This window comes from Mycobacteroides saopaulense (genome assembly GCF_001456355.1).
Classification (GTDB): Bacteria; Actinomycetota; Actinomycetes; order Mycobacteriales; family Mycobacteriaceae; genus Mycobacterium; species Mycobacterium saopaulense.
On sequence record NZ_CP010271.1, the window covers coordinates 2,381,591 to 2,438,782 of the forward strand.

The 57,192-nt window shown below is 65.1% G+C and carries 56 protein-coding genes (2 of these 56 only partly in view); 21 read left to right on the plus strand and 35 right to left on the minus strand.

Annotation, left to right across the window (positions count from 1 at the left end):
- The 5 genes in view from MYCSP_RS11880 to MYCSP_RS11900 are tightly spaced (at most 31 nt apart) and all read left to right on the plus strand, a layout consistent with a single transcriptional unit that may run on beyond the window.
- Window positions 1–990, plus strand: partial view of a cytochrome ubiquinol oxidase subunit I gene (locus tag MYCSP_RS11880; protein ID WP_088415586.1) — the 3' portion only. It extends 465 nt beyond the left edge of the window; 990 of the gene's 1,455 nt are visible here — the last part of the coding sequence; its start codon lies beyond the left edge, outside the window; its stop codon occupies window positions 988–990.
- 31 nt (window positions 991–1,021) lie between these two features.
- Window positions 1,022–2,050 carry a cytochrome d ubiquinol oxidase subunit II gene (gene cydB, locus MYCSP_RS11885; protein WP_083013246.1) on the plus strand — a complete coding sequence of 343 codons (1,029 nt, stop codon included), beginning with the start codon at window positions 1,022–1,024 and terminating at the stop codon, window positions 2,048–2,050.
- Complete coding sequence (gene cydD, locus MYCSP_RS11890) at window positions 2,047–3,720, plus strand: thiol reductant ABC exporter subunit CydD (protein WP_088413849.1); 1,674 nt, start codon at window positions 2,047–2,049, stop codon at window positions 3,718–3,720. Before cydB ends, cydD begins: the two co-directional genes overlap by 4 nt.
- Entirely contained in the window at window positions 3,704–5,347 is a 1,644-nt protein-coding gene (cydC, locus tag MYCSP_RS11895; RefSeq protein ID WP_088413850.1) for a thiol reductant ABC exporter subunit CydC, read from the plus strand. Before cydD ends, cydC begins: the two co-directional genes overlap by 17 nt.
- The gene (locus MYCSP_RS11900; RefSeq protein WP_088413851.1) at window positions 5,344–5,832 is read left to right on the plus strand and encodes a DUF4190 domain-containing protein; all 489 of its coding nucleotides are present in this window, start codon (window positions 5,344–5,346) and stop codon (window positions 5,830–5,832) included. The genes cydC and MYCSP_RS11900 overlap by 4 nt, the downstream gene beginning before the upstream one ends.
- Here MYCSP_RS11900 and MYCSP_RS11905 read toward each other — a convergent pair.
- From MYCSP_RS11905 to MYCSP_RS11970, 14 genes are all read right to left on the minus strand, one after another.
- Window positions 5,829–7,523 (minus strand): purine-cytosine permease family protein, encoded by a 1,695-nt coding sequence (locus tag MYCSP_RS11905; protein WP_088415587.1) that lies wholly within the window; start codon window positions 7,521–7,523, stop codon window positions 5,829–5,831. The two genes, MYCSP_RS11900 and MYCSP_RS11905, sit on opposite strands and share 4 nt — an antisense overlap.
- Before the next feature lie 56 nt (window positions 7,524–7,579).
- The gene (locus tag MYCSP_RS11910) at window positions 7,580–8,989 is read right to left on the minus strand and encodes a bifunctional lysylphosphatidylglycerol flippase/synthetase MprF (protein ID WP_088413852.1); all 1,410 of its coding nucleotides are present in this window, start codon (window positions 8,987–8,989) and stop codon (window positions 7,580–7,582) included.
- A 51-nt stretch (window positions 8,990–9,040) separates the two neighbouring features.
- Window positions 9,041–9,226, minus strand: coding sequence for a PLD nuclease N-terminal domain-containing protein (locus MYCSP_RS11915; RefSeq protein WP_083013241.1), 186 nt, complete (start codon window positions 9,224–9,226; stop codon window positions 9,041–9,043).
- On the minus strand, window positions 9,223–10,092 hold the full coding sequence (locus MYCSP_RS11920; RefSeq protein WP_207547378.1) for an acyl-CoA thioesterase II: 870 nt from the start codon (window positions 10,090–10,092) through the stop codon (window positions 9,223–9,225). Before MYCSP_RS11920 ends, MYCSP_RS11915 begins: the two co-directional genes overlap by 4 nt.
- Window positions 10,093–10,106: 14 nt before the next feature.
- Window positions 10,107–11,525 (minus strand): pyruvate kinase, encoded by a 1,419-nt coding sequence (gene pyk, locus MYCSP_RS11925; protein ID WP_070910222.1) that lies wholly within the window; start codon window positions 11,523–11,525, stop codon window positions 10,107–10,109.
- A gap of 87 nt (window positions 11,526–11,612) precedes the next feature.
- A complete protein-coding gene (sugE, locus tag MYCSP_RS11930; RefSeq protein WP_070910707.1) occupies window positions 11,613–11,927 on the minus strand; it encodes a quaternary ammonium compound efflux SMR transporter SugE in 315 nt (104 codons plus the stop codon).
- 83 nt (window positions 11,928–12,010) lie between these two features.
- The gene (locus MYCSP_RS11935) at window positions 12,011–12,367 is read right to left on the minus strand and encodes an NINE protein (RefSeq protein WP_083013240.1); all 357 of its coding nucleotides are present in this window, start codon (window positions 12,365–12,367) and stop codon (window positions 12,011–12,013) included.
- On the minus strand, window positions 12,364–13,419 hold the full coding sequence (gene lgt / locus MYCSP_RS11940) for a prolipoprotein diacylglyceryl transferase (protein ID WP_088413853.1): 1,056 nt from the start codon (window positions 13,417–13,419) through the stop codon (window positions 12,364–12,366). The genes MYCSP_RS11935 and lgt overlap by 4 nt, the downstream gene beginning before the upstream one ends.
- A gap of 16 nt (window positions 13,420–13,435) precedes the next feature.
- Window positions 13,436–14,224, minus strand: a complete 789-nt coding sequence (trpA, locus tag MYCSP_RS11945; RefSeq protein ID WP_070910225.1) for a tryptophan synthase subunit alpha — start codon at window positions 14,222–14,224, stop codon at window positions 13,436–13,438.
- Window positions 14,221–15,480, minus strand: coding sequence for a tryptophan synthase subunit beta (gene trpB / locus MYCSP_RS11950; RefSeq protein ID WP_083013364.1), 1,260 nt, complete (start codon window positions 15,478–15,480; stop codon window positions 14,221–14,223). Before trpB ends, trpA begins: the two co-directional genes overlap by 4 nt.
- 36 nt (window positions 15,481–15,516) lie before the next feature.
- Complete coding sequence (gene trpC / locus MYCSP_RS11955) at window positions 15,517–16,335, minus strand: indole-3-glycerol phosphate synthase TrpC (protein ID WP_083013238.1); 819 nt, start codon at window positions 16,333–16,335, stop codon at window positions 15,517–15,519.
- 95 nt (window positions 16,336–16,430) lie between these two features.
- A complete protein-coding gene (locus tag MYCSP_RS11960) occupies window positions 16,431–17,042 on the minus strand; it encodes a TIGR02234 family membrane protein (protein ID WP_083013237.1) in 612 nt (203 codons plus the stop codon).
- Window positions 17,035–18,570, minus strand: coding sequence for an anthranilate synthase component I (locus tag MYCSP_RS11965; RefSeq protein WP_083013363.1), 1,536 nt, complete (start codon window positions 18,568–18,570; stop codon window positions 17,035–17,037). Before MYCSP_RS11965 ends, MYCSP_RS11960 begins: the two co-directional genes overlap by 8 nt.
- A gap of 67 nt (window positions 18,571–18,637) precedes the next feature.
- Window positions 18,638–19,129 (minus strand): MarR family winged helix-turn-helix transcriptional regulator, encoded by a 492-nt coding sequence (locus tag MYCSP_RS11970; RefSeq protein WP_070910229.1) that lies wholly within the window; start codon window positions 19,127–19,129, stop codon window positions 18,638–18,640.
- Between the two features lie 375 nt (window positions 19,130–19,504).
- Between MYCSP_RS11970 and MYCSP_RS11975 the strand changes: the two genes are divergently transcribed.
- The 4 genes from MYCSP_RS11975 to MYCSP_RS11990 all read left to right on the plus strand — a co-directional run bounded on the left by MYCSP_RS11975 (window position 19,505) and on the right by MYCSP_RS11990 (window position 23,850).
- Window positions 19,505–19,948: an MmpS family transport accessory protein gene (locus MYCSP_RS11975; protein WP_070910230.1), complete on the plus strand. Its 444-nt coding sequence runs from the start codon at window positions 19,505–19,507 to the stop codon at window positions 19,946–19,948.
- Entirely contained in the window at window positions 19,945–22,764 is a 2,820-nt protein-coding gene (locus MYCSP_RS11980) for an MMPL/RND family transporter (protein ID WP_088413854.1), read from the plus strand. Before MYCSP_RS11975 ends, MYCSP_RS11980 begins: the two co-directional genes overlap by 4 nt.
- Before the next feature lie 188 nt (window positions 22,765–22,952).
- On the plus strand, window positions 22,953–23,381 hold the full coding sequence (locus MYCSP_RS11985) for an HIT family protein (RefSeq protein ID WP_088413855.1): 429 nt from the start codon (window positions 22,953–22,955) through the stop codon (window positions 23,379–23,381).
- A gap of 10 nt (window positions 23,382–23,391) precedes the next feature.
- Window positions 23,392–23,850 (plus strand): peroxiredoxin, encoded by a 459-nt coding sequence (locus tag MYCSP_RS11990; protein WP_070910233.1) that lies wholly within the window; start codon window positions 23,392–23,394, stop codon window positions 23,848–23,850.
- Here the strand turns inward: MYCSP_RS11990 and hisI are convergent.
- Genes hisI through hisD form a run of 8 tightly spaced genes read right to left on the minus strand, consistent with a single transcriptional unit; the run spans window position 23,824 to window position 30,250 of the window.
- The gene (gene hisI / locus MYCSP_RS11995; protein WP_070910234.1) at window positions 23,824–24,180 is read right to left on the minus strand and encodes a phosphoribosyl-AMP cyclohydrolase; all 357 of its coding nucleotides are present in this window, start codon (window positions 24,178–24,180) and stop codon (window positions 23,824–23,826) included. The genes MYCSP_RS11990 and hisI overlap by 27 nt on opposite strands.
- The gene (gene hisF, locus MYCSP_RS12000; protein ID WP_070910235.1) at window positions 24,177–24,950 is read right to left on the minus strand and encodes an imidazole glycerol phosphate synthase subunit HisF; all 774 of its coding nucleotides are present in this window, start codon (window positions 24,948–24,950) and stop codon (window positions 24,177–24,179) included. Before hisF ends, hisI begins: the two co-directional genes overlap by 4 nt.
- Window positions 24,947–25,762, minus strand: coding sequence for an inositol monophosphatase family protein (locus MYCSP_RS12005; protein ID WP_083013234.1), 816 nt, complete (start codon window positions 25,760–25,762; stop codon window positions 24,947–24,949). The genes hisF and MYCSP_RS12005 overlap by 4 nt, the downstream gene beginning before the upstream one ends.
- Before the next feature lies 1 nt (window position 25,763).
- Complete coding sequence (gene priA, locus MYCSP_RS12010; protein ID WP_070910237.1) at window positions 25,764–26,495, minus strand: bifunctional 1-(5-phosphoribosyl)-5-((5-phosphoribosylamino)methylideneamino)imidazole-4-carboxamide isomerase/phosphoribosylanthranilate isomerase PriA; 732 nt, start codon at window positions 26,493–26,495, stop codon at window positions 25,764–25,766.
- Window positions 26,492–27,142, minus strand: a complete 651-nt coding sequence (hisH, locus tag MYCSP_RS12015; RefSeq protein ID WP_070910238.1) for an imidazole glycerol phosphate synthase subunit HisH — start codon at window positions 27,140–27,142, stop codon at window positions 26,492–26,494. Before hisH ends, priA begins: the two co-directional genes overlap by 4 nt.
- Window positions 27,139–27,750, minus strand: coding sequence for an imidazoleglycerol-phosphate dehydratase HisB (gene hisB / locus MYCSP_RS12020; RefSeq protein ID WP_070910239.1), 612 nt, complete (start codon window positions 27,748–27,750; stop codon window positions 27,139–27,141). The genes hisH and hisB overlap by 4 nt, the downstream gene beginning before the upstream one ends.
- Entirely contained in the window at window positions 27,747–28,874 is a 1,128-nt protein-coding gene (locus tag MYCSP_RS12025; RefSeq protein WP_083013233.1) for a histidinol-phosphate transaminase, read from the minus strand. The genes hisB and MYCSP_RS12025 overlap by 4 nt, the downstream gene beginning before the upstream one ends.
- Complete coding sequence (gene hisD, locus MYCSP_RS12030; protein WP_088413856.1) at window positions 28,871–30,250, minus strand: histidinol dehydrogenase; 1,380 nt, start codon at window positions 30,248–30,250, stop codon at window positions 28,871–28,873. Before hisD ends, MYCSP_RS12025 begins: the two co-directional genes overlap by 4 nt.
- Before the next feature lie 156 nt (window positions 30,251–30,406).
- On the opposite strand from hisD, the gene MYCSP_RS12035 reads away from it, so the two are divergent.
- The gene (locus MYCSP_RS12035) at window positions 30,407–30,781 is read left to right on the plus strand and encodes a nitroreductase family deazaflavin-dependent oxidoreductase (protein WP_070910242.1); all 375 of its coding nucleotides are present in this window, start codon (window positions 30,407–30,409) and stop codon (window positions 30,779–30,781) included.
- Between the two features lie 52 nt (window positions 30,782–30,833).
- On the opposite strand, the gene MYCSP_RS12040 is transcribed toward MYCSP_RS12035, so the two are convergent.
- The gene (locus MYCSP_RS12040) at window positions 30,834–31,502 is read right to left on the minus strand and encodes a response regulator (RefSeq protein WP_083013232.1); all 669 of its coding nucleotides are present in this window, start codon (window positions 31,500–31,502) and stop codon (window positions 30,834–30,836) included.
- Entirely contained in the window at window positions 31,499–33,181 is a 1,683-nt protein-coding gene (locus MYCSP_RS12045) for a sensor histidine kinase (RefSeq protein ID WP_235629473.1), read from the minus strand. Before MYCSP_RS12045 ends, MYCSP_RS12040 begins: the two co-directional genes overlap by 4 nt.
- Before the next feature lie 142 nt (window positions 33,182–33,323).
- Here MYCSP_RS12045 and MYCSP_RS12050 point away from each other — a divergent pair, with 142 nt between their 5' ends.
- The 3 genes from MYCSP_RS12050 to MYCSP_RS12060 are packed head-to-tail and all read left to right on the plus strand — an operon-like array spanning window position 33,324 to window position 36,035.
- A complete protein-coding gene (locus MYCSP_RS12050; RefSeq protein WP_088413857.1) occupies window positions 33,324–34,133 on the plus strand; it encodes an ABC transporter ATP-binding protein in 810 nt (269 codons plus the stop codon).
- Window positions 34,123–34,998 (plus strand): ABC transporter permease, encoded by an 876-nt coding sequence (locus MYCSP_RS12055; RefSeq protein ID WP_070910245.1) that lies wholly within the window; start codon window positions 34,123–34,125, stop codon window positions 34,996–34,998. Before MYCSP_RS12050 ends, MYCSP_RS12055 begins: the two co-directional genes overlap by 11 nt.
- Window positions 34,999–35,000: 2 nt before the next feature.
- The gene (locus tag MYCSP_RS12060; RefSeq protein ID WP_088413858.1) at window positions 35,001–36,035 is read left to right on the plus strand and encodes an ABC transporter substrate-binding protein; all 1,035 of its coding nucleotides are present in this window, start codon (window positions 35,001–35,003) and stop codon (window positions 36,033–36,035) included.
- A 3-nt stretch (window positions 36,036–36,038) separates the two neighbouring features.
- Here MYCSP_RS12060 and nadC read toward each other — a convergent pair whose 3' ends face one another.
- Genes nadC through nadA form a run of 3 tightly spaced genes read right to left on the minus strand, consistent with a single transcriptional unit; the run spans window position 36,039 to window position 39,483 of the window.
- A complete protein-coding gene (gene nadC / locus MYCSP_RS12065; protein WP_070910247.1) occupies window positions 36,039–36,905 on the minus strand; it encodes a carboxylating nicotinate-nucleotide diphosphorylase in 867 nt (288 codons plus the stop codon).
- Window positions 36,899–38,458: an L-aspartate oxidase gene (locus MYCSP_RS12070; RefSeq protein ID WP_088413859.1), complete on the minus strand. Its 1,560-nt coding sequence runs from the start codon at window positions 38,456–38,458 to the stop codon at window positions 36,899–36,901. Before MYCSP_RS12070 ends, nadC begins: the two co-directional genes overlap by 7 nt.
- A complete protein-coding gene (gene nadA / locus MYCSP_RS12075) occupies window positions 38,455–39,483 on the minus strand; it encodes a quinolinate synthase NadA (RefSeq protein WP_088413860.1) in 1,029 nt (342 codons plus the stop codon). Before nadA ends, MYCSP_RS12070 begins: the two co-directional genes overlap by 4 nt.
- A gap of 82 nt (window positions 39,484–39,565) precedes the next feature.
- On the opposite strand from nadA, the gene MYCSP_RS12080 reads away from it, so the two are divergent.
- Entirely contained in the window at window positions 39,566–40,261 is a 696-nt protein-coding gene (locus MYCSP_RS12080) for an NUDIX hydrolase (protein ID WP_088415590.1), read from the plus strand.
- Window positions 40,262–40,325: 64 nt separating this feature from the next.
- A complete protein-coding gene (locus MYCSP_RS12085) occupies window positions 40,326–41,648 on the plus strand; it encodes a lipase family protein (protein WP_088413861.1) in 1,323 nt (440 codons plus the stop codon).
- A 6-nt stretch (window positions 41,649–41,654) separates the two neighbouring features.
- On the opposite strand, the gene MYCSP_RS12090 is transcribed toward MYCSP_RS12085, so the two are convergent.
- A complete protein-coding gene (locus tag MYCSP_RS12090) occupies window positions 41,655–42,194 on the minus strand; it encodes a TetR/AcrR family transcriptional regulator (protein ID WP_070910711.1) in 540 nt (179 codons plus the stop codon).
- Window positions 42,195–42,273: 79 nt separating this feature from the next.
- Between MYCSP_RS12090 and MYCSP_RS12095 the strand changes: the two genes are divergently transcribed.
- Window positions 42,274–43,497: an FAD-dependent monooxygenase gene (locus MYCSP_RS12095; RefSeq protein WP_088413862.1), complete on the plus strand. Its 1,224-nt coding sequence runs from the start codon at window positions 42,274–42,276 to the stop codon at window positions 43,495–43,497.
- Between the two features lie 160 nt (window positions 43,498–43,657).
- Window positions 43,658–45,250, plus strand: coding sequence for a hypothetical protein (locus MYCSP_RS12100; RefSeq protein ID WP_088413863.1), 1,593 nt, complete (start codon window positions 43,658–43,660; stop codon window positions 45,248–45,250).
- Here MYCSP_RS12100 and MYCSP_RS12105 read toward each other — a convergent pair.
- Complete coding sequence (locus MYCSP_RS12105) at window positions 45,247–46,167, minus strand: LysR family transcriptional regulator (RefSeq protein ID WP_088415591.1); 921 nt, start codon at window positions 46,165–46,167, stop codon at window positions 45,247–45,249. The two genes, MYCSP_RS12100 and MYCSP_RS12105, sit on opposite strands and share 4 nt — an antisense overlap.
- Before the next feature lie 66 nt (window positions 46,168–46,233).
- Here MYCSP_RS12105 and MYCSP_RS12110 point away from each other — a divergent pair, with 66 nt between their 5' ends.
- A complete protein-coding gene (locus MYCSP_RS12110) occupies window positions 46,234–47,730 on the plus strand; it encodes a malate:quinone oxidoreductase (protein ID WP_083013361.1) in 1,497 nt (498 codons plus the stop codon).
- On the opposite strand, the gene MYCSP_RS12115 is transcribed toward MYCSP_RS12110, so the two are convergent.
- Genes MYCSP_RS12115 through bioB form a run of 3 tightly spaced genes read right to left on the minus strand, consistent with a single transcriptional unit; the run spans window position 47,714 to window position 49,754 of the window.
- A complete protein-coding gene (locus MYCSP_RS12115; protein ID WP_088413865.1) occupies window positions 47,714–48,481 on the minus strand; it encodes a DUF2567 domain-containing protein in 768 nt (255 codons plus the stop codon). The two genes, MYCSP_RS12110 and MYCSP_RS12115, sit on opposite strands and share 17 nt — an antisense overlap.
- Complete coding sequence (bsaP, locus tag MYCSP_RS12120) at window positions 48,478–48,729, minus strand: biotin synthase auxiliary protein BsaP (protein WP_070910254.1); 252 nt, start codon at window positions 48,727–48,729, stop codon at window positions 48,478–48,480. The genes MYCSP_RS12115 and bsaP overlap by 4 nt, the downstream gene beginning before the upstream one ends.
- Complete coding sequence (bioB, locus tag MYCSP_RS12125) at window positions 48,726–49,754, minus strand: biotin synthase BioB (RefSeq protein ID WP_083335823.1); 1,029 nt, start codon at window positions 49,752–49,754, stop codon at window positions 48,726–48,728. Before bioB ends, bsaP begins: the two co-directional genes overlap by 4 nt.
- Window positions 49,755–49,815: 61 nt before the next feature.
- On the opposite strand from bioB, the gene MYCSP_RS12130 reads away from it, so the two are divergent.
- Complete coding sequence (locus MYCSP_RS12130) at window positions 49,816–50,490, plus strand: TetR family transcriptional regulator (RefSeq protein WP_083013222.1); 675 nt, start codon at window positions 49,816–49,818, stop codon at window positions 50,488–50,490.
- Here the strand turns inward: MYCSP_RS12130 and bioD are convergent.
- Genes bioD through MYCSP_RS12145 form a run of 3 tightly spaced genes read right to left on the minus strand, consistent with a single transcriptional unit; the run spans window position 50,483 to window position 53,655 of the window.
- Window positions 50,483–51,166: a dethiobiotin synthase gene (gene bioD / locus MYCSP_RS12135; protein WP_083013221.1), complete on the minus strand. Its 684-nt coding sequence runs from the start codon at window positions 51,164–51,166 to the stop codon at window positions 50,483–50,485. The genes MYCSP_RS12130 and bioD overlap by 8 nt on opposite strands.
- The gene (locus tag MYCSP_RS12140; protein WP_083013220.1) at window positions 51,163–52,308 is read right to left on the minus strand and encodes an 8-amino-7-oxononanoate synthase; all 1,146 of its coding nucleotides are present in this window, start codon (window positions 52,306–52,308) and stop codon (window positions 51,163–51,165) included. The genes bioD and MYCSP_RS12140 overlap by 4 nt, the downstream gene beginning before the upstream one ends.
- A gap of 30 nt (window positions 52,309–52,338) precedes the next feature.
- Window positions 52,339–53,655, minus strand: a complete 1,317-nt coding sequence (locus MYCSP_RS12145) for an adenosylmethionine--8-amino-7-oxononanoate transaminase (protein ID WP_083013360.1) — start codon at window positions 53,653–53,655, stop codon at window positions 52,339–52,341.
- Window positions 53,656–53,777: 122 nt separating this feature from the next.
- Between MYCSP_RS12145 and MYCSP_RS12150 the strand changes: the two genes are divergently transcribed.
- Both MYCSP_RS12150 and glgX read left to right on the plus strand, forming a co-directional pair.
- Window positions 53,778–55,958 carry an acyltransferase family protein gene (locus MYCSP_RS12150; protein ID WP_088413867.1) on the plus strand — a complete coding sequence of 727 codons (2,181 nt, stop codon included), beginning with the start codon at window positions 53,778–53,780 and terminating at the stop codon, window positions 55,956–55,958.
- A 38-nt stretch (window positions 55,959–55,996) separates the two neighbouring features.
- Window positions 55,997–57,192 carry the 5' portion of a glycogen debranching protein GlgX gene (gene glgX / locus MYCSP_RS12155; RefSeq protein WP_088413868.1) on the plus strand. Its footprint extends 946 nt past the window's final position, so 1,196 of the gene's 2,142 nt are visible here — the first part of the coding sequence; it begins with the start codon at window positions 55,997–55,999; its stop codon lies beyond the right edge, outside the window.

A 57,192-nucleotide genomic window follows, 5' to 3' on the forward strand; every position in this document is an offset into this window, starting at 1 on the left:
GCCGTGTACAACCCGCAGACCGGCCGGGCCGAGCTGACAAGTATCACCGAGCTCCTCACCAACAACACGGCATTGGCAGCCTTCCCACACACCGTCGCCGGATCCTTGCTCACGGCAGGGACATTCGTCGCAGGTATCTGCGGCTGGTGGATGGTGCGCTCGCACAAGCTGGGGACGCTGGAGGATGCCCGCACGATGTACCGCCCGGCGGCCATCGGCGCGTGCGCGGTGATGATCTTGTCCGGGGTCGCACTGGCAGCCACCGGGGATGTCCAGGGCAAGCTGATGTTTCAGCAGCAGCCCATGAAGATGGCCTCGGCCGAATCCCTCTGCTACACCGAGAAGGATCCGAAATTCTCGGTGCTGACGGTGGGAACCCACAACAACTGTTCGAGCGTGGCGCACGCCATTTCCGTACCGTATGTTCTGCCGTTCCTGGCTGAAGGCAAGTTCACCGACGTCACCCTCAAGGGTGTGGAGGACCTTCAGAAGGAATACGAGCAAAAGTTCGGTCCCCGTAACTATCGGCCCAATCTCTTCGTCACCTACTGGTCCTTCCGCGCCATGATCGGGCTGGCCGCAGGTTCTGCGCTGTTGGCGTTGGCCGGCCTGTGGGTCACCCGCCGGGGACGGATCCCCAGTCAGCGCTGGTTCGGCTGGCTCTCCATCCTGGCCATCCCCACGCCCTTCCTGGCGAACAGCGCTGGGTGGGTGTTCACCGAGATGGGCCGACAACCTTGGGTGGTCGCTCCCAATCCGACGGGTGTGGAGCAGATTCGGCTCACCGTGGACATGGCCGTGTCGCACCATTCCGCGGCGACCGTGTGGCTCTCCCTCATCACCTTCACCTTGCTCTACGGCGCGCTGGGCCTGGTGTGGTTCTGGCTCATCCGCCGCTACACGATCGAAGGGCCGCTCGAGCACGACACCGAACCCGCGCCCGCGGTCAGCGATGACGACAGTCCCAAACCGCTGTCCTTCGCATACTGATCCGACCAGTCACCTAAGTGAGGTTCCCAGCATGAATCCGACAACCTTGCAGCAGTTCTGGTTCATCGTCGTGGCGGTGCTGTTCCTCGGCTTCCTGGTGCTGGAAGGCTTCGACTTCGGTGTCGGCATGCTCATGCATCCGCTCGGCCGAGGTGACGACCGGCGGCGACGCGCCGTCCTGAACACCATCGGGCCGGTGTGGGACGGCAACGAGGTCTGGCTCATCACCGCGGGCGGCGCGATGTTCGCGGCGTTCCCGCACTGGTACGCAACGGTGTTCTCCGGTTTGTACATTCCGCTGCTGCTCATTCTCGTGGCGATGATCGTGCGAATCGTGGCCATCGAGTGGCGCGGGAAGATCGACGACCCACGCTGGCGTGCCCGCTGCGACCTGGGAATAGCCATCGGATCCTGGGTACCCGCACTGCTGTGGGGTGTGGCATTTTCGTCGCTGCTCGCCGGGCTGCCGGTGGACAACGCCAAACAGCTCACCCTCACCGTCGGAGACGTGCTCAGGCCATATGTTCTGCTCGGAGGTTTGGTCTTCGTCGGGCTCTTCGCCTTTCACGGTGCCTTGTTCATCTCCCTGAAGACCGCGGGTGTGGTGCGCGACGATGCCGTCACGGTGGCGCGCAAGCTTGCAATCCCGGTGATCTCCGCCGCCGGTGGATATGGATTGTGGACACAGCTCGCCTACGGCAAGAGTTGGACCTGGATCGCACTCGTGATCGCCGCGGTGTCGCTGGTGGGTGCCGCCGCTGCCTCGCGCATCTCCCGGGACGGTTGGGCTTTCGCGTGCACGTGCCTGACCGTGGTGGCTGTCGTCGTGCTGCTGTTCGGCTCTCTGTATCCGAATCTCATTGTCTCCAGCCTTGATCCGGCCTACAACTTGACGGTGGTCAACGCGTCGTCCAGCCCCTACACGCTCAAGGTGATGAGTTGGGCCGCGGCGATCACCGCCCCCGTCGTGCTGATCTACCAAGGCTGGACGTATTGGGTTTTCCGGCAGCGCATCTCTGCCGACCAGATCCCCGACCCGGTCGGGCTGCCCGTGCGATGACGAGATCGCGCAGCGCCCCGATCGATCCGCGACTGTGGCGCCGCAGTGCGCCTGCCCGCCGGTATCTGATCTTGACGGTGCTCTGCGAGCTGGTGATGACGGCGTGCACGCTACTGATCGCGATGGTGTTGGCGCAGGCGCTCGCCCAACTGATCACCGATCCGCTCACGCGCGATATGACGCATATGGGACAGCCGCTGGCGGTACTGGCCGCGCTGTGGCTGATTCGGGCGGGCGCTCACGGTGTACAGGTCCGCTATAGCGAGCGGGGTGCGACGGGTGTCATCGCCGATCTCGACGATCAACTGCTGTCCACCATCGCGCAGGCGCAGCCACGCGACCTCGAACGGTGCCGCGACTCGGCCGCTACGGTTCTGACGCGGGGGCTGGACGATCTTCGCCCCTACTTCTCCGGATATCTGCCCGCCGTCCTCAGCGCCGCGATCGTGACGCCCGCCGCTGCCCTGGTTATCGCCTTTTCCGACATCCGTTCTGCCGTCATCGTCGCGATCACGCTGCCGCTGATACCGGTTTTCATGGTTCTCATCGGCCTGCTCACCCGGGATCGCGCGCAGGCCGCGCTGGACGCATCCAGCGCGGCCATGGGCCAGATACTCGATTTGATCGCGGGCATTCCCACGCTGCGTGCGCTGGGGCGCACCGGGACTCCGCTGCGCCGCATCACCGAACTCGGCGTCGCTCAGCGGCATTCGGTGATGGCCACCCTCCGTGTGGCATTTCTGTCGGCCATGGTGTTGGAGATGATCGCGACGCTCAGCGTCGCGCTGATCGCGGTGAGCATCGGTATGCGGCTGGTGTTCGGGCACCTCGATCTCACCACCGCGCTGACGGTACTGGTCTTGGCACCCGAGGTGTATTGGCCGCTGCGCCGGGTCGGAATCCAATTCCACAGTGCCGCCGACGGAAAGGCAGCCGCCGACAAGACCTTCGAACTTCTCGACACTCTCCGCTCTGCCCCGACTCCGCCCGCCGGCCAGGGAACGAAGGCACCCCGCCGGCACCCGATCATCCAGTTGGACGCGATGAGCGCCGCGGACCGAAGTGGCTATGCGCCGTGGGAGTTGACCGCAGACATCCGGCCCGGTGCGGTCACCGTGCTCACCGGCCACAACGGCGCCGGCAAGTCGACGGCCCTGCACGCGATCACCGGCCTCACCACGCCCACTGTAGGTCGCGTTCTCGTCGACGGGGTGGCGCTGGACCAGATCGACCGGGACAGCTGGTGGTCCATGATCGGCTGGTTGCCACAACGCCCGGTGCTGCTGTCGGGAACCATTCGCGAGAACCTCGAGATCTTCGGACCGCTCGACGAGCTGGAATCCGCGCTCGCCGAGAGCCAGTTCGGCACCACGCTGGCGGCGCTCCGAGACGGACTCGATACCCGCCTCGATACTGGCGGCAGCGGGCTGTCGCTGGGTGAACGTCAGAGACTGTGCCTGACACGCGTGCTGGCCACCAATCGGCCGATCCTGCTGCTGGACGAGCCCACGGCACACCTCGATGGCGACACCGAAGCCGCCGTGCTGGCCGCGCTGGTGACCCGGGCGCGCCGCGGAGCCACCGTGGTACTGGTGGGTCACCGGGCTCCGGTCCTGGCGGCTGCGGACGAAATCTTCACCGTGCAGGCAAGACATGCTGCGCACCTCTGATCCATTGCGGCATTGGCTGATCGCGCTGCGGGTGCGGCCGGCACGACTGGCCCTGGCCGTGACATTCGGTGTGCTGGCGCTCGGCAGTGCACTGGCGCTGGCCGGTTTGTCGGCATGGTTGATTACCCGGGCGTGGCAGATGCCGCCCGTTCTCGACCTGTCGGTGGCCGTCGTTGCGGTTCGCGCGCTGGGTATTTCGCGAGGCATCTGGCGCTACTGCGAACGCCTCGCAAGTCACGACATCGCGCTGCGTGGCGCGGCCACCGTCCGCGTGCATGTCTTCCGGCGACTGATCGGGGGCTCGGCCGGGGCACTGCGCAAGGGTGCCGTGCTCGATCGCATCGGCACGGACATCGATGAGCTGGCAGACACCGTGGTGCGCAGCGTCATTCCCGCTGCGGTGGCCGCCGCTCTCGGAATCGCTGCCACGATCACCATCGCCATGATCTCGTTACCCGCCGCCGCGATGTTGGCGGGCACACTGCTGATCGCCGATGTGCTCGCGCCCGCGTTGGCGGCGAGGGCGTCCTCGACCCGCGAGACACGCGGCGCGAGAACACGTGCACTGCAATCGGAGACGGCGGTAGAGATACTCGACCACGCGCCCGAACTCCGGGTGGGCGGCCTGCTGCCGGATCGGCTGGAGCTGGCTCGCCGGCGTCGCAGGGACTGGGCGCTGGCTCAAGACGCGGCGGCAGCCCCGGCCGCCTGGTCGGCAGCAGCGCCCACTCTTGCCGTCGGGGCCGCGGTGGTCGGGGCCTTGGCGACGGCTGTGGAACTGGCAGGACATATCGCTCCTACCACCCTGGCCATCTTGGTGCTGTTACCGCTGGCGGCCTTTGAGGCCTCCACCGCGCTGCCTGCCGCGGCGATCGGTATCGCTCGCTCACGAGCTTCGGCACGGCATCTGCAGGAGCTGGTCGGGTCGGGCGCGGACACAGCCTTGCCCGCCGACGTCAAGCCTGACCACGCGCAGTCCGGGGTTTCGCTCGAATGCACCGAACTATGCTGGCGCACCGGTGATTCGACATCGGGCCCGCTCTCGTTCCGGTTGCCTGCCGGTGCCCGGATGGCGATCACCGGTGCCAGCGGTATCGGCAAGACGTCGCTGCTGACAACACTTGCCGGGCTTGCGCCGCCCATATCGGGGACCATCCGAGTCGATGCGGATGAGGTGGTGGGCACCGAGCGGCCGGGACTCGTCAGGTACTTCGCCGAGGATGCGCATCTGTTCGCCACCACGGTGCGCGACAATCTGCTTGTCGCCCGGGGCGATGCCCCCGATGGTGACCTCGCGGACGCGCTGTCGGCAGTCGGCCTTGGCTCCTGGATCGAGACGCTGCCGCAGGGCCTGGACACGGTGTTGACCGCCGGTTCCGCTTCGGTGTCGGGCGGGCAGCGAAGGCGGCTGCTGCTCGCCCGGGCACTGCTGTCGGAGGTGCCGGTGCTGTTGTTGGACGAACCCACCGAACACCTGGACGGCCACGCCGCCGAAACGATCTTGCGAGATCTGTTGGATACCGGGAGCTCGTTGCTGCCGGGGCGAACCGTGGTGGTGGCTACGCACCATCTGCCAGATTCGGTGACCTGCTTTCGCATCCCACTCGGCGATACAGTGCAGGTATGACGGAAACGCCACCTCCGCCCCCGCCATACCAGCCTCCGGGCGGTTACCCGCCCCCGTACCCTTATCCGTACGCCTACGGCGCCCCCGGTATGCCGGTTCCGCCGCCGGCCCCGAAGAACGGCGTCGGTGTGAGTGCGCTGGTAGTCGGCATCATCGCCATTTTGCTGTCGTGCACAGTGTTTGGCGGATTTCTCGGCGGCCTCGTGGCGGTGGTCCTCGGCGTCGTCGGTCTGCTGCGGGTCAAGCGATCGGAGGCCGACAATCGCGGCGTGGCGATCGGCGGTATCGCTCTGGGCGCCCTGGCGGTGTTGCTGTCGACCCTGATTCTCGTGTTCACACTGGTCTTCATGAAGTCGGCCGGTTTGAGCGATTTCATCACCTGCATGTCCGACGTCAAGGGTGATCAGGCCAAGGCCACCCAATGTCAGAACGACTTCGAAAAGCGGATGAACGAAAAGGCCGGCACCCCGACCCAGACCCCCTAGCGCTTCGGTGGATCGGCGGGCAGCACATGCTCGCCGGCGCGGTCCGTTGCCAGGCTGAGCGACGAGATGTACTGCTTCTCGCCGCCCGGACCGGGCTTGGCCGAGGCGAGCATGTCGGGGCGCTCGAACTCGATGCCGCTGACCACACACTGCAACAGCTCACCCGACGGGTTGCCGTACTCGTCATACATCGGCAGATCGATGCCGTCATCGGTGCGCCGCAGGTAGAACTTGCCGCGGGTAGCCACCGCCAGGATCGGGGGTAGCACGAAGGCAATGACGACAGCCACGATCGGCGAGTAGGGGCGGATCGCCTCACCGAAAACCCCGAAGAACACCAGTATCGAGATACCGGCCGAGAGCAGCATCGACACGAAACCGACGGGGTTGACGTTGTAGAGCATGCCCCGCCGGAATTCCGGCTCCTTGGGCGACAGCTTGAGCAGGTACTTGTTGACCGCGATATCGGTCGCCACGGTGACCACCCATGCCATACCGCAGTTGGCGTAGAACCCCAGGATGGTGTTGAGAAAGTCGAACATGTTCGCTTCCATCAGCACCAGCGCGATCAGCAGGTTGAACAGCACGAAGATCAAACGGCCCGGGTAGTGCTTGGTGATGCGTGTGAAGGAGTTGGTCCATGCCAACGATCCCGAATAGGCATTCGTGACATTGATCTTGATCTGGCTGATCACCACCAGAATGACCGCCAGGCTGATTGCCAGCCAGTGCGGCATCATGTTCTGGTAGATCTCCAGGAACTGATGCACCGGCTGATTGGCCACCGCGGCGCCGTCCACAACATTGGCAATGAGGTAGACCGCGAGAAAGAGCCCGATCACCTGCTTGATCGCTCCGAACAGCACCCAGCCCGGCCCCGCCAACAGCATGGCGGTCCACCAGCGGCGGCTGTTCTCCGGGGTTTTGGGTGGCATGAACCGCAGGTAGTCGATCTGCTCGGCGATCTGCGCGATGAGCGACAGACACACGCCCGCGGCGAGCATGATCGATCCCAGGTTGACCCCCTGGGCGTCCTTACCCCCGTAGGCGAAGAACGTTCCGACCGAATCGGGATGGCGCACAACGAGATAGACGAACGGGATGACCATCATGACCAGCCAGAGCGGAGTGGTCCACACCTGAAGCACCGACAGCGCCTTCATGCCGTAGATGACCAGCGGAATGATGATGATGGTGGACACCGCGTACCCCACGGGAAGGGGAACGCCAAGACCGAGTTTGAGCCCCTGGGCCATGATCGAGCCCTCGAGTGCGAAGAATATGAACGTGAAGGTCGCGTAGATGATGTTCGTGACGATGCTGCCGTAGTACCCGAATCCGCTGCCGCGCGTGATCAAGTCCAAGTCGATGTTGTATCGGGCCGCGTAGTACGACACCGGGATTCCGGTGAGGACGATGATGACCGCGAATACCGCTATCCCCCACAACGCATTTCCGGTGCCGTAGGAGATTCCGATATTGGCGCCGATCGCGAAGTCTGCCAAGTAGGCGATGCCACCGAGCGCGGTGACGCCGACGACCGCGGGGCTCCACCGTCGAAAACGCCTGGGCGCGAATCGGAGTGTGTAGTCCTCCAATGTCTCCCGCAGTGCCGCACTTTCGGTGGCGTCGTGGGCGGAAGAATCGGCAGGGATGCGCGCAGGAGCAGACGTGTCGAGGGTGTCGGTCACGCCCACAGCTTGTCCACAGTCGAAAACGAGCGCGTTTTCCCGACGTTAATGTCCTGTTACGCGGCCGGTCCAGCGGGTGCTCTGGGCCGCAAACGCGGGGTGAATTCCAGACTCAGGAGTGCGAAGGCGACCAGCGGCACCGTCGATATCTGCACGAGCACATACCGCCGGTCGCCGAGGGCGTGGAATTTCCGCAGGTACCGGTACAAGGACTCCAGCGCGATCAGCGGGTCGAGCACATGAATCGCCGAGTAGCAGGCCTGCTGCACTCGGGTGCGCTCCTTCTCGGCGAAGATCTCCGGGAAGGCCGCGAACGCCAGAGACAACCGGCGAGCACCTTCGGCCTTCGCGAGCGTGATCATGTCGATCGTGAGGCGCTCGTCGATCCCGTTCGGCGCACCCGGCCGCCGCCACGGCACGTCGAGGGAGACATCGGTACCCCCTCCGGTGGTGGCGTATCGATGAAATCCCTGAACCACACCGCGATCGTCGCGGGCGATCATGAGCCGGATACCGGGATAGCGGCCAAGCAGCGCACCGTCGAGAATCATGGAGAATCCCCGCTCGAACCGACCTCCGTGTGAAAGTTCCATCACCTGTTGAAGTTCCGTGCGCAGGGCGCCGCCGAGACCCCGCTCGTCGACGATCTCGGTGGTGACCCCCGCATTGTGGGTGCGCTGGATGGCTTGCCGCAGGTTCCGATACCTGCGGCCCACCATCTCGAATGTCTGCACATCGATCACGACGTCACGGCCCACCGCGATGGCACGCAGCGGATGGCCCACGACCCGGGAATCGCTCCACAGTGGCAGGCGGCGCTCGCTGCAGCCCAGGATCGCGATGCGCCAGCCGTGCGACCGACACATTGCCGCGAAGTCCCTGATCAGGACTGGAAATCGTGACTCGTCACCGATCGGGTCGCCACCGACCACCGCGAAACCCGCGCGTGTCCGATAGGCGATCGCCGCGGTGCGGTCGGCGTTGAAGTAGTAGGACCTCAGCGAGTGCATCGCGAACACTGCCAACGGATCGTCGCTGGTCTTGCCGACCAGAGCCCCTATTTCGGCCAGCGCCTGGGGCTGCGCCGGCGCCGATGTCGGCCACATCAGGATGAGCCCTGCGGCGACGACCAACGTGTCTCCGGCGCCCTCGAACTGCAGGACATGCATGCCGAATGCGACGAGGACTGCTACTCCGGCCCACGCAGCGTGACCGTAGGTGACCGGACGGCCCAAAAAGATGCCGCGCGCGATGAACCCCACACAGAGCAGCATGGTGAGCGGCCACAGGATTTCGCCCAAGTCGGGCTGTTTCGGGTACCCCGAATGAGCGACCAGCAACACCAGCCATCCGGCAACGAACAGCACCGTCGCGGCACTCACGAAACGTGCGGGCCTCGAATCAGTATGCACCGCAATGCGTTCGGCAATGCGCACAGGCGCGGTAGTCGCCGACGGCTCTAACAACCAGCCACCTCCCCTGGCACTCGCCTTCAAAGCTCCAGGATACTCCCGCAACTACCAGCGGTCGGAGGGATCGCTTTTCCCGATGGCAAACCACAGAATCGGCCCGAAGATCGGAAAGACGAGCACGATGATGGCCCATGGCAACTTCTCGCCGTTGGGCTTCACGGGGTCCTTGATGATGGAAACGATGGTGATCACGGTGAGAACCAGCACCAAGAGAGAAAGAATACGAATCATGACCGCCCCGGGAAGTATTTGATAATGCCTTCCTGGATAGTACTGGCCAGCAACGCTCCTTCGCGATCGAAATAGCGCCCGGAGCCCATTCCGCGTCCCGCCGAGGCAACCGGCGACTCGGTGGCGTAGAGCACCCACTCGTCGAAGCGCAGCGGACGGTGAAACCACACGCTGTGGTTGATGGTCGCCGCGAAGATCCGGTCATAGCCCCAGGACAGCCCGTGGGTGGTGATGATCGAGTCCAGCACGGTGGTGTCGGAGGAGTAGACCAGGGCCGCACTGTGCAATACCGGGTCATCGGGCAGCGGCGAATGAGTCTTCATCCACACTCGATTATGTTCCAGCCGTTCAGCTTTCGCCTTAAGCACCCAGGCGGGGTCATTGTCGTACCGCCACTCGATGGGCTTGAGCGCCGCGACGAACATCGGCACGGTCTCCTCGTATCCGACCAGATGTTCGTCGATGGACGGCAACGTCTCCGGATCGGCCACCGCGGGCGGCTTCACCGCGTGTTCAAGCCCGGGCGAGTCCTTCAGGTAGGACACCAGCGCCGAGGACAGCAACAGATCGCCCTGGACCGCGTCAACCCGGCGATTGGCGAAACTGCGCTCGTCCCGCAACCGGTGCACCCGGAACTCGATGTCCTGCTCGGGGTCGCCACCGTTGATGAAGTGAGTCGATACGGCGGCCAGGGAGAGCTTCTCCGAGACGGTACGGCCGGATGCCACCACGGACTGTGCCATCAGCTGGCCACCGAAGGTGCGGGGCGGGTTCACCGTGGGGTGACCACCGATGAACAGGTCGGTCTCCGGGTTTTTCAGCTCCAGCAGCGCGAGTAGCTGTGCGAAATCAGGTGCGTTGCTGATGCTGATCCTCTTCCCTAGTGGTCGTCCTCACCGATCCGGTGCACGTGGATCAGGTTTGTCGAGCCTACTGTTCCCGGAGGAGCGCCCGCGACAATCACCACCAGATCCCCACGCTGATAGCGCTCCATCGCCAGCAATGCCGTGTCCACCTGCTGGATCATGCCATCGGTGGTATCCATGACCGGAACGATGAAGGTTTCGGTTCCCCAGGTGAGTGCCAGTTGGCTGCGCACTTCGGGCAATGGGGTGAAGGCCAGCACCGGCAACGGGGTGTGCAGCCGAGCCAGACGGCGCACGGTGTCACCCGATTGTGTGAAGGCGACGAGGGCCTTGGCGTTCAGGCGCTCGCCGATATCGCGCGCGGCATAGGAGATCACCCCACGCTTGGTGCGCGGCACATGCGTCAACGGCGGTGCGCTCACCGAGTGGCTTTCCACCGCGGACACGATGCGGGCCATCGTGCGCACCGCTTCCAGCGGGTACTTGCCCACCGAGGTCTCCCCTGACAGCATCACGGCATCCGCGCCGTCCAAAACAGCGTTGGCAACATCGGAGGCCTCCGCACGGGTCGGCCGCGAATTCTCGATCATCGACTCCAGCATCTGGGTCGCCACGATGACCGGACGGGCGTTCTCACGGGCGATCTGAATGGCGCGCTTCTGCACGATCGGCACGTCTTCGAGCGGCAGTTCGACGCCAAGGTCGCCACGGGCAACCATGATCGCGTCGAACGCCAACACGATGGCTTCGAGATTGGCCACAGCCTCGGGCTTCTCCAGCTTCGCGATCACCGGTACGCGCCGCCCGACCCGATCCATGATGGCGTGCACCAACTCGACATCGCTGGGCGAACGCACGAACGACAGCGCGATGAGGTCCACCCCGAGGCGCAGCGCGAATTCGAGGTCCGCGATGTCCTTGTCGGACAGCGCGGGCACCGAGACGTTCATTCCCGGCAGGGACAAACCCTTGTTGTTGCTGACCGGACCGCCCTCGGTGACGCGACACACCACGTCGTCACCCTCGATGGCCTCGACGGTCAGCCCGACCTTGCCGTCGTCGACCAGAAGCCTGTCACCGACTGCGGCGTCCACCGCCAACTGCTTGTACGTGGTGGAAACCCGGTCCGGGGTGCCGACGACGTCCTCGACGGTGATCCTGACCTGTTCACCGGTGGCCCAGTGCGCCGATCCGGTAGCGAACCGGCCCAGCCTGATCTTGGGCCCCTGCAGGTCTGCCAGGACGCCGACCGCGCGACCTGTCTCATCGGATGCCTTGCGCACCCAGCGGTAGTTCTGCTCGTGATCGGCGTGCTCGCCATGGCTGAAGTTGAGCCGTGCGACGTCCATCCCGGATTCGACGAGCGCGCGCACAAGCTCAGCGGAACCGGTCGCAGGGCCGAGGGTACAAACAATCTTTCCGCGTCTCGTCACGACTTTTGAGCATAGTCGCGGCGATACCTACTCACGAGTCGGTGCGGTCACGATTCACCCGCCGGTTACCTTCGTCGGTTTGCGTTGTCAGGAGGCCAGTTTCAGACCGATGATGCCGGCGACGATCAATGCCAGGCTGAGCAGCCGCCATACGTTGGCCGAGTCACCGAACAGCACGATGCCCAGGATCGCGGTGCCGACGGCACCCACACCGACCCAGATCGCGTACGCGGTGCCGACCGGCAGGCTCTTCATCGCGATGCCGAGCAACGCGATGCTGATGATCATCGATCCGACGGTGCCGACTGTCGGCCACAGCCGGGTGAAGCCCTCGGTGTATTTGAGGCCGATGGCCCAACCCACTTCGAGTAGACCCGCCAGAATGAGGACCAGCCAAACCATGAGAGATACCTCCACATTTCGGTGAGGCCGTCCCCTGGCGAAGAATTACCGGGTCGTCCCGGTCATTCCCATTCTCTCACACGTCAATCCCGGAGCTGGCGACCGTTCTTGTCGTCCACCTTGCCGCCGAAGATCAGGACGGCATCGACGATTCCCCAGACGACCGCGACGATTCCGAACGTCACGAGACCGATCAGGAGCTGAACGACACCCAGCAGGGTCTGGCCGATGTAGATGCGACCGAAGCCCAGGAACCCCACCAGGCCAAGCAGCTGCAGCAGGCCTGCGACCAGCTTCGACTTATCTGAATACGGGGCCCCGGTGGCCGGATCACGTCCGTAAGGCGCAGCAGGATCCCCATAAGGAGGCGGATACGGCAGGCCGGGCGGAGGCGGCACCGGCGGAGGCGTTCCGAAAGGAGGCGGAGTGCTCTCGGTCATTTCTCCACAATGCCAGAGTTCCCGGCCGGTTCGTCGGCCGATTCATCCACGGCGTCTTCTTCCGCTGCCTTCGGATGCTCGCCCTCGAGGGCCTCGCTCCCGGGGGCCTGGGTCGCCTGTGCGGTTTCCTCGGGGTCAGCGGCTTCGGTCTCGCCGGCGGGCTCCTCATCCGCGACCTCTGTCGGGGTGCCGCCCAGGGTGGCCGGGTCCTCGCGCCCCTTGGGGGCCAGCAGGATGTAGGCGACCGCGCCGAGGAACACCAACGTCGAGGTGAAGGAGTTGACGCGTATCCCGCCGAACTGCGTGGCCGGATCCACACGCATCAACTCGACCCAGAAGCGGCCCACACAGTAGGCCGCGACGTACATCGCGAACAGCCGCCCATGCCCAATCTTGAAGCGCCGATCAACGTAGATCAGCACCGCGAAAACCAGGACATTCCATAGCAATTCATACAAGAACGTGGGGTGGACAACTTGCGCCACCTCGCCGGTGGACACGCCGTTGAGGTTCAGCACGTCTACGGTGCCATCGGCCGAGCGCCGGTAGAACAGCTCCAGCCCCCAGGGCAAGGTGGTGGGCCCGCCGGTGAGCTCCTGGTTGAAGTAGTTGCCCAACCGGCCGATCGCCTGGGCCAGCACGATGCCCGGAGCGATCGCGTCTCCGAAGGCAGGCAGGGGAATCCCCCGGCGCCGACAGGCAATCCAGGCACCGACGGCGCCCAGCGCCACGGCGCCCCAGATGCCAAGGCCGCCTTCCCACACCGCAACCGCCTTGGCCAGACCCTTGCCATGCGGACCGAAGTAGGTCTGCCAGTCGGTCATCACGTGGTACAGCCGACCACCGACAAGTCCAAACGGCACGGCCCACAACGCGATGTCGTAGATCACGCCGCGCTCGCCGCCACGTTGCTCCCACCGGCGATCGCCGATGACCAGCGCCACGACGATGCCCGCGATGATGCACAGTGCGTAGGCGCGGATCGGGATCGGCCCCAGATGCCAGACCCCTTGGGGCGGGCTCGGGATGTATGCCAGATTCACGACTGTCACAGTGTTTTCCTCGACCTCATGCCCTTCGCACCCCGGTAGCCAGTTCTTCAGTCAGGGTACGCACCGCGGCGGCACCTTGTGGGGCCGCCGCCACCAGCGCCGAACCGACGATGACGCCGTCGGCGTACGCCGCGATCTCGGCGGCTTGGACACCGGACCGCACACCGAGGCCGACCCCGACCGGAATGTCGGAGACCTCGCGAACCCTGCTCACCAGGGTGGGAGCGGCATTCGAGACCGCATCGCGAGCACCGGTGACGCCCATGGTCGAGGCCGCATAGACGAAGCCGCGGCATGCCCCGATCGTCATCGCCAGCCGTTCCGGCGTGGATGAGGGCGCGACGAGGAAAATCCGGTCCAGGTCGTGCGCGTCCGAGGCCGCGATCCAGTCTTCGGCCTCGTCGGGGATGAGGTCCGGGGTAATGATCCCGAGGCCTCCGGCCGCGGCGAGGTCACGCGAGAACGCGTCCACTCCGTACCGCAGCACCGGATTCCAGTACGACATCACGACGGCATGTCCGCCGGCATCGGTGATGGCGCGGACCGTGGTGAAGACGTCCGCGACCCGCACCCCGGTGGCGAGCGCCGTCTCCGCCGCGGCGGCGATCATCGGGCCGTCCATCATCGGATCCGAGTAGGCGATCCCGACCTCGATGATGTCGCACCCGCTGTGCACCAACGTGGTCATCAGTTCGATCGAGGTGTCCAGGTCCGGGTACCCATTGGGCAGGTATCCGATCAACGCGGCGCGCCCTTCGGCGCGGCACTTGTCGAAGACCTCGGTCAGACGGCCGGGTTGTGTCATGACTGGCTGCCGCCCTTGTCCAAGAGGTCGAACCACTTGGCCGCCGTCTCCACGTCCTTGTCACCGCGACCCGACAGGTTCACCACGATGACGGCACCCTCACCCAGTTCCGCCCCGAGCTTGAGTGCGCCGGCCACGGCATGAGCCGACTCGATGGCAGGGATGATGCCCTCGGCACGCGAGAGCAACAGGAAGGCGTCCATGGCCTCGGTGTCGGTGACGGGACGGTAGTCCGCACGACCACTTTCGCGCAGCCAAGCATGCTCGGGACCAACTCCCGGGTAGTCCAAACCTGCGGAGATGGAATGCGATTCGACGGTCTGGCCATCGTCGTCCTGCAAGAGGTACGAGTAGGAACCCTGGAAGGCGCCCGGTGTGCCCCCGGTGAATGTGGCTGCGTGTCGCCCGGTTTCGACGCCATCGCCCGCGGCCTCGTACCCGACCAGCCGTACCGCCGGATCGTCGATGAAGGCGTGGAACAGACCAATAGCGTTCGATCCGCCGCCGACGCAGGCAACGACCGCGTCCGGCAGCCTGCCGACCTGGGCGAGCACCTGAACGCGCGCCTCCATGCCGATGATGCGCTGGAAATCGCGGACCATCACCGGGAAGGGATGCGGCCCGGCTGCGGTGCCGAAGCAGTAGTAGGTGTTGTGTGCGTTGGTCACCCAGTCGCGCATCGCGTCGTTGATGGCGTCCTTGAGGGTCTGCGACCCCGACTCCACCGACACCACCGTCGACCCCAGCAGCCGCATCCGCGCGACGTTCAGCGCCTGCCGCGCGGTGTCGACCGCGCCCATGTAGATCACGCATTCCAGGCCAAGAAGTGCGCACGCGGTAGCGGTAGCGACGCCGTGCTGCCCCGCTCCGGTTTCCGCGATGACACGAGTCTTGCCCATCTTCTTGGCCAACAGCACCTGACCGAGAACGTTGTTGATCTTGTGAGAACCCGTATGGTTCAGGTCTTCTCGCTTGAGCAGGATGCGCGCACCGCCGGCATGGGCGCTGAGCCGCTCGGCCTCGTACATGGGCGACGGACGGCCCACGTAGTGCGTCTGCAACCGGTCCAGCTCGTCGAGGAACGAGCGGTCGGATCTGATCTTCTCGTAGGCCGCGGTCACTTCCTCGATGACAGCCATCAGCGCCTCGGCCACATATCGACCGCCGTACGGACCGAAATGTCCACGGGCATCGGGATCGTGCACGGTGGGCTCGGCGATCGCAGCACTCATCTGCGGCAGGCCGGAGTTCTTCATGTTGGAGCCACTCACGCGAGAACTGTCGGGCATCGTCTAGCGAGCCGGTTTGGGGCAGGACGGATGCGTGCCCGCAGTCACCAAATCTGCGACGGCGCCACGCGGATCGCCGCTGGTGACCAGCCCCTCGCCGACCAGCACGGCGTCGGCTCCGGCGCCGGCATAGGCCAGCAGATCAGCGGTCCCACGGATTCCCGATTCAGCGATGCGGATGATGCCGCTGGGCAATCCGGGAGCGATACGCGAGAAGCAATCCCGGTCGATCTCAAGAGTTTTCAGGTCGCGGGCGTTGACGCCGATGACCGATGCGCCCGCGGACAGGGCACGGTCGGCTTCTTCCTCGGTGTGCACCTCCACCAAGGCGGTCATGCCGAGCGATTCGGTGCGGTCGAGCAGTGAGACCAGCGCCGTCTGCTCCAGGGCCGCGACGATCAGCAGGATCAGGTCGGCGCCATGCGCGCGGGCCTCGTGGATTTGATACGGGCTGACGACAAAATCCTTGCGCAACACAGGAACTGACACTGCGGCGCGTACCGAGTCGAGATCGTCGAGACTTCCGTGGAAGCGCCGCCCCTCGGTGAGCACGCTGATGATGCGCGCTCCCCCGTCTTCGTAGGCCTTGGCCAGCTCGGCGGGATCACTGATATCCGCGAGCGCGCCGCGCGACGGACTGGCGCGCTTGACCTCGGCGATCACGGCGATGCCCGGCTCCCGCAGCGCGGCCATGACATCGAGCGGCTTGGGCGCCGCCTTGGCTGCCGCCTTCACGGTGGCCAGATCCAGAACGGCTTCGCGAGCGGCGACATCGGCGCGCACGCCATCGAGGATCGAATCGAGTACGGTTCCCGAACTCATGACCTCGACGATTCCCTTCTTTGCGGCGCCCCCGCACCTGCGCACTCGAACTTCACAGAAGGGTAGCCGCTGTGGGGTCCCACGAGAAAACCGGGTCAGGTCGGACCGACCGTTGGGTCCTGGCCGTCGTCGAGGCTGTCCCACATGACTCGCTCGCTCTGCGTCTTGTCGGCGGCACCGGCGCCCTCAGACCGTCGTGCCGCCGGGGTCTGGTACTTGGTGTCAGAGGCGCCGCTGGCGGCCCGCAGCAGCGTGATGGCGGCCACCACCGCCACCGCGGCGGCGATCAGCGTGGTGGCGGCACCACCGGAGAGTCGATCGGCGCCTATCAGGGTCGATACCTGGATGTGTGTGACCTCTGCGGCGTGGGGCCCGACATCGCGAACGGCCCAGAGGCCGACCCCGAGATAGGCCGCGCCGGCACCGATCGCCGCCACCAGGACCGCCAGGACGCGCAAGGCCCAACCGCGGATCGCGAGCGTCGCGATGGCCGCGGCGACCAAGGCGACGGCCAGCGGAACCAGGGCCGCGGACCAGTCGGCACCGGATACCGACAGTGTCTTGGGCTCGCCCAAACCGTCGAAGGAACGCAATCGCACCCAGGTGAGCTTCGAGGCCGCCCATAGCCCGCCTGCGGCGATCACCAGCAGCCCCGCGCCCGTCAGAAGCTGCTTTCGGCCCGGATTCTTGCGGGCCGAATCAGACATCCGCGGCGCCCGTGAGGGTTTCGGCCGCGGCGATGGCGTTGAGTACCGCGGTGGCCTTGTTCCGGGCCTCGTTGTATTCGTACTCACCCTTGGAGTCGGCGACCACACCTCCGCCGGCCTGCACATAGGCACGACCGTCCTTGAACAGCGCGGTCCGGATCGCGATCGCGAAATCGGCATTGCCGGCGAAGTCCAGGTATCCCAGGACTCCCCCATACAGTCCGCGGCGCGTGAGCTCGACTTCTTCGATCAGTTCCATGGCACGAACCTTCGGTGCCCCCGACAGCGTCCCGGCCGGGAAGCACGCGGTGATGGCGTCCAACGCCGTCTTACCGTCGGCCAGCGAGCCGGTGACCGTGGACACCAGGTGCATGACGTGGCTGTAGCGCTCGATATGGCTGTAATCGCTGACTTTGACGGTGCCGGGGGTGCACACCCGGCCGAGATCGTTGCGTCCCAGGTCGACCAGCATGAGGTGCTCGGAGAGCTCCTTTTCGTCGGCGAGCAGATCCTTGGCCAGCAGCGTGTCTTCCTCGTCGGTTGCGCCACGCCAGCGCGTTCCTGCGATGGGATGGGTGGTCGCCACCCCGTCCTTCACCGTGACCAGGGCCTCCGGACTTGATCCGACGATCGAAAATGCCGTACCGCCATCGGAATCCGGTGCGTGAAACAGATACATGTACGGGCTGGGGTTGGTGACCCGCAGAATCCGGTACACCTCGAGGGGATCGACCTTGGTTTCCATTTCGAAGCGCATGCTCGGCACCACCTGGAACGCCTCGCCCGCCTCGATGTCGCCGACCAGTTTGGCGACGATCGCGCTGTACTCCTCGACAGAGCGCTGACTGCGATATGTCGGCGCCGGCCGGTCGAAATGCGCGACGGTGGACGGCAGCGGCTGACTCAGTGCCGCGGTCATCACGTCGAGCCGTGCGACGGCACCGTCGTAGGCCTCGGCCACGCGCTCCGGGGTGTCATCCCAGTTGACCGCATTGGCGATCAGCGTGATGGTGCCCTCGTGGTGGTCCACGGCCGCCATGTCGGTGGCGAGCAGCAGAAGCAGATCCGGAAGTCCAAGGTCGTCGGTCGCGTATTCCGGCAGCCGCTCCAGCCGCCGGACGATGTCGTAGGCCAGGAAGCCGACCATGCCGCCCGACAGCGGTGGCAGGTCGGAGAGCGACTCGCCCGCCAGCAAGTCCATGGTGGCGCGCAGCGCCTCCAGTGGGTCACCGCCGGCGGGAGCCCCTTCCGGAGTCGCCCCCAGCCAAGCAGCCTGACCGCCACGCACCGTCAGCGCCGAGGGCGATCCGGCACCGATGAACGACCACCGAGACCATGACCTCCCATTCTCTGCTGATTCGAGCAGGAAGGTGCCCGGACGGTTGGCGCCGAGCTTTCGGTAAGCCGAAAGTGGAGTCTCGCTGTCTGCCAGTACTTTTCGAGTCACCGGCACCACCCGATGCACCGCCGCCAGGGCGTTGAACTCTTCCCTGGTGGTCGTGGCTGCGCCGCTGACAGTGCTATGCATGGACCACATTCTCCCAGACCCCCGCCAGCCGATTCGGTGATGCCACCGGGGGCGGCAACGCGTGGGCCTAGCCCTCGTACGCCTTCAGGGTCGCGACGAGTCGTTCCAGGCTGGCGATGACCGAGTCCCTTTCGTCCCCCAGTCCAGCTAGGGCCTCGCTTTCGATGCCCAGCTTTTCGGGGAAGGAACCGTCAACGACCTTACGCCCGCTGTCGGTCATGCTGATGATGGCCGCCCGGCGGTCATTCGCATTCGCCTGTCGCTGCACGTATCCGCGTTCCTCCAGGCGGCGCAACGTCCTACTCACCCACGCCTGCGACACACCGAGCTCCTCGGCGATGTGGCGGGCTATGACCGGGCCCTTGCGATAGCGAAGAACGACGAGAATGTCGTGTTCGGGCTCGGCGATGGGTATGGAGGCATTGAGCGGCTCGACAACCCGGGCCAGGAGCCCCGACGCCCGCTTCAACAAACCGATCAGTTCCATCGATGATGTATCGAGGTCCGGCCTGTGCTGCGTCCAGTCGCGGGCCGTAATGGAGTTCTCGTGGACAGCCATCGTGCCTCTCGGTCTGGGTGTGCCAGGTAAACGCGGGTCGCGCCCAGGCTATCGAAAACCACGCCCGCACCATCCGCAGCTCGCAAAACATCCCCCGCGACGCAGTGATTTTATTCCCCAACCGCCCGTACCAATCCCTGAGACATGGATCTCAGCGGAGAGATTCACACCTAATACATAACTTGTATAGTATCTGTCACGCATGAGGCCGCTTCCGCTCTCGCAAACCTCACAGGGCGAGACGTACCGAGCGGCAGGCTCGTCGGCCGTCGCCAGTGACGACCATGTTCCACACCATTCGGCAAGCAACGGGGCAAGCCGATATCTCCCGGATGTCACGGGCCCTGCGGGTCATGAACCTCGAAAGGTGCAGCCATGAGCGTTTCCAGAAGCCGTCGTGTGCTCAACAAGATCTGGTTGCCCACGTTGGCTCTCGTCGTACTCACCACCGCGGGGTTGGCCATCAAGTTCGCGCACGGCGTGTTCGGCTCGCAAGACCGAACGCACAGTCCCGGAGGCAATTTCGCGGTCGTGCAATTCAATCCCAAGAACATCGTCTACGAGGTGTTCGGTGAGTACGGCGGGTGGGCGCGGGTCAGCTACTGGGATACCAACAACAGGCCTGTCGACGTCCAGCCCACATCCCTGCCCTGGACGCATACGGAGACAACTGTTCTGACCACCGCGACCGGAGACATCACCGCGCAGGTGGCCGGCGGAAATGTCGGTTGCCGTATCACCGTCGACGGATTGGTGCGCTCAGAACACACCGCAACGGGTGAGCACGCGGGCGTCTGGTGCCAGGTGCTGTCCGCATGAGCACGCACTCCGCAGAGAAGCCGCTGTTCGCCAGGTTCATTCGGAAGTACTCGATACTTGTCGTGCTCGCGTGGGTCGCGTTCACCGTCCTGGTGAACACCGTGGTGCCGCAGCTCGAACCGGTCACCGACGCCAATCAGGGCCCACTGGTGCCGCTCGATGCACCGTCATCGAAAGCGTTGATCCACATTGGTGAGTCATTCAAGGAGTCCGACAGCAACAGCTTGGCAATGGTCATCCTGGAGGGTGACCACAAGCTGAACGACGCCGACCACAAGTTCTACGACGTATTGGCCAGCAAGCTCGAAAACGACAAGAAGCATGTCCAGTACGTGATGAACCTGTGGGGTCAGGGCACCACCGCTGCCGGCGTGCAGAGCTCGGACGGTCAGGCCGCATACACGCTGGTACGAGTCGCCGGGGATCAGGGCTCGACCGTATCCGATGAATCGATCCGCGCTGTGCGCGAACTGGTCTCCGAGGTACAGCCTCCCAACGGGGTGAAGGTCTACGTTTCCGGCTCTGCCCCACTGTCCACGGACATGCTCCAGGTGGGTAACCAAAGCATGATCCGCCTGATGTACGTGACCATCATCATCATCACGGTGATGTTGCTCATCGTCTATCGTTCCGTCGCAACGGCTTTCCTCACGCTGCTGATCGTGATGGTGGAACTGTCTTGTGGGCGAGGCGTTGTCGCGTTCCTGGCCTACCACAAACTCATCGGCATCTCGGTGTTCGCATCGAACATCCTGGTGTCGCTGATTCTCGGCGCAGGCACCGACTATGCGATCTTCTTGATCGGCCGGTACCAGGAGGCGCGCCACGCCGGTGAAGACAGGGAAACCGCGTATTACTCAGCGGTCAAGGGTGTCTCGCATGTCATCCTCGGTTCGGGCCTGGCTATCGCGGGCGCGACATTCTGCCTGCAGTTCACGCGCCTCAACTACTTCAACACCATGGGCCTGCCCTGCGCGGCAGCCACGCTCGTCGCTGTCGCCGCCTCCCTGACCTTCGGGCCCGCCGTGTTGGCGCTCGGTAGCCGCTTCGGGGTTTTCGAACCGAAAGTCAAGGCAAGCCACGGCATATGGCGCAAGGTCGGCACCGTCACCGTGCGGTGGCCGGGGCGCATACTCGTGGTGAGCAGCGTGGTGGTGATGATCGGTTCCATCACGCTTCCGTCATACAAGCCCAACTACAACGACCGGATCTACATCGCCGACGACGTACCGGCGAATCAGGGATACGCGGCCGCGGACAGGCATTTCCCGGTGAGCAAGCTCAACAGCGACATGCTCATGATCGAATCCGACCACGACATGCGCAATTCCACGGACATGATCGCGTTGGACAAAGTAGCGCGCGAGGTGTTCCACACGCCAGGAGTCGCGATGATCCAAAGTGTCACCAGGCCTTTGGGCACACCGTTGGAGCACTCATCCTTCACGTACACGATGGGGACCATGGGAACCAAGATCAACGAGTTGATCCCATTCCTCACCGATCTCACCGATCGCTTCACTCAGATGGCCGATATCACCGATCGCATGGCTGCCCTGATGCGACAACAGCAGGAGCTCACCGGACAGCAGGCGGGCGCCTCGCATATCTCCCTCAAGGGAGCGCAGGAGTTGAAGGACGTCACCGTCACCATGCGGGACACCCTGGCCAATTTCGACGACCAATTCCGGCCGCTGCGCAATTACTTCTACTGGGAGCCGCACTGTGCGGACATCCCGATGTGCTGGGCGATGAGATCGCTGTTCGACATGACCGACCAGGTCGACTCGATGACCGACGCGGTCGACGACAGCCTCAAGGCCGCCGTGATCCAGGACGCCGTCACACCGCAGCTGGTCGACGTCATCGGCAAGAGCGCCGCCGAACTGGACAACATGAGAAAGGTGGTACTCACCGAACAGAGCACCATGCGGCCGATGCTGACGCAGATGAACGAACTGGGCCGCCAGATGATGGACCTCGGGTATGCCTTCGACAGTTCGAAGAACGATGAGTTCTTCTATCTGCCGCCCGAGGCCTTCGACAACCCGTACTTCCAGATCGACCTGAAATACTTCGTTTCACCGGACGGTAAGTCCGCGCGTTACATGATTTACCACGACGGCGAGGCGCTGAGCCCGGAAGGCATCGATCACGCCCAGGCCTACCTGCCTGCTGCCAAGGAAGCGTTGAAGGGAACGACGCTGGCCGGATCACGGGTCTATCTGGGCGGCGCCGCGGCGACCTATTGGGACATCCAAGACGCCACCAAGACCGATCTACTGATCGCGGCGATCGCTGCATTCGCCTTGATCTTCCTGGTGATGCTGTTGATCACCAGGAGCGTGGTGGCAGCGCTCGTCATCGTCGGCACGGTAGCGTTCTCGTACTCCGGCGCTTTCGGCCTTTCGGTGCTGGTCTGGCAGCACTTCCTCGGCATACCGTTGAGCTGGCTGAACCTGCCCATCACCTTCATCATCCTGGTGGCGGTGGGGTCGGACTACAACCTTCTGCTGATCTCGCGCTATCTCGAGGAAAGCAAGGCCGGGTTGAACACGGGCCTGATCCGGGCGGTGGCCAACTCGGGCAAGGTGGTGACCACCGCGGGCATTGTGTTCGCAACCACGATGATGGCCATGCTCTCCAGCGACCTGCTGTCGGTGGGCCAGCTGGGGTCCATCATCGGGCTCGGCCTGCTGTTGGACACGCTCATCGTGCGCTCGTTCATCACGCCCGCGATCGCCCGGCTCCTGGGCCCGCTGTTCTGGTGGCCACGGCTGATCCGCTCGCGCCCCGCACCCGCGCAGTACAGGTGAGTCACGTTTCCCACCAATTGTTTTCGCCCGGCGGTACATGTTCCACTGAAACTCCCACACGGTACCGCCGGGCAGGAACACCGTCACGTTCTTCGATGACACCGCACACCTCATCGGGTCGACCACATCCAGACCGCTCAACCGTATCGAACATACGTTCTATCAGTCAACGCCTTTAGCGTACGGGGGTGGCCGACGAATGCTTGTTCTGCGGAATCATCTCCGGCGAGTTACCCGGCGTGCGGGTGGCCGAGGACGCCGACACGTACGCATTCATGGATATCAACCCGGGCTCGGATGGACATCTACTGGTGGTTCCCAAACGGCACAGCAGGGATCTGCTGGAGATACCCGCCGTTGACCTCAGCGCGGTGGCCGTCACCGCGCAGCGGATAGCCAAAGCAGTGGTTTCCGAGCTCGGCGCCGACGGGGTGAACCTCCTGAATTGCTGTGGCGCCCAGGCCTGGCAGACGGAGTTCCATTTCCATCTGCACGTGATTCCCCGGTATGCCAACAGGGCCAAGGATGGACTGCGGCTGCCGTGGACGCCCGGTGTGCGCGGCGACATGCGCGCCATCGCTGACCTGGGACACCGGCTGGCCACCGCGCTGGCGTAGCGTTCGACTCATGAAACCTGGTGATCGCGTCGCCGACTTCGAGCTTCCGGATCAGACCGGAACCACCCGCAGCCTGTCGGCTCTGCTGGCCGACGGCCCTGTCGTGCTCTTCTTCTACCCCGCCGCCAATACCCCCGGCTGCACCGCCGAGGCCTGCCATTTCCGGGATCTGGCAAGCGAATTCAAGGAAGTGGGCGCCTCGCGGGTGGGCATCAGCGTCGACTCGGTGGAGAAGCAGGCCGACTTCGCCGATAAGCGCAAGTTCGACTACCCGCTGCTCTCGGACACCGGCGGCAAGGTTTCCACGGCCTTCGGCGTCAAGCGCGGCCTGTTGGGAAAGCTCGCCCCGGTCAAGCGGACCACGTTCATCATCGGCACCGACAAAACGGTGCTCGAGGTCTTCGCCAGCGAACTGAACATGAACGCCCACGCGGACAAGGCCCTAGAGTTCCTCCGCGCCCGCAAGTAGCTCGTCGGCATCGAAGCAGCTGTGCGCACCGGTGTGGCACGCCGGTCCGGTTTGATCGACTTCCAGAACCAGCGTGTCCCCGTCGCAGTCCAGCCGCACCGAGTGCACATACTGGGTGTGCCCCGAGGTCTCGCCCTTGACCCATAGCCGCTGGCGAGAACGCGAGAAGTAGGTGCCCTGCCGGGTGGACAACGTCAGGGCCAAGGCCTCGTCGTTCATCCACGCCACCATCAGCACGGTGCCGGTGCCGTGTTCCTGAACCACCGCGGTCACCAGACCTGCCGCATCGCGTTTCAGGCGCGCGGCAATCCCGGGATCCAGCTCGGTCATCGCACCGTGATCCCCTCTGCGGCCATCGCCGCCTTCACCTCGCCGATGGTCAGTTCCCGGAAATGGAAAACGCTGGCCGCCAGCACCGCGTCGGCGCCGGCCTTCACCGCGGGCGCGAAATGTCCCACTGCACCTGCGCCGCCGCTGGCGATCACCGGAACGTCGACCGCGGCACGCGCCGCGGCAATCATCTGCAGATCGAATCCCGCCTTGGTTCCATCGGCATCCATGGAATTGAGCAAGATCTCCCCTACACCCAACTCTGCTCCGCGACATGTCCATTCGATCGCATCGATGCCGGTGCCCCGGCGTCCGCCATGCGTGGTCACCTCCCACCCCGACGGTGTGGGCGCATCGCCCTCGCGGACTCGGCGTGCGTCGACGCTCAGCACGATGCACTGCGATCCGAATCGCTGCGCCAACTCCGCCAGCAGTTCCGGACGCGCGATGGCCGCGGTATTCACCCCAACCTTGTCCGCACCGGCACGCAGCAGCACGTTGACATCGTCGACCGACCGCACACCGCCACCGACCGTCAGGGGAATGAACACCTGCTCGGCGGTGCGCCGGACCACATCCAGCATGGTGGCCCGTCCTGACGAGGACGCCGTGACGTCCAGGAAGGTGAGCTCGTCCACGCCCTCGGCGTCGTACGCCGCGGCCAGCTCGACCGGATCCCCCGCATCCCGCAGGTTTTCGAAGTTGACGCCCTTGACCACTCGACCGTCGTCGACGTCCAGGCAGGCGATGACACGGGTAGCAACACTCATCGGTAGTCCTCCGGATCTCCGACCTCGGCCAGCACTGCCAGGATCTGTTCGTGCACGCCGGGCGAGGCCACCAACACCGACGGCGACTCCGGTGTCCACGGCTTACCGGCGAGGTCGGTCGCGTGACCGCCGGCGGCCTGCACCAAGGCGATTCCGGCGGCGTGATCCCACACGTGCGCACCGAAACTCACCGCTGCGCCCAAGATCCCGCCCGCAGTGAACGCCAAATCGATTCCGGTGCTGCCGTGCATCCGCAGCCGAGACGTGACGCGGCTCAGTTTCTCCAGCACCGTCAGCCGGTAGCGGCCGGGTACCCGACCCTTCCAATCGACGTTGAAGGTGCCCAGGCCCACTGCCACGTCCGCGAGATCGGCAGGCGGCAGCGGAGGCATCGCAACGCCATTGCGCATCAGCGGGCCTCCAGCGACCGCGGTGTACTTCTCCCCCATGAACGGCAACCAGGTCAAACCCGCCACCGGAACGCCGTCGGACATCAGACCCAACAGGATCGCGGCCATCGGCGAGCCGGCCGCGTAGTTGACGGTGCCATCGATGGGGTCGACCACCCAGACCAGCCCGGAATCCACTGGAGGGCCACCGAATTCTTCTCCGTGTACACCGATTCCGGTGCGCTCGGTCAGTGCTTCGACCACCATCCGCTCGATGGCCAGATCTTCCTCGGTGGCGAAGTCCTTGCCGCCCTTGAACACCACACCATCGGCCCCATGCCCGGCCACAAAGCGCTGAGCCGCCGCATCCAGAATCACGGACGCCTCGCGTACCAGCGCTTCCAGTTCAGCGGTCGTGGGCATGTCAGGAAACGGCGGCTATCGCATCGGGCAGGGTGAAACGCCCCGCGTACAGAGCCTTACCGACAATTGCGCCCTCGATGCCTGCGCCGGTCAATTCCGCGATGGCACGCAGGTCGTCCAGGCTCGATACCCCGCCGGAAGCGATGACGGGAGCGTTCGCGACACCCGCGACCTGTGCCAGCAGCTCGAGGTTCGGCCCGGTGAGGGTGCCGTCCTTGGTCACGTCGGTCACCACGTAGCGTGAACAACCTTGTGCGCGTAGACGTTCAAGAACCTCCCAGAGGTCGCCGCCATCGCTGACCCAGCCCCGGCCACGCAGGCGGTGTTCACCGTCGACGATTTGGACATCCAGCCCCACGGCCACGCGTTCGCCGTGCCGGGCGATCGCCGAGGCACACCACTGCGGGTCCTCCAGTGCTGCGGTGCCGAGATTGACCCGCGCACAGCCGGTGGCCAATGCCGCGGTCAACGACTCGTCGTCGCGAATACCGCCCGACAGCTCCACCTTGACGTCGAGCTCACCCACCACCTGTGCGAGCAGCTCGCGGTTGGAACCACGACCGAATGCCGCATCGAGGTCCACCAGGTGAACCCACTCGGCACCGTCGTTCTGCCACGCCATCGCCGCATCGCGCGGCGAGCCGTACGTGGTTTCACTACCCGCTTTACCCTGCACGAGGCGCACGGCTTGACCGTCGGCGACGTCGACCGCCGGCAATAGAACGAGACTCAAGAGATTCCCTTCACCCAATTACTCAACAACACGGCCCCCGCATCGCCACTCTTCTCCGGATGGAACTGGGTGGCAGCAAGTGGCCCATTCTCCACCGCCGCGATAAACGGAACATGATGAGTTGCCCAGGTCACCAGCGGCTTGGCGATCGGTGACTCGCTCGGCGTTTCCAGCTCCCACTTCTGCACGGCGTACGAGTGCACGAAATAGAAGCGGCTGTCCGCATCCAGGCCAGCGAACAGCTCAGACCCTGGCGCCGCCTCGACGGTGTTCCACCCCATGTGCGGTATCACCGGAGCATCCAGGCGACTGACCACGCCGGGCCACTGGCCGCATCCCTGCGTGTCGACGCCGAACTCGATCCCATGGCTGAACAGAATCTGCATACCGACGCAGATACCGAGCACCGGACGGCCGCCGGAGAGCCGGATGTCGATGATGCGCTCACCGTCGATGCCGCGCAGTCCCTCCATGCATGCCGCGAAAGCACCCACTCCGGGGACCACCAGGCCGTCGGCGTTCAGCGCGGCATTGGCATCGGCGGTCACCGTGACGTCCGCGCCCACCCGTTCCAGCGCACGTTGCGCCGACCTGAGGTTTCCCGAACCGTAGTCGAGGACAACGACCTTCGGCCCCGCACCCGTCACAGGCTGCCCTTGGTCGACGGCACGCCGGTCACGCGAGGATCGGGCTCGACGGCTTGGCGCAGCGCACGGGCCACCGCCTTGTACTGAGCCTCGGTGATGTGGTGCGGGTCGCGACCGTACAAGGTGCGGACATGCAGCGCGATCCGGGCGTTGAGCGCCAACGACTCGAACACGTGCGCGTTGATGACGGTGTGATACGGAACCGAGGAGCCTGCAATGGTGGTGTGCAGCAGGTGTTCCGGTTCGCCGGTGTGCACACAGTAGGGGCGGCCCGATACATCCACCACGGCGTGGGCCAACGTCTCGTCCATCGGGATGAAGGCATCGCCGAACCGGCGGATTCCCTTCTTGTCCCCCAGAGCCTCCGCGAGTGCCTGTCCCAGCGTGATGGCTGTGTCCTCCACCGTGTGGTGGGCCTCGATCTCGGTGTCGCCCTTGGCCGTGATCTTCAGATCGAAACTGGCGTGGGTGCCCAGCGCGGTGAGCATATGGTCATAGAACGGCACGCCGGTGTCGATGTGCACCTGGCCGGTTCCGTCCAGGTTCAGTTCGACCACGATGTCCGACTCACGGGTGGCACGGGCAATCCGCGCGACGCGATCAGTCATGACTCTCCTTCCAGGTCCGTCACAGCCAGGCTGTCGCTGACTTTCAAGAACACGTCATTCTCGCTCGCCAACCCGACGGTGACGCGCAGGTAACCGGGTATCCCTACGTCCCGAATGAGTACACCGGCATCGAGGTACCGCTGCCAGCTCACCGCGGAATCGGCGAACCGGCCGAAGAGGATGAAGTTGGCATCGCTGGGAATGACGCGGAATCCGCTGGCCGACAACGCATCAGAAACCCGGATACGCTCCGCAACCAACGTCGCGACACTTCCGAGGGTTTCGGCGCGGTGTTTCACGGCGGCGCGAGCGGCAGCCTGGGTGAGCACCGAGAGGTGATACGGCAACCGCACCAACAACAGCGCGTCGATGACCGCCGGCGCCGCCACCAGGTAGCCGAGCCGTCCACCCGCAAAGGCGAAGGCCTTGCTCATGGTCCGGCTCACGATCAGCTTCGCCGGATACTCGTCGATCAGAGTGATCCCGCTGGGCGCCGCAGAGAATTCGCCATAGGCCTCGTCCAGAATCACCACCCCGGGAGCCGCGTCGAGGAGCTGGCGCAGATCCTCCAGCGGAACAGACTGTCCCGTCGGGTTGTTAGGGCTCGTCACGAACACGACGTCGGGCTGACGCTCCCGCACCGCCGCGACGGCCGCGCTGATATCCAGCGAGAAATCCTCCGAGCGCTGCGCCTGCAGCCATTCGGTCTGGGTTCCGTCGGAGATGATGGGGTGCATCGAGTAGGACGGCGTGAACCCCAACGCCTTGCGGCCCGGCCCCCCGAAGGCCTGCAATAGTTGTTGCAGCACCTCATTGGAACCGTTTGCCGCCCAGACATTCTCGGTGGCAACGGGCACGCCCGTCTGCTCCGTCAGATACCCGGCCAGGTCCGCACGCAAGGCCACCGCATCCCGATCCGGATAACGATGCAGAGCCGCGGCAACCAATCGCACCGAATCCGCCACATCGTCGACGAGGCCGGCCGATGGTTCGTGCGGATTCTCGTTCGTGTTCAGCCGCACCGGCACGGTCAGCTGTGGTGCGCCGTAAGGACTCTTGCCGCGCAGGCCCTCTCGCAGCGGCAGGTCCTCCAGTCGGGCCGCACCGCCGATCAGGCCACTCATGATCGCTCGAACCTGCGACGAACGGCCTCCCCGTGCGCGGGCAGATTCTCGGCGTTGGCGAGCGTGATCACGTGCCCGGAAACCTCTTTGAGGGCGGCCTCGGTGTAGTCCACGATGTGGATGCCGCGCAGAAAGGTCTGTACAGACAACCCACTGGAGTGCCGCGCGCATCCGGCGGTGGGCAACACGTGATTGGACCCGGCGCAGTAGTCGCCGAGACTGACCGGAGACCACGGACCCAGGAAGATCGCCCCGGCATTACGGACCCGTGCGGCCACCGGGACCGGCTCGGCCGTCTGAATTTCCAGATGTTCGGCCGCGTAAGCATTGACGACCTTGATTCCGGCGCTGATGTCGTCGACCAGGACAATCCCCGATTGGGGGCCGGTCAAGGCGGCGGTCACTCTCTCGGCGTGCACCGTCGCCCGCAATTGTGCGGCCGTCTCTGTCACCACGGCATCGGCCAGCGTCTCGCTGGTGGTGACGAGCACACTCGCCGCCAGTACATCGTGTTCGGCCTGGCTGATCAGGTCGGCGGCCACGTGCACCGGGTCGGCGGTCTCGTCGGCGAGGATCGCGATCTCGGTGGGGCCTGCCTCGGCATCGATGCCCACCAGCGAGCGGCACAACCGCTTGGCCGCGGTCACGTAAATGTTGCCGGGTCCGGTGATCATGTCGACGGGTGCCAGCTCGTTGTCGTCGGTATCGGTACCGCCGTGCGCCAGTAGCGCGACACCCTGCGCACCACCAACCGCCCAGATCTCCTCGACACCGAGCAAGCGCGCGGCCGCGAGAATGGTCGGGTGCGGCAGACCGCCGAACTGCGCCTGTGGCGGCGAGGCGATGACGAGCGATCCCACCCCGGCGGTCTGTGCCGGGACGACGTTCATCACGACACTCGACGGATACACGGCGTTTCCGCCGGGGACGTACAGACCCACGCGCTCGACCGGTACCCACCGCTCGGTGACGGTGGCGCCGTCGGCAACGGTGGTCACCGTGTCCTGACGGCGCTGATCGGCGTGCACGGCCCGTGCGCGCACGATGGCTACTTCAAGCGCGTCGCGGACCGCCGGATCCAGCTCGTCTAGGGCACGCTCCAGTTCAGCGGCCGGTACCCGGACGGTCGCGGGCCGGACCCCGTCGAACTGTGCGCAGTACTCCAGCGCCGCCTCGGCGCCGCGGTCGCGAACGGCTTCTACGACGGGGCGCACCGTCGGCAGCACGGCATCGACATCTGTGCCGCCCCGCGGGAGGGCAGAACGCAGATGGGACGGGGACAGGCTCGCACCACGCATGTCGATACGGCGAAGCAGCGAGGAGCCGCTTACACGAAGAGCGTCCGATGGGGTGGGTCCGTCAGTCACATAAGCCATTGTCCCAGAGCTGCTCAACACCATTTACCACGCAGTCACCGGTTGTGTGTGACGCACGTCTAACTAGACTCATCCGGAGCTCAGCACGAGGAAACCCGCACCTACTTCCCAACGATCGGAACATCGATGTCAGCAAACAATCAGCCCGGCGTTCCCATGCTCATGCCCGAGTGGCTTGAGCGCGCGCAAATCAAATACATGAACCCGCTGATGGCTCCCATCTCACGTTTCCTTCCTTCCTTCGCTACCGTCACGCACTTTGGCCGCACCTCTGGCACCAGGTACGAAACCACGGTGAACGCATTTCGCAAAGGCAACTCGGTATCCATTGGACTGATCCACGGCAAGACCAACTGGACCAAGAACGTGATCGCCGCCGGCGGCGCCGATATCCGGCTGTTCGGCGGCAAGCAGATCCGTGTGGTCAATCCGCGCATCGTGGAGCAGGGGCAGGGCGACCCCGCGCTGACCAGGTCCACCCGTCAGTTGAACAAGCGGGCGGGCGTGTTCGTGGCCGATATCGCGGAGTAATCCCGCTGTTCGACGCCCCCGGTCCCGAGCGTCTGTCCCGGGGGCGGCGACGTCAGGCCCCGGGGGTGAGGAACTCCTGCTCCGGACGTCCGGTGGTGCCGTATCGCAACCGCATCTCCACCTCCGAATTCCCCACCAGCGAGGCGAGATAGCGTTGCGCCGTCGCACGCGAGATCCCGACTGCCATCGCAACCTCGGCCGACGACATCGGCGAGGGTGATTCTCGAATCGCCTGCAGCACAAGCCGTTTGGTCGGCGAAGAGACGGTGGCGGGGCGCGGGGCGCTCGCGACCGGCCGCACTGATTCCAGCGCGGCGTCTATCTCGGCCGTGCTGAGCTCATCGCCGGCGAGGATCTTCCGGTACCGCGCATACGCAGTCAGCCGAGACACCAGCGCGGCATTGGAAAACGGCTTCACCAGGTAGCTCAACGCCCCGGCGATCAGAGCTTGCCGGATGGTTGCGCCCTCGGCCGCGGCGGACAAGATCATCGCGTCGCACCGTAATTCCCGTACGAACTCGACGCCGGAACCGTCCGGAAGGTATATGTCGACCAATGCCAGATCGACAGCGGTCTTGGCCACCACATCCCGCGCCGCACCAACACTGTGGGCAGTCTCGACAACCGTGAAGCCCGGCACCGCGCCGACTATCCCCGCGTGCAAGTTGGCCACCCGAAAGTCGTCGTCGACGATCAGAATGCTGATATCCGGTTCGCTCATTCCGTCTCCTTTCCCGTGTGCTCCGACATGACCGCCGGCATCCGCGCCATGAACTCCGCGCCCGGCAGCTCCGCCGAGGAACCCGCCGGAGCCGACAACCACACGTCACCACCCAACCCTCTGGCGATCTGACGGGACAGCGCCAGCCCCACGCCGCGGCCACCCGGCACCGCGGCAGCCTCTTTTGTCGAAACTCCCTCGGCGAAAATGTCATCCGTCATCGATTCCGCGACGCCGTCACCGCTGTCGGCCACGGCGATGTGCAGCGTCGAGCCGTCCTGAACCACCTCCACCTCGACCCGCCGCCGGGGCTGCGAACCGGTCCGTGCCGCGTCGATCGCGTTGTCGATCAGATTGCCCAGCACCGTCGTGACGTCAACCGGATGCGTAAGAGTGCCCGATACCCAGGTGTTATCCCCCAGCGACAGCGTCACACCCGCCTCGCGAGCATTCGCGGTCTTCGCCGCGACAAAGGCCTGCAGGTAGGGATCACCCAGTGTCTCGATGTCCGGAAGCGCGGTACCCAGCGGGCCGGTGCCGAGCAGTTCGTCGAGGAAGGCCGCCGCCTCCCGTGTCCGGTGTGCGTGCACCAGGCCGCTCAACAAGTGCAAGCGATTCGCGAATTCATGTCGCTGGGCCCGCAACACAACGCTCATCGACTGCACCGCGTCCAGCTGGCGAGTCAGCGATTCCACATCCGTTCGATCCCGCACGGTGAGCACCGCTCCCAGTTCGCGGCCTTGCCTGGCCACGGGCCGTGCCGTCACCACGACCACGCGGTCATCCACCGTCGCCAGCACCGGAACCCCGGACTTTTCCCGAAGCACCGCCAGAATCCTTGGCGTCAAACCGATATCGCCAACCTGCCGGCCCGAGACGTCGCCCAGCCCCAGCAAGCGCGCAGCCTCGTCGTTGACGACGGTGGTCCGCCCTTCGACGTCGGTGGCCAACACCCCCTCCCCGATCCCGTGCAGGACAGCATCCTGTTCGCGCACCAATTCGGCCAACTCGGCGGGCTCCAGATCGAGCGTGAGGCTGCGCCACCGACGGGCCAAGAGCACCGAACCCGCGATCCCGAACAAGAAGGCCGCCCCGGCGATCCAGCCCGCGATCCGCAGATCCGAGAACAGGCGGTCGCGCACCGCCAGCGTGGACACGCCGACACTGACCTCCCCCACCACGGTTGTCGAGCCAGGCTGCCGCACGGGAACTTTGGCGCGTACCGAATCGCCCAGCGTGCCGGTTTCCTCGATGACGACGTCGCGACCAGCCAGGGCGCCGGAGGGGTCGGTGCTCACCGGGTGGCCCAGACGTTCTTCAGTGGGATGAGCCAACCGAATGCCGTGCTCGTCGGTGATCACCACGAACAAGGCATCGTTACGCTCCTGCACCTCGGTCGCGATGCGCTGCAACTGCCCGTCCGAGAGTTCGGCGGTAAGAGCGGCGCCCGGGGTCGGCGTGCCCCGCGCGTATTCGGCTACCCGGTCCTGCACCTCGGGCATGGCCGCCACCGTGCCCGCAATCGCCAGGGCCCGCTGCCCGTACTCGGAGGAAAGCCGCCGATCGCCCACCACTGCCAGCACGGCAAATGCCAGGCCCAGCGCCAGAAAAACAACCGCAACCTGCAGGAGCAGCACCTGTGTGCGCAATCGCAGCACGGTGCGTCTCCCGGAACCCATGGGCCAGAGCGTAGGCAGGCCCGTGCGCAGAATGCGCAAAACTGAGGAAATCGGCGTTTTGCGCGACTAGTGCGCACAAGCAGAGAACTGTGACGGCCACCACCTATCTTCGGTCTCCAGCGGCAACCGAAGGAGACCTGCAATGACGCATCCACTCATCGAACTTCGGGGGGCAACCAAACGGTTCCCCTCGAACAGGGGCGACGGCATCCATACCGCCGTTCGGGATCTGGACATCGACATCAACACCGGGGAGTTCGTCGCGGTGGTCGGCCCGACCGGATGCGGCAAGTCCACCACCTTGTCCTTGGTGTCCGGGCTGGAACCACCCTCGGCCGGGCGTGTGCTGGTTCGCGGCAAGGAGGTGTCCGGCATCCCGCCAGGCATCGGCTACATGTTCCAACAGGACGCGGTGCTGCCCTGGAAGAGCGTTATCGACAACGTCGCTCTCGGCCCGATCTATCGCGGCGCCAGCAGGGACGAGGCCCGCGCGAAGGCTTCGGGCTGGGTGCGCACCGTCGGCCTCGCCGGGTTCGAGAAGTACTACCCGCATCAGCTCTCCGGCGGTATGCGCAAGCGCGTGGCACTCGCGCAGACGCTCGTCAACGAACCCGAGATCCTGCTCATGGACGAACCGTTCAGCGCCCTCGACGTGCAAACCCGCCAGCTCATGCAGGACGAACTGCTCCGGGTGTGGTCCGGTACCGGTGCTGCGGTCATATTCGTGACCCACGACCTCGAAGAGGCGATCGTGTTGGCAGATCGCGTTGTGGTGATGACCGCCAGCCCGGCCACGGTGTGCGGGGACTTCCCGGTCACCCTGCCACGCCCCCGCGATGTCGAGGAGGTACGGCTCACCGACGAATTCCGCAGCATTTACCGCGAGATCTGGGAAACACTGCGCGATCAGGTCGAGGCAGCCCGCGCGAAGGGAGAGTCCCGTGTCGCGTGACCTGTTGATTCAGCCCATTGCGCCCGTCGCCGAAACTGACGAGGAAATCTTGCTGCGTGCACGTAAGAGCAAGCGCCGCAACATGACCCGGATCTGGGGCCTGCGAACCCTCCTCGTCGTACTATGGCTGGTCTCGTGGGAATTCGCGGCCACGGTGTGGCTGGACCCGTTCTTTTATTCGAAGCCGTCCCTGATCTGGGCGAGATTGGTGGAGTGGTTCACCATCGGAACCCAATTCGGATCGATATGGCTGCAGATCTTCACGACGGTCGAAGAGGCCGTGCTGGGCTTCTTGATCGGTACCGTCGCCGGCGTGACATTGGGTGTGCTGCTCGGCCGCAGCCGCTACTGGTCCGAAGTGCTGGCGCCGTTCATCAAGGCGCTCAACGCAGTTCCGCGCATCGTGCTGGCTTCGCTGTTCATCATCTGGTTCGGATTAGGACTCAGCTCGAAGGTCGCCACTGTGGTGGTCCTTGTCTTCTTCGCGGTGTTCTTCAACGCGTTCACCGGGGCACGTGAGGTCGATGGCAACGTGATCAACAATGCCCGGATTCTCGGCGCCAGCCCGACCCGCATTCTGACCTCGATAGTGCTGCCCAGCGCGACAAGCTGGATTCTTTCGAGTCTGCACACCGCATTCGGCTTCGCCCTCATCGGCGCGGTCGTCGGCGAATACGCGGGCGCGAGCAAGGGCCTGGGCCTGCTGATCAGCAATGCGCAGGGCACTTTCGACTCCGCGGGCATCTATGCCGGCATGATCATCATCACGGTCGTCGCACTGCTCGCCGAGTGGCTGATCGGTATCGCCGAATCCCGATTGCTCACATGGCGCCCCTCACAGTCGAACTCAGGTCATGGGGTATGACGATGAGAAAGTTCGCACTCACGCTGGTTCTTGTCGCCGCGATGCTTCTCGGTGCGGGGTGCCGCGATTCGCGGCACATCCCGATGGCCAACGGCAGACCGCAGGTCACCATCATGGTGGGCGGGCTGGAGAAGATCATCTACCTGCCGGCGATGCTCACTCAGCAGCTTGGCCACTTCACGAACAACGACATCGACGTCACGCTGCTCAGCGAGCAGTCCGGCGCCACCGCGGAGACCGCCCTGCTGACGGGTGACGTGCAGGCAGTCGTCGGGTTCTACGACCACACCATCGACCTGCAGGCCAAGGAGCAGTGCATCACCTCCGTTGTTCAGATGGCAGACGTGCCGGGCGAGGTAGAGCTGGTGTCCGCCAGAGACGCCGCCACCGTCACCTCCCCCACCGATTTCCGCGGTACGAATCTCGGGGTCACCTCCCTGGGGTCGTCCACCGACTTCCTCACCCAAGCCCTGGCCGGCCAGGCCGGACTGACCACGGCGGACTACAACAGGGTGAAGGTCGGTGCCGGCCAGACATTCATCGCCGGGATGAATCACGGCGGCATCGACGCCGGTATGACCACCGATCCGACGGTGGCGCAGATGGTGAACGCCGGCCAGGCCAAGGTGCTGGTCGACCTGCGCACCGAATCCGGCACACGCCGGGCACTCGGCGGGCTGTACCCCTCAAGCTCTCTCTACATGCGCTGCGACACGGTGAAAACGCATCCCGAGATCGTGCAGAAGCTGGTGACCTCGTTCGTCCAAACACTTCGCTGGATCAAACAACATTCACCGGCACAGATCGCGGACAAGATGCCGCCGCAGTACGCGGGCGGAAACAGGGACCTGTATCTACAGTCCATCGCCGACTCCATCGGCATGTTCAACGGTGACGGGATCATGAAAACCGAAGGCGCCCAGAATGCACTGCGGATCCTGGGTACATACTCCAAGAACGTGGCGCCCGTGAAGGAGCGGATCGATATCGCCGCGACGTACACGACAGAGTTCGCGCGAGCGGCGCCGCGCGACTAGGCGCTACATATCCAAACCGATGTCGAGCACCCGAGCGGAGTGTGTCAACGCACCCACCGCAAGGTAGTCGACGCCCGTCTTGGCATATGCGGCAGCGGTTTCCAGTGACAACCCACCGGAAGACTCGAGCTTGAGCTGCGGAGCACGAGCGTCGCGCCGCTGCGCCGCCACCTGGGTCTGCCACACCGGGAAGTTGTCCAGCAGTACGAGCTCGGCGCCCTCGGCCATGACCTCGTCGAGTTGCTCGAGCGAGTCGACCTCGACCTCGCACTCGATGTCCGGTGCCACCGCGCGTACCGCGCGCAGCGCGGCCACCACCGAACCGGCGGCCACCACGTGGTTGTCTTTGATCAGTGCCGCATCTCCGAGGCCGAGGCGGTGGTTGACGCCGCCGCCGGCGCGAACTGCGTATTTCTGCAGGAGTCGCAGCCCCGGAAGGGTTTTGCGAGTGTCTCGGATCTGCGCCTTGGTGCCGTCCACCGCGTCCACCCAGGCCGCGGTGGTGGTGGCGATACCCGAGAGATGACATACCAGATTGAGCATGGTGCGCTCGGCGGTCAGCAGATCGCGGGTGGGCGCGGACACGGTGAGCAGCGGCGCACCGGTACCAACTCGAGTGCCGTCTGCCAGACGATTCTCGACTCGATAGTTCCCCGGGCCCACGACCTCGTCCAGCACGATGAGGGCGATATCGACCCCGGCGACCACTCCACCGGCACGGGTCACCATCGAGGCGGTGCATTCGGCGTCGGCCGGCACGGTCGCCTGGCTCGTGACATCCGGGCCGTACCGCAGATCCTCGGCAAGAGCGCGCTGCACCACCGAACGTGCCTCGGCGAGTTCAGATTCCGTCAGAGTTTCGGTCAACATGGCACTCCCGACGGTAGCGCAACCTCGCATCCACCGGCGGCGCGGCGCACCGGAAGACTCACGGCAAACTGCGGATCGGTCACCGGCCAGTCCGCGCGGGCATGACACCCGCGAGACTCCGTGCGTGCCGAGGCTGCGGCAACAACCGCGGCAGCGGTAAGGGTGAGCGCGGCGTCTTCCACCTCCTGTGGCGTGGAGGCTGGTGCCACACGGCCCGAACACAGCTCGGCATCGAGCATTCCGAGTCCCTCGGCGTCGCGGAGCACCGACGCCCATTGGGTCATTGCCGTCTGCAACCGCCGCCGACTCAGACGCGGTTGCGCGCGATCGCGGTCCTCGATGACGGTAGACCGGCCGGCCACCGCTGCGGCGGACTCCCCCGCACGCCTGCCCACCACGAGACCTTCCAACAAACTGTTGGAAGCCAACCGATTCGCTCCGTGCATGCCGGTACGTGCGACCTCTCCGGCCGCGAACAGTCCGGCCACCGCGGTCTGCCCGGAGGTATCGGTGACAACGCCACCACAGCTGTAATGGGCGCCCGGCACCACCGGAATGAGCTGGACCGCGGGATCGATTCCGGCCGTCGCACACGCGGCAGTGATGGTCGGGAATCGACCCGCGAAGTTCTCGATGCCGCGTGCGTCCAGGTACACGCAGTCGTCCCCGGTATCGCGCAGCCTGCGGGCGATGGCGCCGGCCACGACATCGCGCGGTGCCAGGTCACCGAGCGGATGCACGCCACCGGTCACCGAATCTCCCCGAGCATCGACGAGGATGGCCCCCTCGCCGCGGACCGCCTCGCTGATGAGCGGCCGGCATCCGGTGGCTTGCGGGGTGTGCAGCATCGTCGGGTGGAACTGGATGAACTCGATATCGGCCACGGGTACACCGGCACGCAATCCCAGCGCGATCCCGTCTCCGGTGGACCCCTCGGGATTGGTGGTGGCCGAATACAGATGCCCCAGGCCGCCGGTGGCCAGCACCACGGCACCCGTTCTGATCACCCCCAGGCCATCGCAGTTCCCGACGAGAACACCGCCGACTCCATCGGTTCCGGTCAGGATGTCGTAGACCACGTGGCTGCGCCGGATGTCCAACATCGCCGCAGCATGATCGAGGGCGCGCTGCACTTCCGCGCCGGTCGCATCACCGCCTGCATGGATGATGCGGCAGGTGCTGTGCCCACCCTCACGCGTCAATGCCCACTGCCCGGAGCGTGTTTCATCGAATCGTGCGCCGTCTGCCACCAGATCGCGTACCGCGCGATAACCGTCGGACACGATTGAGCGCACCGCTTCGGCGTCGCACAGACCGGCCCCCGCCGCCAGCGTGTCCCGGACGTGCGCCTCCACGGAATCCTCCGTATCCGGCAACACCACCGCGATACCGCCCTGCGCGAAGTGCGTGGCAGTCGCACCTATCTTGCTGAGCACCACGACCCTTCGGCCACGTCTGTGTGCAGCTAGCGCGGCCGCCAGACCGGCGACACCCGCGCCGACGACGACCACATCTGCATCAGTGCTCCAGGTGGTCCCCGCCGGCAACGTCATTCTCCGCCGCCGGGTTGTCCGATCTCGATCATCCGCTGAACACTGCGCCGCGCCAACCGGGCTGTCTCGGGGTCCACGTGCACCTCGTCGCGACCTTCGACCAGACACCGCAGCATGGCCGCGGGCGTGATCATCTTCATGTACGTGCACGAAGCCCGGTCGTTGACCGCCAGGAAGTTCACGTCGGGGGCCGCCTTGCGCAGCTGGTGCAACATGCCGACTTCGGTGGCCACCAGCACTTCACGTGCACGGGTTTCGCGCGCCGCGTCGAGCATGCCGCCGGTCGAGAGGATCTTCACCCGATCATCGGGCACGGCCCCCTCGCCCGCGAGATACAGCGCCGATGTCGCGCAGCCGCATTCGGGGTGCACAAACAGCTCGGCATCCGGGTGCGAACGCGCCTGACCGGCAAGTTCGTCACCGTTGATGCCTGCGTGCACATGGCACTCGCCCGCCCAGATCTGCAGATTTTGCCGACCGGTGACGCGCTTGACGTGTGCGCCGAGGAACTGGTCCGGGCAGAACAGCACCTCCCGGTCCGGGTCGATCGACGCGACCACGTCGACGGCGTTCGAGGACGTGCAGCAGATATCGGTGAGCGCCTTCACGGCCGCCGTGGTGTTGACGTAGGACACCACGAAGGCGTCGGGAAACTCGGCCTTCCAGTCCCGCAGCTCGTCGGCGGTGATGGAATCGGCAAGTGAGCATCCGGCGCGCTGATCCGGGATCAAGACCGTCTTGTCCGGGCTCAGGATCTTCGCCGTCTCCGCCATGAAGTGCACGCCACAGAACACGATGGTGTCCTCGGGGGCCTCGGCCGCGATTCGCGAGAGCGCCAACGAATCGCCGACGTGGTCGGCTACGTCCTGAATCGCAGGCAGTTGGTAGTTGTGCGCGAGCAAGGTGGCGCCGCGCTGATCGGCAAGCCGGCGGACCGTCTCGGCCCAGCGGGCATCGCCCTCGACCCCGGTGTATCCACCGGGACCGTCGATCACACCGTCAAGTACTACGTCAGCTGCGGTCATGGCCGCCTCCTCGCGCCTCGGGTCTCGGTCGAGCGCCGGGCCGGGCTTGGACGACCGAGGTTTTCGACTTATGATCGAAAACGTGGTCCATACTAGCACCGAACACGAAGTGTTAGCCGTGGTGTTCCAAGTGCGTCACTTTGGCGACAATCAAACGCCCGAGCTTGCCGTGCTGCTGTGGCAGCGCGCGCTGGAGCCACACCAGGGCGCCTGGGCCCTTCCCGGCGGCCGGGTGCGCACCGACGAGGACCTCCCCTCGTCCATCCGGCGCCAACTCGCCGAGAAGGTGGACGTGCGTGAGCTGGCCCACCTCGAACAGCTCGCGGTGTTTTCCGAACCGAACCGGGTACCCAGTCCGCGCACCATCGCCTCGACGTTCCTCGGGCTCGTCCCCTTCCCCGCCACACCCGAGCTCCCTGCGGATACCCAGTGGCACCGCGTGAGCAGCCTGCCGACGATGGCTTTCGATCATCACGTGATGGTCGCGCACGCACGCACCCGACTGGTGGCCAAGATGTCCTACACCAACATCGGATTCGCCTTGGCGCCACAACAATTCACGCTCTCCACGCTGCGGGACATCTACTGCGCGACACTCGGATATCCGGTCGATGCCACCAACCTGCAACGGGTGCTGGTGCGGCGCGGCGTACTGACACCGACCGGGACCACCGCACGATCGGGCCGCAGCGGCGGCCGCCCGGCAGCGCTCTACCGATTCACCGATGACCGGTACCGCGTCACCGATGAATTTGCCGCACTGCGACCTCCCGGCTGACCCGACTAGCCTCTTAGAGTCTTCTTAGGGTAAGAATGCCAGGGACCTTGAAGGGAGCGCACACATGGCACCCCACGACCTGGCGATTTCCGGTGACGTCAAGTGGATCGGCGAAGCACCTCATCAGGAGCTCGTGCGCGGCGCGCGGCCCTTGCTGCCCACCGAGGATCCGTTCTATCTCCCACCCCTGGGCTTCGAACACGCCGCCCCCGGCACGGTGCTGCGCACCCGCGATGTCGAAATGGCGTTCCTCGGCCTGATCCCCCAGCGTTTCGCCGCCACTCAGCTGCTGTACCGCAGCAATGACCTCAATCGGCAGGCCGACGCTGCGGTAACGACCGTTCTCATGCCCGAGCACACAGACCCGGCCACACCGACACCGATCGTGTCGTACCAATGCGCAATCGACGCCGTCACCGACCGCTGCTTTCCCTCGTACGCACTGCGACGGGGTGCACATGCACTAGGCTCGTTCGCCCAGCTGGAACTGCTCCTGATCGCCGCGTTGCTCGCCCAGGGCTGGGCGGTTTCCCTTCCCGATCACGAAGGTGTCGACGGCATCTGGGGTGCCCCCGAGGAACCCGGATATCGCACCCTCGACGGACTTCGGGCCGCACTGAACTGCGACAGGCTGGGGCTTTCCCGGCGGGCACCGATCGGACTCTGGGGCTACTCCGGCGGAGGCCTTGCCACCGCATGGGCCGCCGAGGTCAGCGCCGACTACGCCCCAGAGCTCGAGATCGCCGGGGCGGTACTCGGCTCTCCCGTCGGCGATCTGGGCCACACCTTCCGCCGCCTGAACGGCGGGCTGTTCGCCGCGCTGCCCGGTCTTGTCGTCGCGGCGCTTTCACATGTGTACCCGGGCCTTGAACGCGTGATCGAAGAGCACGCGACGCCCAAGGGCAAGGAATTCCTCGGACAGCTCGAAGAGATGCCGACCTTCCGTGCGATCGCGTCCATGGCCTTCAAGGACATGGACGACCTGGTGGATCAGCCGCTCGACCAGCTCCTCGAGACACCCGAGGTACAGCACGTCTTCGACAGCACCAAACTCGGTAAGACGGTGCCGACACCGCCCGTTCTCATCATTCAGGCCGTGCACGACGAGATCATCTCGACCTCGTGCATCGACGAGCTTGCCGACACCTACCGCGGCGGCGGCGCCAGCGTGGCCTATCACCGCGATCTGCTCAACGAGCACATGCTGCTGCATCCGATGTCCGCACCCATGTCGATGGAGTGGCTCGGCGCACGGTTTAACGGCGAAGCGCTGCCGGCCGGACCGCGTCACACCAGCTGGCCGCTGGCATTCAGGCCGTCGACCTACCTCGGCCTGCTCAAGCTCGGCTGGATCAGCACCAAGGTGCTCGGCGGACGTTCCCTCTAGCGCAGCTCAGCTGTTCAGTGCGGCGATTGCCGCTTCCACCGCGGTCTTCTTGACCTGTCGATGTGCGCGGTCGGCATACTCGATGGTGCAATCCGACAGTCCGCCCAGTGCGACTGTGGCCCGGATCATCTGAGCTGCCGACGGCTTACTGCCCGCGAGCAGTCCGATCAACTGGCGCCGCCAGTCGATCATCCACTCGCCCAACTCGAGCTGCCCCATGGTCGCCAGATCACGCACGATGATGCCCAACACAACCCGGTGGGCCCAGAGCACATCGAAGTAGTCCTCCAGCAGTTGACGCGTGTCGGCCGAACCGCCGGCGGCGGCCAGAAACTCCTCAAGGTCATCCACCATCGGCCGGACGATGCTCCGGACTAGGTCATCGCGTGATGAGAAGTGATAGTAGAGAGCGGGTTTGGTGATCTGCAGCCGTGCCGCGATGTCTTGCAGGCTGGTGTTGCGCAGTCCGTTCTCCGCGAAGAGGTCGCGGGCGACCGCCTGGATACGCTCCCTCGTGCTCGTTGCCGGGAGTGCTTCAGAGACCATCGCTCGATCGTAACCGCTGACTTTCCGATCGGTAAGCAGTATGCTCGACATACTTACCGATCGTTAAGTAAGGGGACGTATGCGAGTACTCGTGTCGGGGGCAAGCGTCGCGGGCCCTACCGTGGCCTTTTGGCTGGCGCGCTACGGGTTTGAGGTCACCGTCGTCGAGCGTGCCCCCGGTCCGCGCAAATCGGGCGGGCATGCCGTAGACCTCTTCAAACCCGCGATGGACATCGTCGAAAAGATGGGCATTCTGGACCCGATCGAGGCGCACCGGGCCGGCACCGAAGTTCTGTCGATACACCGAGACGGCAAGCCGGACCTGATCGATCTTCCCGAGGTGCTGATCTTTTCGGCGGTATCACAACGCCACGTCGAGATCATGCGCGATGACCTCAGCGAGATCCTTTACGGCGCGGGCTCATCGAACGCGGAGTACATCTTCGGCGATTCCATCGCCTCCCTCACCGAAGACGATGCCGGTGTACATGTCACATTCGACAGCGGGCCCGAGCGCACATTCGACCTCGTGGTCGGCGCCGACGGGCTGCACTCGAACGTCCGCACCCTGGCGTTCGGACCGGAATCTGCCCATTCGCATTGGCTCGGAGAGTATCTCGCGGTCGCCTCGATACCGAACTATCTCGATCTCAGCGATAGGGCACTGATGTACCCGCAGGTCGATCGGATGGCGGGGATATACAGCGCCGCGCAGCTCCCGGATGCGCGGGCGTTTTTCCTCTTTCGCACCCCTGAGCCCTTGGAGTACCACCATCGCGATGTGCAGCGACAAAAGACACTGCTGCGCGAGGCGTACGCGGACGTCGGCTGGGAGGTACCGCGAATGCTCGCGGAGGTGGACACCACCGATACCTTCTACATGGACTCCATCACCCAACTGCGCATGACCACCTGGTCCAAGGGCCGAATCACACTGGTCGGCGACGCCGGGTACTGCCCGGGCCCCGCGGTGGGTGGCAGCACCAGTCTGGCAGTAGTCGGCGCGTACGTACTCGCCGGGGAAATCGCGGCTGCCGCAGGTGATCACATACGCGCTTATCCCGCGTACGAAGCGGCTCTTGGTGACTACGTTGGCCGCAGCCGTCAGCTCGCGCTCACCGCGTCATCCACCCTGGTTCCCACAAGCTCCCTCGGTCTGTGGATTCTGGTTCACGGCGCACGAATCCTCGGTCATTTGCCACCACCGCTGGCCCGCGCCGCATCCCGGTGTGTCGCAGCACGCCGGGTGAATATCCACGACCTGTTCACTCCCCGCGATTACCAGGACCTGATCCGCTCCTAGCACATTAGCCATGGTTCGGATCAACAAGAGCCAGAACGTCATTGGCTGCCACGGCTGTCGGGTTGCTGAACGACACCGCCTGACAAGGGATGCCACGCACCCGCCCGCACACCACGTACGCTGACGTCCGGGTCGCCACAAATGAACACATAGGAGTGAGATGGACCGGACCGCCAATCCCTTGTTCAAGGCGGGTATGGCCGCTATCACCGCGACCGCCCTGGTCATCGCGCCTGCCGTGTCTCCACCCACGCGGCAGGCGATCTCGCTGCCCGATATCCGATCCACCGCCGTGCGTCTGAGCTCCTTTGCCTTCACGCCATCGACCGCGCAGGCACCGCCGAGTCCCCTGCCCGCGCTCACACTTCCGCTGTTGTCGGCCGCGCCCGGCGTAGCAGCCGCGCCCGCCACCGTGCCTCGGATGACACCCACCGCCTTGCCCGCCCCTTCGGTACAACAGCGCAGCGCAGCGGCTCAACCCCTTGCCCCCGCGGCGTCTTCCTCCGGCGCGGCCGCCGCAGCGGCCACCGGGCCGACCGTCGCCAACGCCATCACCAACGGCATCGACCAGGCGTACCAATTCATCCAGTATTGGGTCGATTATGGCGTGGACCTCGCGCAGTGGGGCGCCGGGTTCATCCCCGTGATCGGGGGACTCGTGAGTGCGCAGATCGGCATCGTCTACGACAACCTGGTGCGGCCCATCGCCAACAGCTTTGTCTACAACCTCGTCGACCCGATCATCAACGACCCCAGCTTCTCCAACATCGTCAACTCGTTCGGGCGGTTCGGCAGCGACATCGTCAACTCGGTCATCAATTTCGCGTGGGCGGAGGCCCGCTACTTCCTGCCGCCACTGCCACCGCTGCCCGGTTTGGCCCTCCAGGCGACAACAGATGCCGCCGGCGCGGTGCCCACCTCTGTTCACGATGCCCTGGCGCCGTTCACCAAGGCATTCCAGGACGCACAGGCACATTTCACCGCTGCACTAGGCCTGACGAAGACCGACCAGAAACTAGCTACCGCCGAAAAGTCCGGCGCAGCAGTGGAAACCAACCCAGACGTCGCCAAGGAAACCGCGAAGGAAGACGGCAGGGCAGCGCAGACAGATGCCGCCGTCAGCACCAAGGAGGCCGCGACAGCGCAGGGCGCCAAGGAGTCAGCCGAGGACAAAACGCCCGCCGGCGATAAGACAACACCCGGCGTGGACAAGGTAAAGAACACGAGCGACAAGTCGGCAGCGGATGGCAAGGACAAGATCGGCGAAGGCACCAAGGAATCTCCCAAAGACCCCGCCAAGGACGCCACACCGCCGGCCGCGGTAGCCGACACACCGAGCCCTTCCGGCAAAGCAGCCGGCGGCACCAAACCCGCCCAGGACGCTTCCGGGGCGGTGAGCGTGGACAAACCGGACAAGATCGTGAAGTCGAAGGTTTCTACCACCGCCAGCACAACCGAACATGGCGCGGTCAGCGCTCAGGGGACCGTCCGCGGCCCCATCTCGCAGACGACGACCGGAGGGAAGTCCGACGCGGCCTCGGAATCCAGGAAAACGGATACCAAGAAAACGGATACCAAGCCGTCCAACACCAAGCCGTCGGAGTCCGCGTCATCCGACCCCAAGACTTCCGGCGTGAAGTCACCGAGCAGCACCTCGACACACGACTCGGCAAGCAAGTCGTCCGGCTCAACCGGTAGCTCGTCCACATCCGGCGGTGGGGCTTCCAAGTCCGGTGGTGGCGGTCACGACTAGGCGCCGCGCGACACTACCCGGTTGACAACCGCCTGCGAGAAGTTCTGGAGCAGAAAGTCGTTGAGGCGCCGAGTGGGTGCCGAACGAGCGGTGCTCCCCCACGCCAGTGCGATGGAACGGCGATAGTCGCCACCGACGATCGTTATTTCGCGTATACCCGGCACCGCGCGATCGTCGTGCGGCAAGAGTGCGATGCCGAGACCTCGACTGATGAGCTCCCGGATGGTGCCGAATTCGGTGACCTCGATGGCGATGTCCGGGATGTATCCCGCGTCGCGGCACCATGTTTCGGTGAGCTGCCGAAGGTTGTAGCTGGGCGGGTTCGCGATGAAGGTCTCCCCCGCCAACTCGTCGAGCCGCAATTCGGCCGCGTCGGCGAATCGGTGTTCCGCGGGCACCGCGATACGGATGTTCTGAGTGCCGATCATGCAGTGCGGCAAACGTTCTGGAGGAGGAATCACCACGGCGAGGTCGAGGTGCCCGGTCAGCAGCTCCGCGCCGAGTTCGATCCCGTGTGCCTGCTTGAGGAGCACACGGATGCCGGGATGCCGGTGGCGGAAAGCGGCGAGGAGATCTGGGACGTGACCCGATCCCATCGTGAGGGGAAATCCGAAACGCACAGTCCCGTGCTCGGGATCCACATCGCCGGTGAGCTCGGCAAGGGTGTGGTCGAGTTCGGCCAGGGGCTCACGCGCTCGGGCAGCGAGGCGATGCGCCTCCGGGGTGAGGCGCACCGTTCGGCCGTCGTGAATCAGCAGCGGGACACCCAGCGTCGCCTGTAGCGCGTGAATCCGCCGACTCATCGACGACTGCGGCATCTCCAGCGCCAGCGCGGCCTGAGTCATATGGCCGTCGTGTGCGGCGAGCTCCACCAAGGCGCGCAGCTGCGGTGCCAGCTGCGATGTCCATTGATCCATTATCGGATCGTACTCTGCAAAACATTCATTGGACGGAATGAATGCCCCGGGTGGATGGTGAACGACATGACCACGATCCCGAACACATCCGGTGGACCGCATGACGATGCCGACGTGGTACTGATCGGCGGCGGCATCATGTCAGCGACATTGGGCTCCATGCTGTCGGTGCTGGAACCCGAGTGGCGAATTGTGCTGTTGGAGAGAGCCGAAGGGCTGGCGACCGAGAGCAGCGGACCCTGGAACAACGCAGGCACCGGGCACACCGGATTCTGCGAACTCAATTACATGCCAGATCCCGCGGACGGCGCCAAACCGGCCGCGATCGCTCGACAGTTCCACCTCAGCCGGCAGTGGTGGGCCTACCTTGCCGATGCCGGGCTGATCGAACCCGAGACATTCATTCACTCCGCGGCCCATATGAACGTGGTATTCGGTCGGCGGGATGTGGACTATCTGCGGCGACGTTACGAAACGCTTTGCACGGAGCCCATGTTCGCCGGAATGCAGTACACCGATGATCACGCCACCATCGAGCGCTGGGCGCCGCTGGTGATGCACGGGCGCGCTCCCGACGAACCCATTGCCGCCACCCTGCATCCCGACGGGACCGATATCGATTTCGGCGCACTCACCGCGGCGCTGACACGCATCCTGACCGATCGCGGTGGTCGGATCCTATTGGGCCACGAGGTCCGCACACTCAGCCAGGAGCATGACGGTTCATGGACCCTCACCGGGCGAAAGCCTCAAGGCGGCTTCACGATGCGAGCCCGCATGGTGTTCGTCGGAGCCGGCGGACTCGCTCTGCGCTTGTTACAGCGCGCACACGTTCGTGAGGTGCACGGGTACGCGGTGCTGCCCGTCGGAGCCGCATTCCTGCGGTGTGCGAATCCCGACGTGGCCCGCCAACATGCGAACAAGGTGTACGGCCAGGCCCCCGTCGGGTCCCCGCCAATGTCGGTGCCGCACCTGGACCGACGCTTGGTGCACGGACGGCCATATCTCATGTTCGGGCCGTACGCGACGTTCAGCACCAAACTGCTCAAACACGGTCGCTGGGTTGACTTCTTCGGCACCGTGCGCTGGCACAACGTGCACGTGATCGCGGCCGCCCTCATTCAGAATCTGACATTGGTCACATACTTGATCACACAGGCCCTCGCGGGCTCACGACGGCAATTCAGGCAATTGCGGCGGTACTACCCCACCGCCAAACCCGCTGATTGGGAACTTGTGCCGGCAGGACAACGGGCACAACTCATCACGCCGGACCGCCAGCGTGTGGGCGTGCTCCAGCAAGGCACCGAACTCGTCGTCAGCGCCGATCGGACCATCGCGGGACTGCTCGGCGCATCCCCTGGCGCGTCCACTGCAGTCCCGATCATGCTCGACGCGCTCCAGCGCTGCTTTCCCGACCGATGGTGTTCAACCTGGCACAGGACGATCGAGGAGGCGATTCCCGGTGCCGCAGAACTGGACTGGGATGACACGGCCGTCGCTGACTCGACGCGGGCGACGGCCCACTCACTGCGACTCGGCCGGACTAGGCAGTCGAGTTAGCGTCTTCGGTCGGTGGCACCGTCACGGGTATCCGGTAGACAGGTACCGGCGCGGGCGGCCACGCTTCGAGATCATCACGGGCACAAGCGACTACGCAGAACGTGTAGGCGAGCGCCGCCAAGCACGGAGCCAGCACGAGCGAGATGGCGATCTGCGCATTTGTGTGCCCGTAGAACACCGCCGGGGCCTGCACGACATACTTGATCCGGTGCCCCTCGGCGAGCTGCGCGCCAGCGATATCCAGTGCGCCATAACGCAACCTGACCAGCGCGGCACCGACACCGGCAGCGACCGCCGAGCATGCCAGGGCACCCAGCGTGACTGCGCCCACCATGATCGGGCCGCGATGCGCCCTCCACTGCCAAGCGGCCACGGACGCGATCACCGCGACCACCGTGGCCATTCCGGTGAGCAGCGTGGTGGCGATAAAGAAGTTGTCAGCCTGATTGCCCAAGTGCACGAACACTCGGCCGTTGTCCCGGGTGTCGGCGATGGCTCCGTGCACTCCCGGCGCGATCAGGCTCCAGAGCGCTCCCACCAGCACACCGGAGATCGTGAGCGCGACGACAACGATGCCTGCCGCGGCGAGGCGCGAAAGCCGCGGAGCGGCAGACTGATCCATGACATTGACCGGAACCTGCGGCTCTTCGCTCGCGCTCATCGGAACCTGCGGCTCTTCGCTCGCGCTCATCGGAACCTGCGGCTCTTCGCTCGCGCTCATCGGAACCTGCGGCTCTTCGCTCGCGCTCATCGCTGCTCGAGCTGCTTGGAGTCCACCTCGCCGTGTCGCGAGCACTTCGCGTGCCATCCGTCCGGCCGCACCTGCACGATCATTCGCCGTCCGCATGCTGCACAGAAGCGGGGAGGCTCAAGGCCTAACTGGGCGGCCGTCGGAAGCGCCGATCCGGCAGCACCACCATCGATCTCGATCCCGGTGTACACGTTGTACTTACCGGCAGCCACCGGTTCGGTACCCATGAGGTACAGACTATTGGTCACAGGCTGCTGTTCAGAGCCTTGATCGGCATCTGCAGATCGTCGAGCAGTTCAAGATCTGCCTCGGCCGGACGGCCCAGCGTCGTCAGGTAATTGCCGACGATGACCGCGTTGATGCCACCCAGAATGCCCTGCTTGGCACCCAGATCGCCCAGAGTGATCTCACGCCCGCCGGCGAACCGCAGCATCGTGCGTGGGAGCGCGAGACGGAACGCCGCCACCGCACGCAACGCGTCCGCGGCCGGCAGCACCTCGAGATCACCGAAAGGCGTTCCGGGGCGCGGGTTCAGGAAGTTCAGCGGCACCTCGTCCGGTTCCAGCTCAGCTAGATTCGCGGCGAATTCCGCACGCTGCTCCAGGGTCTCGCCCATGCCGAGGATGCCGCCGCAGCAGACCTCCATGCCCGCTTCGCGGACCATCTTGAGGGTGTCCCAGCGCTCTTCCCAGCTGTGCGTGGTGACCACATTCGGGAAGTGCGACTTGGCGGTCTCGAGGTTGTGGTTGTACCGATGCACACCCATCGCCGACAAACGGTCGACCTGCTCCTGGGTCAGCATGCCCAATGAGCAGGCGATCTGAATGTCGACTTCGTTACGGATCGCTTCGATACCGGCGGCAACCTGAGCGAGCAGCCGCTCATCGGGACCACGCACGGCCGCGACGATGCAGAACTCGGTCGCGCCGGACTTCGCGGTCTGCTTGGCGGCCTCGACCAGGCTCGGAATGTCGAGCCACGCGCTGCGCACCGGAGATGCGAACAGGCCGGACTGCGAACAGAAATGGCAGTCCTCGGGGCAACCGCCGGTCTTCAGGCTGATGATGCCCTCGACCTCGACCTCGGGGCCGCACCAGCGCATCCGCACCTCGTGGGCGAGCGCGAGCAGCTCCTCCAGACGATCGTCGGGAAGCTGGAGCACCCGCAGCACCTGATCCTGCGTCAGGCCCACACCCTGTTCCAGCACCTGCTCACGGGCGACGGCCAATACGTCGGCGTCCGTCGCGGCTGTCAGCTCGGCTGTCTCAGTCACGCAGCGCTCCTCACTAGGTACAAACCTGATACTCAATCCTGAACGGTGTTCAGGTTAGAGTATGGCCATCACTGAGCCAAACAAGGGGCGCACGGCCCCGCCGATGAGCCGCTTACGCGAAGAGCGTCGAGCGCTGAACCGACACGACCTGGTGCGCCGGGCCACCGCGCTTCTCGACGACTACGGGATCGCGGATCTGACCATGCGCCGGCTGGCTCGTGAGCTGGACATCGCACCGAGCGCGCTGTACTGGCATTTCGCCAACAAGCAACAGCTGCTCGGCGCGGTCGCCGATCACGTGTTGGCTCCATTGGCCGAGACCGACCGTCGTGACATGCCCTGGCAGCAGCGCATCGACTATGTGTGCTCGGCGCTGCGCGATGCCCTGCTCTCCCACAAAGACGGTGCGGAGCTGGTGTCGGCCAGCTTCGCCTCGGGCCAGACCTCGCACATGATCACGGTCCTCGATCGCCTGGCCGAGGCCGCGGTCGCCGCGGGACTCAGTGCGGTTCCCGCCGCGCTGGCCGGGCGCAGCATCGTCTACTACGTGCTCGGCTACGTTGCCGACGAACAGTCCCGGCTGCAATGGGATTCCGCCGGCGCACTCGAACAGGGTCAGTCGCTTCTCGCGGACGGCGCGGGGTTGGCCGACCCGACCGCGCAGTTCGGTTTCGGCGTGCGGCTGCTCGTCGACGGCATCGGTCAGCTCGCCCGCCAATCCAGCCCGGTCAGCTAGCGGCCACCAGTTCGGTAACCCACTGCGGGTCGAACAGCGCCACGCTCATCTCCGCGAAGGCTGCGGGCATCAGGCGTGCGGCGCCTTCGGGAATCACTGCGCGCACCGGTATCTGGAACTGATTCGCCAGATCCTCGCGGTTGAGCCGTTGCGCAAGGTCGGGCTCGGCAGGGAAGCTGCCGACCACCAGCCCGGCACAGGGCACCGACTGCGCGGCGAGGGCTTCCAGCGTCAGTGCCGTGTGATTGAGGGTGCCCAGGTCGGCTGTCGTCACCACCAACACGGGCGCATCCAGCACGATCGCCAGATCACGCAGGGTCTTGCCCCCCGCGGCCAGCTCCACCAGGAGACCGCCTGCACCCTCGACAAGGGTCAGCGCCCCCGGCCGATCCAGCGCGAAGATCGATGTCGCCATCTGCACATGATCGAGCAACGCCAGACCTGCCCGCGAGGCCGAAGCCACCGGAGCCAGCGGTTCGGGGTACCGGGCCAGAGTCTCGACCCGCGTCACCCCGGATAGCCGCGCGACCTCGTCGGCGTCCCGGTCCTCCCCTGTCTGCACCGGTTTACACACCGTCACATCGATGCCCTGGCTCACGGCCGCGGCGGCCAGCGCCGCCGTCGCCACCGTCTTGCCGACTCCGGTCGATGTCCCGGTCACCAGCAGGATGGTCACCGGCGGGCCAGTGCCAGAACGGCGCCGAGCACCTCATGCACGCGATCCATATCGGCCTCGGTGAGTGAGGCACGCGCGGTCAAGCGCAGCAGCGACTGTCCTTCGGGGACCGACGGCGGGCGGAAGCAGCCCACCCTGACACCTTGTTCCAGGCATGCCTTCGCGGCATCGAACGCAACCATCGGGTCGCCGAGCACCACCGGCACCACTGCCGATTCGGGCTTCTCGGCCACGCCGCACCACTGCCCCAGCGTTGCCGCGTGGTCGAGGACTGCACGCACTCGCCGCGGCTCGGCAGCCATCAGACGGAGCGCAGCCAGTGCCGATCCGACCGCGGCCGGAGCCAGCCCGGTATCGAAGATGAAGGGACGCGCGGCGTCGATCAGGTGCGCACGCACCGCCTCAGATCCCAACACGGCCCCACCCTGGCTGCCCAGAGCCTTGGAAAGCGTGACGGTCACCACCAGATCGTCGAGACCGGCGAGCCCGACTTCGGAGACCAGACCCCGGCCACCCGATCCACGCACCCCCAGCCCATGCGCCTCGTCGACCAGCAACACGGCGCGATGACCGCGGCAGACCCGATGCAGCTCGAGCAGCGGAGCGAGTGCACCGTCAGCGCTGAACACCGCGTCGGTGAGCACCAGGGCCCGTTCCTCGGGGCGTTGCGCCAACGCCGCGGCCACTGCTTGCGTGTCGCGGTACGGCGTCACCACGACCCGTGCACGCGACAAGCGGCAGGCGTCGATCAGCGAGGCATGCGTGCGGGCGTCGGACACGATGAGTGTTCCGGGACCGGAAAGCGCCACGACGGCACCGAGATTGGCGGTGTAGCCCGAAGAGAAGACCAGCGCCGACTGTGTACCCATGAAGTCTGCGAGCTCGCGCTCCAGCTCTTCATGCAGCTCGGTGTTGCCGGTGACCAGGCGCGAACCGGTGGATCCAGCACCCCATATCCGCAGGGCCTCGACACCGGCCTCGATGACCTGCGGGTGCCGTGCCAGACCCAGATAGTCGTTGGAGGCGAGGTCGATCTCAGGCTCGGCTGCGCTGCGGGTACGGAGCCGTCGACGCAATCCGGCAGCCTCACGTTGACGCTCGACCTCACCTAACCAGGCAAGCGGTGATGATGCCTCGGCCACCGACGCCTCCTCTCCTGAACGGTGTTCAGGCTAGCGCACCGAGGAGTCAGCTCCTACGGCTGTCGCCGCCCGCACCATCGCCAGGGCGATCCGGCGGATCTCGTCGTCGTCGCAGATGTACGGCGGCATCGTGTAGATCAACGTCCGGAAAGGCCGCAACCACACGCCCTCGTCGAGCGCGGCGTCGGTGGCGATCCGCATGCCTTGCGCACCTAGCGGGTGCCGCATGTCGATGACACCGATCGCCCCGCACACCCGCACGTCCGCGACCCCGCTCAGATCTGCGGCGGGCGCCAGCCCCTGACGCAATCCCGCCGAGATCTGCTCGATCCGCGACTTCCAGTCTCCCGACATCAGCAGTTCGATCGACGCGACCGCCACCGAGCACGCCAGCGGATTGGCCATGAAGGTCGGCCCATGCATGAGTGCGCCGGCCGGGCCCTCACTGATGGTGCGCGCGATCTTGGCTGTGGCCAGGGTCGCGGCCAGCGTGAGATAACCGCCGGTGATCGCCTTACCGACGCACATGATGTCGGGACTTACCCCGGCGTGGTCGGCGGCGAACAATTCGCCCGTGCGCCCGAAACCTGTCGCGATCTCGTCGAAGATCAACAGCACGCCATGCCTGTCGCAGATGGCACGCAGTTCGGACAGGTAACGCGGATCGTGGAACCTCATCCCTCCGGCACCCTGAACCACCGGCTCGACGATGACGGCCGCCAGCTCGGCGGCGTGTTCGGTCAGCTCGGCTTCGAAACGGCGCATGTATTCGTCGTCGTAAGCGCTGGGAACCTGCTCTGCGAATATCTGTTCCACCAGCACGTCGGTCCACAATGAGTGCATGCCACCCTCGGGGTCGCACACGCTCATCGGCGTGAAGGTGTCGCCGTGGTAGCCCCCACGCCAGGTCATGAGGCGGTGCTTGGCGGGCAGCCCCAGGCTGCGCCAGTACTGCAGCGCCATCTTGATCGCCACTTCCACCGATACGGACCCGGAATCGCAGAAGAACACCGTCTCCAGTCCGGCCGGTGTCAGTTCCACCAACAGCTCGGCCAGCCGAGCGGCAGGTTCATGGGTGAGTCCGCCGAACATCACGTGGCTCATCGAGGCGATCTGTTCGGTGGCCGCACGGTCCAGCACGGGGTGGCCGTGGCCATGAATGCAGGACCACCATGAGCTCATGGCGTCCAGCACCTCGACCTCGTGGCCGTCACGCACCACGGTGATGTTCGGGCCGCGCGCGCCGGTCACCACCAACGGCCGCTGAGTTGTGTCGCCATCGCCGATCCTGCTGTACGGATGCCATACATGCGCAGCATCGATCGCCCCGACCTCATCCGGCGTCAATCTCGGCACAGTCGTCGAGCCTGTCACAGCCTCCGCATGTGTAGCCATTCGCCTCACGCGCACACGCCGTTGGCGCGCAACTGCCAAGACTCTCGGCAACCATGGGTACATTGGGGGCGAAAATGTTCTTCGTCTCAGCAACCAAACCAATGACCGAGCCCGAGGTGTCACCCGCGGCGACGGTCGACGCCACCCCAAAACCGAAGAGCGACAAGGCATTTTACCGCCACGACCTCGACGGCCTGCGTGGAATCGCGATCTTTCTGGTCGCCGTGTTTCACGTGTGGTTCGGCCGGGTGTCGGGCGGAGTTGACGTTTTCTTAACTCTTTCGGGCTTCTTCTACGGCAGCAAGCTGCTGCGCACAGCAACCACACAGGGAGCTTCGCTCAACCCGGTGCCGGTGCTGAAACGACTGGTCCGGCGTCTGCTGCCCGCGCTCATCCTGGTGCTAGCGGCCTGTGCCGTACTGACCGTGTTGGTGCAGCCGGAAACCCGCTGGGAGACGTTTGCCGAGCAAAGCCTGGCCAGCCTGGGCTACTACCAGAACTGGGAGCTCGCCAACACGGCGGCGGACTACCTGGCGGCCAGCGAGTCGGTCAGCCCGCTGCAGCACCTGTGGTCGATGTCGGTTCAGGGCCAGTTCTACGTGGGCTTCCTGGCGCTGGTGTACCTCCTGGCCGTGCTGCTGCGTAAACCGCTGGGCCGCCACATCCGCCCCGTGCTCATCGTGGTCATCGCCGGCCTGAGCATCGCATCCTTCGTCTACGCCATCTTCGCCCATCTGGACTTCCAGTCGGTCGCGTACTACAACACCTTCGCGCGGGCGTGGGAGCTGCTCCTCGGGGTACTGGTCGGCGCATTCGTGGCCGGCACCCATTGGCCGACGTGGCTTCGCCAGGTGCTCAGCATCGTGGCGCTCGCGGCGATCCTGTCCTGTGGTGCCCTCATCAACGGCGTCCGCGAATTCCCGGGACCGCTGGCCCTGGTGCCGGTTGTGGCCACCCTGGTGCTGATCTTGTCTGCCGCGAACCTGTCGACCGACATGTCACCACCGGCGGCCAATCGGTTCCTGGCCGCGCGACCGCTGATCGAGCTGGGCTCGCTGGCCTACGCGCTCTACCTGTGGCATTGGCCGCTGCTGGTCTACTGGCTGGTCTACAGCGGTCAACCCAAGGTCTCACTGTGGGAAGGTGCCGCCATCCTCGGCATCTCCCTGGCGTTGGCCTACCTGACCAACAAGTACGTGGAGACCCCCTTGCGCTACCCCCGGGTGGTCTCGAAGTCTTCGACGTTATGGACACGGTTGCGCCGCCCGACGCTGGCCCTGGGCACCACGATCGTGTTGATGGCCGTCGCGCTCACCGCCACCTCCTTCACCTGGCTTGAACACGTCACCGTGCAGCGCTCCAACGGCAAAGAGCTGTCCGGTCTGCGCCCGCGCGATTACCCGGGCGCCGGGGCCCTCTTGTACGGCGACCGGGTTCCCGATCTACCGATGCGGCCCACCACGCTGGAGGCCTCCGACGATCTGCCGATCACCACCGAGCAGGACTGCATCAGCGACTTCCGCAATCGCGCGGTGATCACGTGTACGTACGGCAATCCCCATGCCACCCGGACCATCGCGCTGGCCGGCGGTTCGCACGCGGAGCACTGGATCACCGCGCTCGACATCTTGGGACGTCAGCACAATTTCAAGATCACCACCTACCTCAAGATGGGCTGCCCGCTCAGCACCGAGGAGGTCCCTCGCATCGCCGGATCCAACGATCCATACCCCGATTGCAAGAAATGGGTCGACGAGGTGATGTCGAGACTGATCCAGGAACACCCCGACTACGTGTTCACCACCACCACCCGGCCACGCTCGGCCTTTGGCGACGGCGATGTGATGCCCGATAGCTACCTGGGGATCTGGTCGGCATTCGATCAGGCCGGGATCCCCGTGCTGGGCATGCGCGACACCCCGTGGCTCATCGACAGGGACGGCACCACCTACGCCGCGGCGGACTGCATCTCCGCGGGCGGAAACTCCGATTCGTGCGCGATGGATCGCAATCGTGCACTCGACGACGTGAACCCCACCCTCGCCATTGCGAACAAGTTCCCACTGTTGAAGATTCTCGATATGACCAAGGCGATCTGCCGCCCCGACAAATGTCGGGTGGTGGAAGGAAACGTGTTGGTGTATCACGATTCTCACCACATCTCCGCGACTTACATGCGCACCATGGCCAAGGAGCTCGGACGGCAGATCGCGGTAGCGACCGGGTGGTGGCGGCCGGCTCAATCCGGCCAGTGAAGCGCGCGATCAGCGTCTGTGACCGATAGGGTTCACGTATGACCCTGCCACCGCTTCAGGTATGGCCGGGCAACCCATACCCACTAGGCGCCACCTACGACGGCGCGGGCACCAACTTCTCGTTGTTCTCCGAGGTGGCCACCTCGGTCGAGCTGTGCCTGATCGCCAAGGACGGTGCCGAAACCCGAGTGCCCCTCGAGGAGGTCGACGGGTACGTCTGGCACTGCTATCTGCCCACCATCTCCCCCGGCCAGCGTTACGGATTCCGGGTGCACGGCCCGTGGGATCCGGAGAACGGGCATCGATGTGATCCGAACAAGCTGCTGCTCGATCCGTACGGCAAGGCCTTCCACGGTGAGTTCGATTACGGCCCCGACACGGCGCCGCCGCTGCTGTCCTACCAGACCGACCCGGTAGACACCGAGGTGCTGGTGGCACGAGATTCCCTGGGCCACACCATGAGCACCGTCGTCATCAATCCCTACTTCGACTGGGGTTCCGATCGTCGGCCCCGCACCCCGTACCACGAGACCGTGATCTACGAGGCGCACGTCAAGGGCATGACGCAGACGCATCCCGGGGTCCCCGAAGAGCTCAGGGGAACATATGCCGGTCTGGCGCACCCGGCGGTGATCGACCACCTGAACTCCCTGGGTGTCACCGCGATCGAGTTGATGCCTGTGCACCAGTTCTTCCACGACAGCAGACTGATCGCCCTGGGCCTGCGGAATTACTGGGGGTACAACACCTTCGGATACCTGGCTCCGCACGCAGGATATGCGTCGTCCCCGCACGCCGGTGGTGCCGTCGCCGAGTTCAAGGCCATGGTGCGCGCATTTCACGAAGCGGGTATCGAGGTCATCCTCGATGTCGTCTACAACCACACCGCCGAGGGGGACCACATCGGTCCGACCCTGAGTTTCCGGGGCATCGACAATCGCGCCTACTACAAACTCAACGACGACAACCTGGCCCGATACACCGACTACACCGGCACCGGCAACAGCCTCAATGCCCGCCACCCCCACACGCTGCAGCTGATCATGGATTCGCTGCGCTACTGGGTGACCGAGATGCACGTCGACGGGTTCCGCTTCGACCTTGCCTCGACCCTGGCCCGCGAGCTGCACGACGTCGACCGGCTATCGGCTTTCTTCGATCTGGTTCAGCAAGATCCGGTCGTCAGCCAGGTCAAACTGATCGCGGAGCCGTGGGATATCGGCGAGGGCGGATA

Bases quoted from the DNA above. Each gene is read 5' to 3' on its own strand.
- MYCSP_RS12095 (WP_088413862.1), top strand. From the start codon at position 42,274: ATGCGAGTACTCGTGTCGGGGGCAAGCGTCGCGGGCCCTACCGTGGCC.
- MYCSP_RS12110 (WP_083013361.1), top strand. From the start codon at position 46,234: ATGACCACGATCCCGAACACATCCGGTGGACCGCATGACGATGCCGAC.
- nadC (WP_070910247.1), bottom strand. From the start codon at position 36,905: ATGTTGACCGAAACTCTGACGGAATCTGAACTCGCCGAGGCACGTTCG.
- nadA (WP_088413860.1), bottom strand. From the start codon at position 39,483: ATGACCGCAGCTGACGTAGTACTTGACGGTGTGATCGACGGTCCCGGT.
- MYCSP_RS12045 (WP_235629473.1), bottom strand. From the start codon at position 33,181: ATGGGTTCCGGGAGACGCACCGTGCTGCGATTGCGCACACAGGTGCTG.
- MYCSP_RS12090 (WP_070910711.1), bottom strand. From the start codon at position 42,194: ATGGTCTCTGAAGCACTCCCGGCAACGAGCACGAGGGAGCGTATCCAG.
- MYCSP_RS12150 (WP_088413867.1), top strand. From the start codon at position 53,778: ATGTTCTTCGTCTCAGCAACCAAACCAATGACCGAGCCCGAGGTGTCA.
- hisF (WP_070910235.1), bottom strand. From the start codon at position 24,950: ATGAGTGTTGCTACCCGTGTCATCGCCTGCCTGGACGTCGACGACGGT.
- sugE (WP_070910707.1), bottom strand. From the start codon at position 11,927: ATGGTTTGGCTGGTCCTCATTCTGGCGGGTCTACTCGAAGTGGGTTGG.
- cydD (WP_088413849.1), top strand. From the start codon at position 2,047: ATGACGAGATCGCGCAGCGCCCCGATCGATCCGCGACTGTGGCGCCGC.
- MYCSP_RS11980 (WP_088413854.1), top strand. From the start codon at position 19,945: ATGAGCACGCACTCCGCAGAGAAGCCGCTGTTCGCCAGGTTCATTCGG.
- hisD (WP_088413856.1), bottom strand. From the start codon at position 30,250: ATGGCTTATGTGACTGACGGACCCACCCCATCGGACGCTCTTCGTGTA.
- MYCSP_RS12105 (WP_088415591.1), bottom strand. From the start codon at position 46,167: ATGGATCAATGGACATCGCAGCTGGCACCGCAGCTGCGCGCCTTGGTG.
- MYCSP_RS11975 (WP_070910230.1), top strand. From the start codon at position 19,505: ATGAGCGTTTCCAGAAGCCGTCGTGTGCTCAACAAGATCTGGTTGCCC.
- cydC (WP_088413850.1), top strand. From the start codon at position 3,704: ATGCTGCGCACCTCTGATCCATTGCGGCATTGGCTGATCGCGCTGCGG.
- hisI (WP_070910234.1), bottom strand. From the start codon at position 24,180: ATGACCGAGCTGGATCCCGGGATTGCCGCGCGCCTGAAACGCGATGCG.
- trpB (WP_083013364.1), bottom strand. From the start codon at position 15,480: ATGAAGAACTCCGGCCTGCCGCAGATGAGTGCTGCGATCGCCGAGCCC.
- MYCSP_RS12115 (WP_088413865.1), bottom strand. From the start codon at position 48,481: ATGAGCGCGAGCGAAGAGCCGCAGGTTCCGATGAGCGCGAGCGAAGAG.
- MYCSP_RS12040 (WP_083013232.1), bottom strand. From the start codon at position 31,502: ATGAGCGAACCGGATATCAGCATTCTGATCGTCGACGACGACTTTCGG.
- MYCSP_RS11960 (WP_083013237.1), bottom strand. From the start codon at position 17,042: ATGTCTGATTCGGCCCGCAAGAATCCGGGCCGAAAGCAGCTTCTGACG.
- MYCSP_RS12130 (WP_083013222.1), top strand. From the start codon at position 49,816: ATGGCCATCACTGAGCCAAACAAGGGGCGCACGGCCCCGCCGATGAGC.
- cydB (WP_083013246.1), top strand. From the start codon at position 1,022: ATGAATCCGACAACCTTGCAGCAGTTCTGGTTCATCGTCGTGGCGGTG.
- hisB (WP_070910239.1), bottom strand. From the start codon at position 27,750: ATGACTGATCGCGTCGCGCGGATTGCCCGTGCCACCCGTGAGTCGGAC.
- MYCSP_RS12070 (WP_088413859.1), bottom strand. From the start codon at position 38,458: ATGACGTTGCCGGCGGGGACCACCTGGAGCACTGATGCAGATGTGGTC.
- trpA (WP_070910225.1), bottom strand. From the start codon at position 14,224: ATGACACAACCCGGCCGTCTGACCGAGGTCTTCGACAAGTGCCGCGCC.
- MYCSP_RS12050 (WP_088413857.1), top strand. From the start codon at position 33,324: ATGACGCATCCACTCATCGAACTTCGGGGGGCAACCAAACGGTTCCCC.
- MYCSP_RS11935 (WP_083013240.1), bottom strand. From the start codon at position 12,367: ATGACCGAGAGCACTCCGCCTCCTTTCGGAACGCCTCCGCCGGTGCCG.
- MYCSP_RS12085 (WP_088413861.1), top strand. From the start codon at position 40,326: ATGGCACCCCACGACCTGGCGATTTCCGGTGACGTCAAGTGGATCGGC.
- MYCSP_RS12100 (WP_088413863.1), top strand. From the start codon at position 43,658: ATGGACCGGACCGCCAATCCCTTGTTCAAGGCGGGTATGGCCGCTATC.
- MYCSP_RS11915 (WP_083013241.1), bottom strand. From the start codon at position 9,226: ATGATTCGTATTCTTTCTCTCTTGGTGCTGGTTCTCACCGTGATCACC.
- trpC (WP_083013238.1), bottom strand. From the start codon at position 16,335: ATGAGTTCGGGAACCGTACTCGATTCGATCCTCGATGGCGTGCGCGCC.
- MYCSP_RS12035 (WP_070910242.1), top strand. From the start codon at position 30,407: ATGCTCATGCCCGAGTGGCTTGAGCGCGCGCAAATCAAATACATGAAC.
- MYCSP_RS11965 (WP_083013363.1), bottom strand. From the start codon at position 18,570: ATGCATAGCACTGTCAGCGGCGCAGCCACGACCACCAGGGAAGAGTTC.
- MYCSP_RS11990 (WP_070910233.1), top strand. From the start codon at position 23,392: ATGAAACCTGGTGATCGCGTCGCCGACTTCGAGCTTCCGGATCAGACC.
- MYCSP_RS12025 (WP_083013233.1), bottom strand. From the start codon at position 28,874: ATGAGTGGCCTGATCGGCGGTGCGGCCCGACTGGAGGACCTGCCGCTG.
- MYCSP_RS12060 (WP_088413858.1), top strand. From the start codon at position 35,001: ATGAGAAAGTTCGCACTCACGCTGGTTCTTGTCGCCGCGATGCTTCTC.
- MYCSP_RS12005 (WP_083013234.1), bottom strand. From the start codon at position 25,762: ATGCCCACGACCGCTGAACTGGAAGCGCTGGTACGCGAGGCGTCCGTG.
- MYCSP_RS11900 (WP_088413851.1), top strand. From the start codon at position 5,344: ATGACGGAAACGCCACCTCCGCCCCCGCCATACCAGCCTCCGGGCGGT.
- MYCSP_RS11970 (WP_070910229.1), bottom strand. From the start codon at position 19,129: ATGGCTGTCCACGAGAACTCCATTACGGCCCGCGACTGGACGCAGCAC.